This is a genomic window from Nocardia albiluteola (genome assembly GCF_018860155.1).
Taxonomy (GTDB): domain Bacteria; phylum Actinomycetota; class Actinomycetes; order Mycobacteriales; family Mycobacteriaceae; genus Nocardia; species Nocardia albiluteola.
In genome coordinates, this window is sequence record NZ_JAHKNI010000015.1 from 171,428 (window position 1) to 218,614 (window position 47,187).

At 66.5% G+C, this 47,187-nt stretch carries 41 protein-coding genes and 1 pseudogene (1 of these 42 running past the window's edge); 16 read left to right on the plus strand and 26 right to left on the minus strand.

Going from position 1 to position 47,187, the window contains the following annotated elements:
- A protein-coding gene (locus KO481_RS34650; RefSeq protein WP_215922720.1) for a YncE family protein crosses the window boundary here: on the minus strand, nucleotides 1-321 show its start. It extends 816 nt beyond the left edge of the window; 321 of the gene's 1,137 nt are visible here — the first part of the coding sequence; it begins with the start codon at nucleotides 319-321; its stop codon lies off the left edge, out of view.
- Between the two features lie 185 nt (nucleotides 322-506).
- Between KO481_RS34650 and KO481_RS34655 the strand changes: the two are divergent.
- Nucleotides 507-932, plus strand: a pseudogene (locus KO481_RS34655) (transposase); the annotation flags it as partial.
- 12 nt (nucleotides 933-944) lie between these two features.
- Here the strand turns inward: KO481_RS34655 and KO481_RS34660 are convergent.
- Entirely contained in the window at nucleotides 945-2,288 is a 1,344-nt protein-coding gene (locus KO481_RS34660; protein WP_308166887.1) for an MFS transporter, read from the minus strand.
- 69 nt (nucleotides 2,289-2,357) lie between these two features.
- Entirely contained in the window at nucleotides 2,358-3,314 is a 957-nt protein-coding gene (locus KO481_RS34665; protein WP_215922722.1) for an acetamidase/formamidase family protein, read from the minus strand.
- 258 nt (nucleotides 3,315-3,572) lie between these two features.
- Between KO481_RS34665 and KO481_RS34670 the strand changes: the two genes are divergently transcribed.
- A complete protein-coding gene (locus KO481_RS34670; protein WP_215922723.1) occupies nucleotides 3,573-4,154 on the plus strand; it encodes a TetR/AcrR family transcriptional regulator in 582 nt (193 codons plus the stop codon).
- A gap of 100 nt (nucleotides 4,155-4,254) precedes the next feature.
- Here KO481_RS34670 and KO481_RS34675 read toward each other — a convergent pair whose 3' ends face one another.
- The gene (locus KO481_RS34675; RefSeq protein ID WP_215922724.1) at nucleotides 4,255-4,992 is read right to left on the minus strand and encodes an IclR family transcriptional regulator; all 738 of its coding nucleotides are present in this window, start codon (nucleotides 4,990-4,992) and stop codon (nucleotides 4,255-4,257) included.
- A 92-nt stretch (nucleotides 4,993-5,084) separates the two neighbouring features.
- Here KO481_RS34675 and KO481_RS34680 point away from each other — a divergent pair, with 92 nt between their 5' ends.
- The 7 genes from KO481_RS34680 to KO481_RS34710 all read left to right on the plus strand — a co-directional run bounded on the left by KO481_RS34680 (nucleotide 5,085) and on the right by KO481_RS34710 (nucleotide 14,127).
- The gene (locus tag KO481_RS34680; RefSeq protein WP_215922725.1) at nucleotides 5,085-6,251 is read left to right on the plus strand and encodes a pyridoxal-phosphate-dependent aminotransferase family protein; all 1,167 of its coding nucleotides are present in this window, start codon (nucleotides 5,085-5,087) and stop codon (nucleotides 6,249-6,251) included.
- A 224-nt stretch (nucleotides 6,252-6,475) separates the two neighbouring features.
- Nucleotides 6,476-7,795 carry an MFS transporter gene (locus KO481_RS34685; protein ID WP_215922726.1) on the plus strand — a complete coding sequence of 440 codons (1,320 nt, stop codon included), beginning with the start codon at nucleotides 6,476-6,478 and terminating at the stop codon, nucleotides 7,793-7,795.
- Nucleotides 7,796-7,886: 91 nt separating this feature from the next.
- The gene (locus tag KO481_RS34690; RefSeq protein WP_215922727.1) at nucleotides 7,887-10,847 is read left to right on the plus strand and encodes an FAD-binding and (Fe-S)-binding domain-containing protein; all 2,961 of its coding nucleotides are present in this window, start codon (nucleotides 7,887-7,889) and stop codon (nucleotides 10,845-10,847) included.
- 9 nt (nucleotides 10,848-10,856) lie between these two features.
- Complete coding sequence (locus KO481_RS34695; RefSeq protein WP_215922728.1) at nucleotides 10,857-11,609, plus strand: fumarylacetoacetate hydrolase family protein; 753 nt, start codon at nucleotides 10,857-10,859, stop codon at nucleotides 11,607-11,609.
- An 18-nt stretch (nucleotides 11,610-11,627) separates the two neighbouring features.
- Nucleotides 11,628-12,806, plus strand: coding sequence for a CaiB/BaiF CoA transferase family protein (locus tag KO481_RS34700; protein ID WP_215922729.1), 1,179 nt, complete (start codon nucleotides 11,628-11,630; stop codon nucleotides 12,804-12,806).
- 2 nt (nucleotides 12,807-12,808) lie between these two features.
- The gene (locus KO481_RS34705; RefSeq protein WP_215922730.1) at nucleotides 12,809-13,609 is read left to right on the plus strand and encodes an enoyl-CoA hydratase/isomerase family protein; all 801 of its coding nucleotides are present in this window, start codon (nucleotides 12,809-12,811) and stop codon (nucleotides 13,607-13,609) included.
- Nucleotides 13,610-13,677: 68 nt separating this feature from the next.
- Nucleotides 13,678-14,127: a GlcG/HbpS family heme-binding protein gene (locus KO481_RS34710; protein ID WP_215922731.1), complete on the plus strand. Its 450-nt coding sequence runs from the start codon at nucleotides 13,678-13,680 to the stop codon at nucleotides 14,125-14,127.
- Nucleotides 14,128-14,198: 71 nt separating this feature from the next.
- Here the strand turns inward: KO481_RS34710 and KO481_RS34715 are convergent, their stop codons facing one another.
- From KO481_RS34715 to KO481_RS34735, 5 genes are all read right to left on the minus strand, one after another.
- Nucleotides 14,199-15,992: a serine/threonine-protein kinase PknD gene (locus tag KO481_RS34715; protein ID WP_308166888.1), complete on the minus strand. Its 1,794-nt coding sequence runs from the start codon at nucleotides 15,990-15,992 to the stop codon at nucleotides 14,199-14,201.
- 248 nt (nucleotides 15,993-16,240) lie between these two features.
- A complete protein-coding gene (locus KO481_RS34720; RefSeq protein ID WP_215922732.1) occupies nucleotides 16,241-16,807 on the minus strand; it encodes a carboxymuconolactone decarboxylase family protein in 567 nt (188 codons plus the stop codon).
- Between the two features lie 38 nt (nucleotides 16,808-16,845).
- Nucleotides 16,846-20,370, minus strand: coding sequence for a carboxylic acid reductase (gene car / locus KO481_RS34725; RefSeq protein WP_215922733.1), 3,525 nt, complete (start codon nucleotides 20,368-20,370; stop codon nucleotides 16,846-16,848).
- Nucleotides 20,371-20,558: 188 nt separating this feature from the next.
- Nucleotides 20,559-21,533 carry a quinone oxidoreductase family protein gene (locus KO481_RS34730; RefSeq protein ID WP_215922734.1) on the minus strand — a complete coding sequence of 325 codons (975 nt, stop codon included), beginning with the start codon at nucleotides 21,531-21,533 and terminating at the stop codon, nucleotides 20,559-20,561.
- 116 nt (nucleotides 21,534-21,649) lie between these two features.
- The gene (locus KO481_RS34735; protein WP_215922735.1) at nucleotides 21,650-22,063 is read right to left on the minus strand and encodes a PPOX class F420-dependent oxidoreductase; all 414 of its coding nucleotides are present in this window, start codon (nucleotides 22,061-22,063) and stop codon (nucleotides 21,650-21,652) included.
- A 204-nt stretch (nucleotides 22,064-22,267) separates the two neighbouring features.
- Between KO481_RS34735 and KO481_RS34740 the strand changes: the two genes are divergently transcribed.
- Nucleotides 22,268-23,101, plus strand: coding sequence for a MerR family transcriptional regulator (locus KO481_RS34740; RefSeq protein WP_215922736.1), 834 nt, complete (start codon nucleotides 22,268-22,270; stop codon nucleotides 23,099-23,101).
- A gap of 850 nt (nucleotides 23,102-23,951) precedes the next feature.
- Here KO481_RS34740 and KO481_RS34745 read toward each other — a convergent pair.
- The gene (locus KO481_RS34745; RefSeq protein WP_215922737.1) at nucleotides 23,952-24,476 is read right to left on the minus strand and encodes a hypothetical protein; all 525 of its coding nucleotides are present in this window, start codon (nucleotides 24,474-24,476) and stop codon (nucleotides 23,952-23,954) included.
- Nucleotides 24,477-25,010: 534 nt separating this feature from the next.
- Nucleotides 25,011-26,243 carry a DUF8189 domain-containing protein gene (locus KO481_RS34750; RefSeq protein WP_215922738.1) on the minus strand — a complete coding sequence of 411 codons (1,233 nt, stop codon included), beginning with the start codon at nucleotides 26,241-26,243 and terminating at the stop codon, nucleotides 25,011-25,013.
- Nucleotides 26,244-26,966: 723 nt separating this feature from the next.
- Here KO481_RS34750 and KO481_RS34755 point away from each other — a divergent pair.
- Entirely contained in the window at nucleotides 26,967-27,434 is a 468-nt protein-coding gene (locus KO481_RS34755) for a hypothetical protein (protein WP_215922739.1), read from the plus strand.
- Between the two features lie 90 nt (nucleotides 27,435-27,524).
- On the opposite strand, the gene KO481_RS34760 is transcribed toward KO481_RS34755, so the two are convergent.
- From KO481_RS34760 to KO481_RS34805, 10 genes are all read right to left on the minus strand, one after another.
- Nucleotides 27,525-28,496 carry a DMT family transporter gene (locus KO481_RS34760; protein WP_215922740.1) on the minus strand — a complete coding sequence of 324 codons (972 nt, stop codon included), beginning with the start codon at nucleotides 28,494-28,496 and terminating at the stop codon, nucleotides 27,525-27,527.
- Complete coding sequence (locus KO481_RS34765) at nucleotides 28,493-29,653, minus strand: acyl-CoA dehydrogenase family protein (RefSeq protein ID WP_215922741.1); 1,161 nt, start codon at nucleotides 29,651-29,653, stop codon at nucleotides 28,493-28,495. Before KO481_RS34765 ends, KO481_RS34760 begins: the two co-directional genes overlap by 4 nt.
- Before the next feature lie 56 nt (nucleotides 29,654-29,709).
- Nucleotides 29,710-31,122, minus strand: a complete 1,413-nt coding sequence (locus tag KO481_RS34770) for an aldehyde dehydrogenase family protein (protein ID WP_215922742.1) — start codon at nucleotides 31,120-31,122, stop codon at nucleotides 29,710-29,712.
- Entirely contained in the window at nucleotides 31,119-32,714 is a 1,596-nt protein-coding gene (locus KO481_RS34775) for a thiamine pyrophosphate-binding protein (protein WP_215922743.1), read from the minus strand. The genes KO481_RS34770 and KO481_RS34775 overlap by 4 nt, the downstream gene beginning before the upstream one ends.
- 2 nt (nucleotides 32,715-32,716) lie before the next feature.
- Complete coding sequence (locus KO481_RS34780) at nucleotides 32,717-33,523, minus strand: SDR family oxidoreductase (RefSeq protein ID WP_215922744.1); 807 nt, start codon at nucleotides 33,521-33,523, stop codon at nucleotides 32,717-32,719.
- Nucleotides 33,524-33,551: 28 nt separating this feature from the next.
- A complete protein-coding gene (locus KO481_RS34785) occupies nucleotides 33,552-35,600 on the minus strand; it encodes an acetate--CoA ligase family protein (protein ID WP_215922745.1) in 2,049 nt (682 codons plus the stop codon).
- Between the two features lie 44 nt (nucleotides 35,601-35,644).
- On the minus strand, nucleotides 35,645-36,868 hold the full coding sequence (locus tag KO481_RS34790) for a Glu/Leu/Phe/Val dehydrogenase dimerization domain-containing protein (RefSeq protein WP_215922746.1): 1,224 nt from the start codon (nucleotides 36,866-36,868) through the stop codon (nucleotides 35,645-35,647).
- Nucleotides 36,869-37,021: 153 nt separating this feature from the next.
- Nucleotides 37,022-37,624 carry a TetR/AcrR family transcriptional regulator gene (locus KO481_RS34795; protein WP_215922747.1) on the minus strand — a complete coding sequence of 201 codons (603 nt, stop codon included), beginning with the start codon at nucleotides 37,622-37,624 and terminating at the stop codon, nucleotides 37,022-37,024.
- Between the two features lie 132 nt (nucleotides 37,625-37,756).
- Nucleotides 37,757-38,020: a hypothetical protein gene (locus KO481_RS34800; protein ID WP_215922748.1), complete on the minus strand. Its 264-nt coding sequence runs from the start codon at nucleotides 38,018-38,020 to the stop codon at nucleotides 37,757-37,759.
- 97 nt (nucleotides 38,021-38,117) lie between these two features.
- On the minus strand, nucleotides 38,118-39,680 hold the full coding sequence (locus KO481_RS34805) for an APC family permease (RefSeq protein WP_215922749.1): 1,563 nt from the start codon (nucleotides 39,678-39,680) through the stop codon (nucleotides 38,118-38,120).
- Between the two features lie 164 nt (nucleotides 39,681-39,844).
- Here KO481_RS34805 and KO481_RS43615 point away from each other — a divergent pair, with 164 nt between their 5' ends.
- Both KO481_RS43615 and KO481_RS43620 read left to right on the plus strand, forming a co-directional pair.
- The gene (locus KO481_RS43615) at nucleotides 39,845-39,982 is read left to right on the plus strand and encodes a hypothetical protein (protein ID WP_245401929.1); all 138 of its coding nucleotides are present in this window, start codon (nucleotides 39,845-39,847) and stop codon (nucleotides 39,980-39,982) included.
- A 270-nt stretch (nucleotides 39,983-40,252) separates the two neighbouring features.
- A complete protein-coding gene (locus KO481_RS43620; RefSeq protein WP_308166892.1) occupies nucleotides 40,253-40,483 on the plus strand; it encodes a TetR family transcriptional regulator C-terminal domain-containing protein in 231 nt (76 codons plus the stop codon).
- 145 nt (nucleotides 40,484-40,628) lie between these two features.
- Here the strand turns inward: KO481_RS43620 and KO481_RS34815 are convergent, their stop codons facing one another.
- The 4 genes from KO481_RS34815 to KO481_RS34830 form a co-directional block, all read right to left on the minus strand.
- Nucleotides 40,629-41,000, minus strand: coding sequence for an SgcJ/EcaC family oxidoreductase (locus KO481_RS34815; protein WP_308166889.1), 372 nt, complete (start codon nucleotides 40,998-41,000; stop codon nucleotides 40,629-40,631).
- Nucleotides 40,913-42,115 carry an RNA polymerase subunit sigma-70 gene (locus tag KO481_RS34820; RefSeq protein WP_215922750.1) on the minus strand — a complete coding sequence of 401 codons (1,203 nt, stop codon included), beginning with the start codon at nucleotides 42,113-42,115 and terminating at the stop codon, nucleotides 40,913-40,915. The genes KO481_RS34815 and KO481_RS34820 overlap by 88 nt, the downstream gene beginning before the upstream one ends.
- Before the next feature lie 244 nt (nucleotides 42,116-42,359).
- Nucleotides 42,360-43,328 (minus strand): oxidoreductase, encoded by a 969-nt coding sequence (locus tag KO481_RS34825; RefSeq protein WP_215922751.1) that lies wholly within the window; start codon nucleotides 43,326-43,328, stop codon nucleotides 42,360-42,362.
- Nucleotides 43,329-43,409: 81 nt separating this feature from the next.
- A complete protein-coding gene (locus KO481_RS34830; RefSeq protein ID WP_215922752.1) occupies nucleotides 43,410-43,784 on the minus strand; it encodes a hypothetical protein in 375 nt (124 codons plus the stop codon).
- A 124-nt stretch (nucleotides 43,785-43,908) separates the two neighbouring features.
- Here KO481_RS34830 and KO481_RS34835 point away from each other — a divergent pair, with 124 nt between their 5' ends.
- Nucleotides 43,909-44,445, plus strand: coding sequence for a TetR/AcrR family transcriptional regulator (locus tag KO481_RS34835; protein WP_245401930.1), 537 nt, complete (start codon nucleotides 43,909-43,911; stop codon nucleotides 44,443-44,445).
- A 541-nt stretch (nucleotides 44,446-44,986) separates the two neighbouring features.
- On the opposite strand, the gene KO481_RS34840 is transcribed toward KO481_RS34835, so the two are convergent.
- Nucleotides 44,987-45,469: a MarR family winged helix-turn-helix transcriptional regulator gene (locus KO481_RS34840; protein WP_215922754.1), complete on the minus strand. Its 483-nt coding sequence runs from the start codon at nucleotides 45,467-45,469 to the stop codon at nucleotides 44,987-44,989.
- Between the two features lie 108 nt (nucleotides 45,470-45,577).
- On the opposite strand from KO481_RS34840, the gene KO481_RS34845 reads away from it, so the two are divergent.
- Nucleotides 45,578-45,922, plus strand: a complete 345-nt coding sequence (locus tag KO481_RS34845) for an EthD domain-containing protein (RefSeq protein ID WP_215922755.1) — start codon at nucleotides 45,578-45,580, stop codon at nucleotides 45,920-45,922.
- Nucleotides 45,923-46,058: 136 nt separating this feature from the next.
- Nucleotides 46,059-46,922 carry a DODA-type extradiol aromatic ring-opening family dioxygenase gene (locus KO481_RS34850; protein WP_215922756.1) on the plus strand — a complete coding sequence of 288 codons (864 nt, stop codon included), beginning with the start codon at nucleotides 46,059-46,061 and terminating at the stop codon, nucleotides 46,920-46,922.
- Nucleotides 46,923-47,187 lie beyond the last annotated feature (265 nt).

Genomic DNA, 47,187 nt, shown 5'->3' on the forward strand with positions numbered 1-47,187 from the left:
GACACCGTCCGGCCCGGAAAGGTCGCTCGTCGCCTTCGCGCCCGTGAAGCCGGAAACTTGGCGCAGTGCAAACGAGGTCGTGTCGATGATGTCGAGCGCCGAGTTCGTGCGGTCGGCGAGGTAGTACTGGTGCGTTGCCGGGTCGACAGTGCCGATGTCGTAGGAAAACTTGCCGCCCGCCGGGAGATTCGGCAGCGGGATCATCTGCTTGAAGTGCACGTTGGGTGCCGCAACGCTGGGAACGGATGAGTGGGAATTGCTACAGGCGGCTGCTGACCCAAGCAGCAAGCAAGCAACGATTGGAAACCATCGACTGTGCATGTCGATTAACCTTTTTCGTGCAGACACGCGCGCCGAATGGGCCGTCACCATCGACACGTCGTGCCCACACCGTACCCGCACGCTGCCAGCGAAACAACAGATCAGCAAACCTGAACTATGTTGCGCTGGATGGCAGTAGCGCCACCCGACACGGTTGATCACGACGAGCGCGGTCGTGCCGCGCAGCTGGGATGCAGGCCGAGATCCGCGACGGTTACTGGGCTTGTTTCGACACCGAGAACCTGAGCATCGAGCCCGGCCCGAAATTGGTCGAACTGATCGACACCCGCCTGCACAAATTCGAAAAACGTTATGCCCGAGCCTATCCCGCAGCGATGAAGATCCTGGCCACCGACCGGGAAGGGCTGACCTCCTGCTTGCGGTTCCCCGCCGAGCACCACAACCGGGTCCGCCATTCCAACTTCATCGAGCGAACGTTCGGTGAAACACGCAGGCGCGCCAAGGTTATCGGCCGATTCCCCGGCGAGACCAGCTGCATCAGCATCGTGTGGGCCGTACTCGACCGCGCCTCACGCGGCTGGCGCGGGTTTGCCATGACCCCCGCCGGCCTGCGGCTGCTGCAGGACCTGCGCCGCAACGCGCCGGAACCCCAGCTCACACAATCATTTCACGACTTCGCTGAGGTCCTGGGGGTTCAGCTCGGCTGCCTCGACGAGCGTGAGCTCCCTTGTCTCGGGCGCGAACCGCACGCATATTAGGGCACCCAGCAGTGTCAGAATGCCGCCGCTGAGCACGGTGATGCCGATGCCGTACTTGTTTTGCACGATCGGCACGAGAAACGTGCCGACAGTCGTGAAGGTGTTGACGAGCGCGAAGGACAGGCCGATGGCTGTGCCGCGGATCTCGGTGGGGAACATCTCCACCGGATACACCGCTTGCAGAATCTGCGTACCTCCGAGGAACACTGCATACATCGCGAACAGTGCAAGGGCGACCGAACCCGGGGAATTCGGGAAGATTCCCAGCAGCAGCAAGGGGATTCCCGCGAACGCGAAGCTACCGATAATCATGCGCCGCCGACTCATCCTGTTGACGAGGAGGACGGCGACTACCGTGCCGATGAGGAAAAGCACCGTCATGATCGCCGAGCCGATAACATCCATTCCTTTACCCAGGTGCAATGCACCAAGAATGGCCGGACCGAATCCGTAGATGGCGAACAGCGGGACCACCGAGCACGTCCACCAGACGAAGGTGAAGATCACTCGGCCCATATATCCCGAGCGAACCAAGGTGCGCAAGCTGGCCGTTCCATCTTCATCCTGGGGTAGTTCAGACAGGGTGACCCCGGCACCGAACACCTTGTGCATCACCGCCGTTGCCTCCTCGACGCGCCCCTTACTCACCAGCCAGCGCGGGGATTCCGGGGTGCCACGCCGGAGCACCAGGAACGCAATGCCGGGCACGGCGGCGCTGAGCACCATCCAGCGCCAGGCGCTGTCGCCAACGCTGTCGAGCATGATCGCACCGACGATGTAGGCGATCGCTGCGCCGACGAACCACATGACGCAGAAGAAGCCCAGTAGGCGTCCACGGTGTTTGCGTGGAATAAATTCGCCGACAAGCGACTGCGCGACGGGCCAGTCGGCTCCGACAGCCACACCGATGAGCAGGCGCGCGATGATCAGCGCCACGAAGTTCGTAGCCCAAAACGACGCAATGGAACACACGATCGTCAGTCCGAGCACCAACGAGTACAGCGTTTGGCGTCCGAACTTGTCGGCCAGAAAACCACCGAAGTAGGCGCCGGGCAGACCGCCGACCAGAGCCGATCCCACGACCAAACCCTGCTGCAGGGGGGACAAATTCAGCTGCGGCGCGATCTGAACCATCGCCGCGCCCGTTATCGACAGGATGTAGCCCTGCATGAAGGCGCCGCCGGACGCATACGCGGAAAGCCGTTTATGGAAAGACGATAGTGGTGCATCATCGAGAGAAGTCGTCACGGGTTATTGTCCTTGCTTACAGAAAGTTTTGAGATCGGTGCCGAGGCGGATTGGTTCCCCGCGGAAAGGTCACTTGGTGTCGGTAAACACACCCAGAGGCATGGTCATGGCGACGTTCCATACGCCCGCGTCCACGATTTCAATAATGCGGAGATCGCCGGTCGCGCTGCAGAGGACGTAGGCGTCCTCGCGGGTGAGGCCGTGCGTGTCGACGAGCCAGTCGATCATCGCCCGGGTAGCGGTCATCGCGGCGTTCATGAGGTCGGAGTCGATGCCCATCGTGGCGTAGTAGCCCATCTCATCCTTTTTCGAGACGGCCGCTGGCGGCACGTGGAAGGACGGGACGGTGACCTTGCCCTTGTGCAGAGTGAATTTCAGCGACGCCTTCATGGGACACTCGATGGCGGTCACGCAGACCTCGCCGTCGCCCTGGGCTGCGTGCGGGTCTCCGCAGGAGAACATTCCGCCGTCGACCCAGACGGGTAGCCACAGTGTGGCACCTGTTGTGAGGTGCCGGTTGTCCATGTTGCCGCCACCGCGGTGCGGAGGAAACGGAACTTGCCGGCCCGGGGTTCCGGGGTGAGTGCCCATGGTGCCTAGAAATGGCGTGATCGGGACTTCGATCCCGGGCGCGAAATTGATGTTGGGGCCGCCGGTGAGATCGAAGGTCTTGACGTAGCCCTCGGGGAAATCTTCGGGAAGCAATCCCATGCCCGGAAGGAAGGCAGACCATCCCCAGTCGCCCGCTCGGAGATCGAGGATCTCGATTTCGAGCATGTCGCCCGCGGTGGCGCCGGCGACATTGACCGGGCCGCACAAGTTATAGATCGAGTCGAATTCGAACTTCGCTTCCTCGAACCGCGCACCGGGCCAGACCTGGCCTTCGCCCGCGACCTGAATGTCAAAGTGCACGATGTCACCGGAATCGATGGTCAGCACCGGTTCCAGGTCGAGGTCCCACTCATGGTGGATTTTCGTGGGGTCTGCTGTGTGTTCCCGAGCTGCTGTGTATTCCCGTGTTGCCATTCCCTCGCCCTTCGGACGCAACGTATTGGAGTCGGCATCGCGTACCCACGCACCGGGGCCTGCTGTGGATCTTCCACAGGAAGCCTCGGAGCGAGCTGCGATGATTTCGATGTATCTGATACATCACATGGCGAACAAGTGATGCATCAGTCAGCATGTTGCACGTGCCGTTCGGCCCGTAGCAACGCACAAGGGCAAACTCACAGCGAGACGTCTAGTAATTATCTTTGTACCAACGACGGGTTGGAAACTGGAGAAATGACCCCGAGTCGAGCACGCGGTCGACCGCGCAGCGAGGAACGCCGCGACGCCATCCTGACAGCCGCCATGGAACTAATTCAGGAGGACGACCTGCGCAGGGCGTCGGTCGACCGGATCGCTGAACGCAGCGGAGTCAGCAAGGCGACCATCTATAAATGGTGGCCGAACAGAACCGCGGTGGCAGTCGACGCCTTCCTGCGTCAGATGATGGCGGACGCGCCCGTGCCCGATACCGGATCGGCGGCCGAAGACTTCCGCCTGACGTTGCGCGGCATGATGCGGTTCTACACCAGCGCATTTGGCGCGATCTACGCCCAACTCGTCGGTGAGGCGCAGTTCTACCCGACCGAACGCGAACGGATACGAACACACCAGGTGAACATCCGCCGAGCAGCCGTTAAGAAGATCTGGGACCGCGGTGTTGCGCGCGGTGAACTCGATCCGAACGTCGACCCCGAGGTGGCGCTGGATCTCATCTTCGGGGTGGCGATGTACCGGATGACGACCGGGCATGGAGGATTGACGCCCGCCGACGCCGACGCCATCGTGGCCACAGCAATGCGGGCACTGGCCAGCTGAGCAGTTGGAGCGCGCCGACGCACCGCAAGCCCCGAGGGCGCGGGCGAGGCAGAGCGGAGCGCGCGGAACACCGTCGGAGCGGCTCTCGAAGTGACAGAACCTAGCCGAGCCGGGCGCTGAGACTGCTCGCCGCCTTACTCAACGCGGCACCGAAAGCGACTTCGGATTCATCGGTGAGGCGGCTGATCGGGACGTTCACACTGAGGCTTGCGATCGGCTGATCCTGGCTTCCCATGACGGCTGCTGCGACCGCGCCGACGTCGGGCCTCCATTCCCCATGATTGACGGCGAACCCTCGTTCCCGGATCGCGGCCAGTTCGGCGCGCAGTTCGTCCGGGTCGGTGATCGTCGTGTCGGTGTAACGCGATAGCTCGTCCGTGAGCAGTTGTTTGATGACTTCGGGGCTGCTGTTCGCGAGTACCGCCTTGCCGTTGGCGGACGCATGCAGGGGGAGTGCGTGCCCCAGCGCCATACTCGTGCGCACCGGTTTGTCCGTTTCCAGCCGTTCGATCAGGACCATCTTGCCGTTCTCGGGAACCGTTAGGTGAATGGTCTCCTCAGTGTGCCGGCGCAGGTCCTCCATGATCGACAAGGCCGGACCGCGCAGGCTGAGATCCCCGCCGGCACGACCGCCGACCGCGAGTGCCTTGGTGGTCATCACCCACCGGGTAACTTCGCCCGAAGCGGGGCGAATCCACTCAGCTGCGTCGAGCGTGACCAGCGCACGCTGCACCGAACTCTTGGGCATGTTCAGTACGCGAGCTAACTCGCCGACGCCGATCGGCTGCCGCGATGCGACCTCTTCCAGCACGCGCAGTGCGTTCAGGACGTTTCGCAATGTCTTGACTCCTCGATCTTGCGTACCTACCATTGCCGGACCTTTTTACGGAACAGTGTGCCACCTCACGGCATAGATTGGAAATTGGTGTAGTGACCGCTCACAGTGGACGGCATTTCCTACAGATCCCCGGACCGACCAACGTGCCCGGTCGGGTGCTCAACGCCATCGCGCAACCGACCATCGACCACCGCGGACCCGACTTCGCCGACCTCACCCGGGACCTGTTGCAACGGGTCAAGCCGGTGTTCGGCACCAGCGGTCCGGTCGTCATCTATCCCTCTTCCGGCACCGGCGCGTGGGAAGCGGCGCTGGTCAACACCCTCTCGCCCGGCGATCGCGTGCTGGCATTCGAAACCGGTCATTTCTCCACCCTGTGGCGTGATATGGCGCAGCGCCTCGGGCTGGTCGTCGACTTCGTTCCCGGGGACTGGCGGCGGGGTGCCGACCCGGCGGCCGTCGCCGAACGGCTGGCCGCGGACACGGCACACAGCATCGCGGCGGTGATGGTCGTCCACAACGAGACCTCGACCGGGGTCACCAGCCGGATACCGGAGATCCGGGCAGCCATCGACGAGGCGAATCATCCCGCGCTGCTGTTGGTCGACACGATCTCCTCGCTGGGGTCCATCGACTACCGGCATGAGGAGTGGGGCGTCGACGTGACGATCAGCTGCTCGCAGAAGGGGCTGATGTTGCCCCCAGGCCTGGGCTTCAACGCGATCAGCGAGAAAGCGCTCGCGGCCGCACCGAAGGCACGGCTGCCGAAGGCCTACTGGGACTGGGCGCCCATCCTCGAGGCCAACGAGCGCGGCTTCTACCCCTACACGCCGGCCACCAACCTGCTCTACGGTCTTCGGGAAGCGTTGCTCCTCCTTGACGAAGAGGGGCTGCCCAACGTGTTCGCACGGCACAACCGCCACGCCGCAGCGACCAGGGCGGCCGTCCGGGGCTGGGGCCTCGAGATCCTGTGCGCCGACGAACGCGAGCACTCCAGTGTCCTGACCGCCGTTCTGCTGGGCGAGGAACACGATGCGGACAAGGTCCGCCAGATCATCCTGGACCGCTTCGACATGTCACTGGGTGCCGGCCTGAGCAAGCTCGCCGGGCGCGTATTCCGGATCGGCCACCTCGGCGACTTCAACGACTTGACGCTCGCCGGAACCCTCTCCGGCGTCCAGATGGGCCTCGAACTGGCCGGCGTGACCGTCGACCCCGCCGGCCTCCAAGCCGCACTCGAAGTCTTGCGTGCCGAATGACACCTCAGCGTGTTCCGAGCTTTCCTTCGAACCATTAACCATTCGCTCGGGACTCGGCGGATCACATCGTAAGCCCGCTATGAGGGCGTGGGCATTACGACCGGCCGCATGGCAGATCCGCGAGGCCGGCGCTGGAATCCGGTGCCGGTCTTCTGCCCTCGACTCTCATTGCTCCAACACAAGCTGGCGCCGACCGCGTTGGCAACCTACAAGGAGGTAGGTCGTTGACCGAGCAGACTTCCCCTGTCCGGCGCTTGGCCCACATGAAGCGGTGGACCTATATCTTGCCGATCATCGTCTTCATCTACGTCATCTGTTATATCGACCGAACGAACATCAGTTTCGCGCTGCCCCACCTCAAAACCGCCATGCATCTCAGCGGCGCGCAACAGGGTCTCGCGAGCGGCATCTTCTTCTGGGGCTACCTGCTGCTGCAGATCCCCGGCGGATACATGGCAGAACGATGGAGCGCGAAACGGTGGGTCGCGATCCTGATGGTGCTGTGGAGTATCGCCGCGATATCCTCCGGCTTCACCCACACCTTCGGTGAACTCATCCTCACGCGTTTCCTGCTCGGGGTGGCCGAGGGTGGCGTGCAACCCGCGCTGATGACCACCATCCGGTCCTGGTTCCCGTTCGCCGAACGAAGCAGGGCATACGCGATCTTCAAGCTCTACACACCGATCGCTGCGATAATCGCCGCCCCGTTCTCCGGCATCATCCTGACCTACGGCGACTGGCGCTGGTTGTTCATCATCCAGGGCGGGGCTCCGCTGATCATCGGGATCATCGCCTGGCTGGCGGTGATCCGCGACACGCCCGCCAAAGCAGGCTGGCTGTCGGAGACCGAGCGCAACTACATCGAGAATTCTCGTATCGAGGAGGGCGAGCCACTCAAGCCCCAAGGGACGTTCAAGGCCGCCTTCACGAGCGGGATCGTGTGGTATTTCGCCCTGATCTACACGTTGACGCAGACGGGCCTGCTCGGCCTCACGTTGTGGCTGCCGAGTGTGCTCAAGAAGGCTTTCCACACCGACATGCAGGTGGGTTTCGTCGCGATACTGCCCCAGATTGCCGCGGGTATCGCCATCATTCTCATCGGCCGATCGGCAGACCGCCGGGGCGGGCACGTCGCCCATATGTCGGTGGTTCTCGGTTGCGGGGCGGTGATTCTCGCCGGCGCGAGCCTGATCTCGCCGCACCAGAAGTGGCTTGTGCTCGGGGCGATGATCCTCGGCACGGCGGCGTCGATCGCCTGGTACGGGCCGTTCTGGGCGACGGTCACCAAGCTGACCCCCCTGGCGGCCGCGGGCGCAGGGATCGGTCTGATCAACGGCGTCGGCAACCTGGGCAGCTTCGTCGGGCCTTATATCGGCGGATGGCTCAGCGACCTCAGTGGTGGGGGATACGCACTCACCCAGGTGTTCTTCGGTCTGGTCTTCGCCGCCGCGGCACTGCTTGTCCTGCCGTTGCGTAAGAAGCTGCGGGCGCTGAGCCTCGAACAGGCCGGAACGAAGAAAGCACAGGTGCCGGACCCCGCCTGACTCAGCTAGCCACCGCGGCGGCCGGCCGCCTGACCGATCGGCCGCCGCGGTGGCGCCTGTTGCGAATAACAACGACTCGAAAGGAATCGTAATGACCTCGCCGACGACTGACACAGCCGCGACCGATCGGTCAGCGGTCACATCGCGTCTGGAGAGTGCGCTCCGCGCGACGATGGACGGCGAGGTCGCCTTCGACGATTACAGCCGCCACATCTTCTCCCGCGATGCCAGCATGTACTCGATAACTCCGCTGGGCGTCGTGTTTCCACGGCACGCCGACGACGTCGCCGCGGCGGTGCGGGCCGCCGGTGAACTCGGGGTGCCGATCGTGCCCCGGGGCGCAGGCACGAGCCTGGCCGGCCAGACCGTGGGACCGGGCCTGGTGCTCGACCTGTCGCGGCACCTGAACCGGATCGTGGAGATCGACCCGGTGGCCCGCACCGCGCTGGTGGAGGTCGGGGTGGTGCAGGATCAGCTCAACCAGGCCGTGGCCGCCTACGGGCTGATGTTCGGCCCGGACACCTCAACCAGCAACCGGGCCACGATCGGCGGGATGATCGGCAACAATTCCGCGGGAAGCGGCTCCCTGACCTACGGCATGACGATCGATCACGTGCGGGCACTGGACGTGGTGCTCTCCGACGGCTCGCGCGCCCGGCTGGAACCCGTCGACGAGGCCGAGCGGAAACGCCGGGCGACGGCGCAGACGCTGGAGGGTCGGATCTACCAGGCACTCCCGGATCTTGTCGTCGCGAACGAGGAGATCATCAGGGCGGGGATGCCGGTGTTCTGGCGTCGCGCCGGCGGCTACCGGCTCGACCGGCTGGTGGGCTTCGGGGAAGACAACCCGTTCGATCTGGCCAAGTTCGTGGTGGGTGCGGAAGGCACCCTGGTGGTCGTCACCCACGCTCTGGTGGACCTGGTGCCCAAGCCCGCGCACACGGTGTACGCCGTCGGCCACTTCATCGACACCGCGAGCGCTATCGCGGCCACCACGGACGCGTTGAGCTGCGAACCCCACCAGGTCGAGCTGATGGACCACACGATCCTGGAATTGTCCCGGCAGAAGATCGAGTACGCCGAGCTCGGGAACATCCTCGTCGGCGACCCGGGTGCATTGCTGTTCGTCTCGTTCAGCGGTGACGACGAAGCGAGCCTGATCGCCAAGCTGGACCGGCTCGACGAGCTCTGGCGGCAGAACGGGCATGGGTATCACACCCTGCGCGCGGTCACTCCCGCCGATCAAGGGGCGTTGCTGAAGGTCCGCAAATCCAGCCTGGGCCTGCTGATGGCCGCCGGCGAGGGCACTCGCCGCCCGCTCGCCTTCGTGGAGGACACCGCAGTCGATCCTGCTCAGCTGGCCGAATACACCAAGCGATTCAAGGAGATCCTCGACGACCACCAGCTGGAGGCGGGGTTCTACGGCCACTGCTCGGTGGGCTGCCTGCACATCCGCCCGTTCGTCGACCTGACCAAACCGGACGAGGTGGCCAAGATGCGCGCAGTCGCCGAAGCGATCAAGGATCTCGTCGCTGAATACGGCGGGGTGAACTCCAGCGAACACGGAGACGGCCTCGCCCGCAGCGAGTTCAACCGGGAGATCTTCGGCGACCAACTATATGAGGTGATGCGCACTGTCAAGCGCATCTTCGACCCCGGCAACGGCATGAATCCGGGCAAGATCGTCGACGCGCCACCGATGACCGAGAACCTGCGCGACCGCGACGCGCTGCCGCCCGCCCCGCCACTGATGACGGCGCTGCAATTCGAGGTCGTCGGCGGCATGCGTGGCGCCGCGGATCGCTGCATGAACATCGGCCTGTGCCGGAAGTCCACCTCGGGCGTGATGTGCCCGTCCTATATCGCGACCAAGAACGAGGAGCACGCCACCCGCGGCCGGGCCAACGCGCTGGTGAAAGCACTGTCCGAACCGGACCCGCACGCCGCGCTGGGCGGCGAGCGGCTGCACGAGATCCTCGACCTGTGCCTGATGTGCAAGGCATGCAAGAGCGAGTGCCCGATGAGTGTGGACATGGCCTCGCTCAAGGCCGAGACGCTCGCGCATCACCATGAGATCCACGGAGTCCCGCTGCGCTCGCGTATCTTCGGCTCGATCCGCCTGCTCAACCGGATCGGCTCGGCGACCGCCCCGCTGTCGAACCTGCCGGGGCGGGCCGGATTCGTGCGCCGGATCATGGACCGTGCTCTCGGCATCACGGCTGCCCGCCCACTGCCCGTTTTCCAGCGGGACAACCTGCCCCGCTGGTTCCGCCGTCACCGGCGGGCCGTGCCCCAGGTCCAGGCGCCGTTGGGCACCGTCAACTGGCTCGCCGACTCTTTCACCACTTTCACCGAGCCACACATAGGCAAGGCGGCCATCGAACTGCTGGAGCGCTCGGGCTGGCGAGTCGAACTCGCGAGTGGTGGCTGCTGTGGTCGGTCGAGCATGTCCAAAGGGCTGCTCGACGACGCGAAGAAGAAGGCGTCGGCGCTGGTCGGCTCGCTCGCGACGAACACAGACCCGGGCTCACCGATCGTCGGCTGTGAGCCGTCTTGCCTGTTCATGCTTCGGGACGAGCACGTCGCGCTGCTGCCCGGCTCGGAGTCGGTGCACGCGGTCGCGGGCCGGGTCAGACAGGTGGAGGAGCTGCTCGTCGAAGCGATCGACGAGGGTCGGCTGACCTTGCGCGCGGATTCCCGGCTCGCGGGGCGGCGGATCGTGTTCCATGGCCATTGCCACCAGAAGGCCGAGGTCGGCACGGCGGCCACGATGGCCTTGCTGCGCCGGATTCCGGGTGCGCATGTCGTGGAGATCGACTCCGGCTGCTGCGGGATGGCCGGCTCGTTCGGTTTCGAGTCGGAGCACTACGAGACGTCCATCACGATCGGTGGAGACCGGCTTTTTCCGGCCCTCGCGGCGGAGCCGGAGGACACCATCGTGGCCGCGACCGGTGTGTCATGCCGGCAGCAGATCTTCCACGGAGCGGGCCGCACCGCGTGGCACCCGGTTGAGCTGGTGCGCGAGGCGCTGGCCGGCCCCGGCCGAGAATAGGAGACAGTCATGCGAATTGTTCGCTATTCGCTCGACGGACAGGCCAAGCGTGGCGTGGTTGTCGGGGATGTGGTGCACAAGTTTCCCGGCGGGAATACCGAGCCGGGCGGGGTGGTGGGGAGGCTGGCGGAGCTGGCGTTGCTTCCCCCGTGCGATCCCCGCACGATCGTCTGTGCCGGCAGCAACTACGCCGGTCAGATCGCCGAGAAGGGCAGGCCCTGGCCGCAGCAGCCACCACTGTTCTTGAAGGCCCCCAACGCGATCACCGGCCCTGACGCGGTGATACTGCGGCCTCGAGAGGTGCAGCGCCTGGAGTACGAGGGTGAGCTGGCCGTCGTCATCGGCCGCACCGCCCGGGACGTGCCGGCCGATCGTGCCGCGGACTTCGTGCTGGGCTACACCTGCGCGAACGACGTCACCGCGCACGATTGGCGAGACGATGGCCAGTGGACCCGCGCGAAGAGCGCGGACACCTTCTGCCCACTGGGTCCGTGGATCGAAACAGACATAGCCGATCCGTCGGCGTTGCGGATCACCACCCGGCTCGGCGGCCGAGTCGTCCAAGATGGATCGACCTCGGACATGGTGTTCGGGGTAGGGGAGCTGCTGGCGTTCGTCACCCGATGGATCACTCTCGAGCCCGGCGATGTGTTGCTGACCGGCAGTCCTGCCGGGGTAGGGCCGATGGCGCCCGGTGACATCGTCGAGGTCGAAATCTCTGGTATCGGCACGCTTCGCAACACAGTGGCCGACCGGGGCTGAAACATGGAGGCGGAGGATATGTTGACGACAGCATCGAACCCACCCTTGACCGGCGTGACCGTGCTCGAGGTCGGCGCGTTCATGGCGGCCCCGTACGCAACGATGCAACTGGCCGACCTCGGTGCCCGCGTGATCAAGGTGGAGAACCCCGACGGTGGCGATCCCGTCCGCGCCACCGGGCCGTTCATCCGCGGGGAAAGCTCCCCGTTCGTGCGGCTGAATCGCAACAAGGAATCGGTCACGCTCGACCTCAAAGCCGAACGCGACAATGCCGCGTTCCGGGAGCTCGTACGCGAGGCAGACGTCCTGGTCGAGAACCTCCGGCCGGGAGCGATGAGCCGGTTGGGACTCGACTATCCGACCCTGCGCGAGGAGAACCCGCGGCTGATCTATGCCTCGGCGTCGGGATGGGGCCAGGACGGCCCCCTCGCCCATCTCCCTGGTCTGGACATCATGGCGCAGGCACGCAGTGGCCTGATGAGTATCACCGGGTTTCCCGGTCACGACCCCGCCAAGGTTGGCGTCCCGATCTGTGACCTCGCGTGTGCCCTCTACATCGCCCTGGCAGTGACCGCGGCGTTGCGCGAGCGAGACCGGTCGGGGGAAGGGCAGCACATCGATGTCTCCCTGCTGGAATCAGGCGTCTCCCTTGCGATATGGGAAGCCGGCATGTATTTCGCCGACGGAACCGTCCCGCGCCCGCACGGATCCGCACATCAGAACAACGCGCCCTACCAGGCGGTGCGGACCGCTGACGGGCACGTCACCATCGGTGCGACCACGCCGAAGACCTGGTCGGCGTTCTGCCACACACTGGGTCTCGACGATCTGCTCTCCGACCCGCGATACGGCGATGCTTACGCCAGGCGGCAGCGTCGCGAAGAGCTCATCGAGGCCATCGAAAGGATCACCACAACCCGGACGTCGCGGTCCATTGTGGACGACCTCGAGCTGGCGGGGGTGCCGTGCGCCCCGATCCTCGATTACGCACAGGTGTTCACCGACGAGACATTGCGACAACGGGATTTTTTCTGGGACGCACCACACCCCACGCTGGGCTCGGCCGAGCAGCTGGGGTCCCCGATGCGCTTCTCCCGCACCCCCGTGCGGCGGGCGCATGCCGGACCACCACTGGGCGATTCGACTGCAACGGTCCGCGCGGAAATGAGTCACGTCGACCGGGAAGGTGACGAGTAGCTATGAGCACATCCGAAGTCGAGATCAGCGCCGAAAACCACGTGCTCACCGTGACGTTCAACCGGCCGGATCAGCGGAACGCAATGACCTGGGCCATGTATGAGGCGCTCGAGCAAGCCTGCGACCGGGCCGACTCCGATAGCGCCATCCGGGTCATGGTCCTGCGCGGCGCGGGCGGTCGCGCATTCGTCGCCGGTACGGACATCAGCCAGTTCACGCAGTTCTCCACGGGTCAGGATGGTGTGGACTACGAGCGCCGGGTGAGCGCGGTGCTCAACCGGCTGCAGGCGGTGACGATCCCCACCGTCGCCTCGATCGACGGCTACTGCGTCGGGGGCGGTCTGGGCATCGCCTGCGCGGTCGACCTCCGGGTCGCGACACCCCGAGCGAAATTCGGAGTTCCGATCGCACGCACACTGGGGAATTGTGTCTCGACGGCCGCCCTTGACCTGCTCGTGCGGAACTTCGGTCACTCACGCACGATCGCGCTCCTGCTGACAGCCGAGTTGATGAGCGCCGAGGAGGCCCATTCGGCGGGATTCCTCGTGGCGGTGGCGGATGATGCGGAAAGAGCAACCGAATCGATCACCGAACGCATCGTGGCACACGCGCCCTTGAGCATGTGGGCATCCAAAGAAGGGCTGCGCAGACTGCACCGCAGCGGACGTGATGCTGACGTGACCGACATCGTCTCGCGCGTCTACGGCTCCGCCGACTTCCGGAACGCGGTTGAGGCGTTCGTGGCGAAGCGAGCGCCGAGCTGGAATGGTCACGGCGACTGGACGACCGGCGAAGGCCCATAGTGCTGGCGGGTACGCGCGGATGCAAAGTCGGAATCAAATAGAGCGATCACTTTTGTTGGAGGTTAGTCATGCCGGTGAGACCGGTCACGTCGATCACGCTGGTTGACGCGCACGCCATCGTGGGCGCGGCGCTGGAGTACGCACACGGCAACGTGTTTCCCCCGATGACCATCGCGGTGCTGGATGCCGCAGGCCAACTCGTGAGCTTTGCCCGGGAAGACGGCTCCAGCCTCCTGCGCGAACACATCGCCCGAGGGAAAGCCCACGGGGCGTTGAACATGGGGGTCGGCAGCCGCAGTCTGGCCGCAATGGCGGCCGCTCGCCCCGCGTTTGTCGACTCCCTCATCGCACTCGCCGACGGCAATCTCGTGCCCGGCCCCGGCGGGGTGCTCGTCCACGACGAGCACGACCGCCTCATCGGCGCGGTTGGGGTGAGCGGCCACCTGCCCGATGACGACGAAGCATGCGCGATCCACGGCATCACCACCGCTGGCCTGCGCGCTGATCCCGGTTGTTGATCCGCGAAGTCAAGCAATCCGACTCCGTAGAACCGGGGGAGCATCACCACCGAATTACGCGGAACGGGGGCTCAGCCGACCGGGAGTTTCACCACCGGATCGGGGCCCAGGTCGGTGATGTAAATGTTGCCCGCCGTGTCGACGGCCACACCCTGGGGATTCTTCAGGCCGGTGAACGGCAGCGGGGTCGGCGTCGACGCGCCCGCCGCCAACCTCACCACCCATTGATTACCCCAGTCCACGACGTACAAGTCTCCCGCCGTGTCGACGGCCACACCCTGGGGATCCTTGAGCCCGGTGAACGGCAGCGTGGCCGGCTCCGACGCGCCCGCCGCCAACCTCACGACCCGCTCGGTACTCAATTCGGTCACGTATACGTTGCCCGCCGTGTCGACCGCCACCCCCTGGGGATCTTGGAGCCCCGTGAACGGCAGCGTGGTCGGCGCCGACGCGCCCGCCGCCAACTTCACCACCCGATCATTACCCCGGTCGCCGACGTACACGTTTCCCGCCGTGTCGACGGCCACACCCTGGGGATCCTTGAGCCCGGTGAACGGCAGCGGGGTCGCCGTCGATGCGCCCGCCGCCAATTTCACCACCCGATTGTTACTCGTGTCGGTGACGTAGATGTTGCCCGCCGTGTCGACCGCCACACCCTGGGGATTACTCAGGCCGGTAAACGGCAGCGGGGTCGGCGTCGATGCGCCCGCCGCCAATTTCACCACCCGATCGTTACCGATGTCGGTGACGTATACATTGCCCGCCGCGTCGACAGCCACATCGGTGGGCGAGCTGACGCCGGTGAACGGCAGCGGAGTCTGTGCCGAGTAGCCCGAGGTGATATGTGTGGGTGAGTTGCCACCGCCTGATCCGAGGCGGACGCCGATGACGACCGCTATGGCGGCCACCACCATAACCGCGACCGCGGCGGCGAGCAGTCCGGCGGTCTTGGGCGACAATCTGATTCGCCGCCCATGGCGGTCAGCCACGCCCTCGGTGGTGCTGACCGCGGAATCGCCCACCGCGGCGCGGGCCGCCGCGGCCAGCTCGTGCACGGTCTGGTAACGATCGTCGGGGTCTTTGGCCATTCCCTTGGCGATGACCGCATCGAACGCAGCCGGTAGATCGGGTGTAATGGTGCTGGGACGAGGCGGCGGGGTATGCAGGTGATGGGCGATCACACCCTGCACCCCCGCTGCGCTCGCAAACGGTGGCCGGCCGGTCAGGCACTCATACAGCACGCACGTCAACGCGTACACGTCCGCTCGGGCATCGGCCTTGACCTCCGCGCTGATCTCCTCCGGCGCCATGTAGGCAACGGTGCCGAGGGTCTCGCCGATCGAGGTCAGCGTACGGTCATCGGTGGCGTGGGCGATCCCGAAGTCGATCAGGTAGGCGAACTCATCGGCCCCCAGCAGGATGTTGGAGGGTTTGACATCGCGATGGACCAGCCCGACGTCGTGGGCCGCCTGCAGCGCGCCGGCCACCTGTGCGACGATCGCCACTGCGCGCCGGGGCGACAAGGCCCCTTCTCGGTTGATCACCGCACGCAGGTCGGTGCCCTCGATCAAACGCATATTCAGATATAGCCGACCGTCGATGTCGCCGAAATCGTGGATGGGGATCACATGCGGCTCGGCCAACCGCGCCACCGCCCGGCACTCCCGGCGGAACCGCTCGCGCAGCTCCTCGTCGTCGGCGAAGCGCTCGGGCAACACCTTGACCGCCACCACCCGGTTGGTCAGCGAATCATGCGCCCGCCACACCTGACCCATGCCACCCTGCCCCAGCAGCGACAACAGCCGATAGCGCCCGAACACCTCCGCTGAGGTGGTGTCCCTGCCGCCAACTGACGTGTCATCCACTATGTCGTCCCGTGACTACCCGACTGGCAAACGGTGTACTTGCTTGCATTCCAACCCCCGCCTGAGCTGGTACCCCATTAGCCAGGCCAGACAGTCGAGAGTCGGCGCTATCCGCCAACAAACCTGTGGCAACTTCAGCGTACCTCTCTGCACACCTGGTCCGGGCGCGCCGCTCGGAGCCTTCGCGCCCGGCTATTTCGATGCCATGACCGGCTGGGTGCAGCAGATAGCGAGTGGCAGCCCGCCTGTCAGGCGTCGAAACCGGGGAGACCCGGTTCGCGTTCGATACCGAGGCTGTTGAGTATGTAGGCAACGAGGTGGTACTGGCCGGCGAGGAACGGTACCTCGATGAGCTGGCGCTCGGTGAAGTGTTTGGAGAGCACGGCCCAGGTTTCGTCACTGATGCATGCATCTTCATGGAGTTCGTCGGCGGCGCGGAGTAGCGCCGCTTCCTCCTCGCTCCACCCCACGGCGTCGGGGCCCTCCTTCACGCGGGCGATTTCCTCGTCGGTGACGCCCACCTTGCGCCCCAGCACGGCGTGTTGCCCGAACTCGTACTCGGATCGGCAATGCCACCCGGTGCGCATCATGCTCAGCTCACGCAGCCGCGGCGGGAGCTCACTCTCGACCGCCAGCCAGGCCGAGAACGGCATCCAGGTGCTGAGCAAGCGCGGATGACGGGACAGCGTATCGAAGGTATTGTCCGTTCCGCTGGAGCCGAGCTTGTCGATCTCCGACTTGGCCTCGATGTCGCGGCCTCTCGGGGGGAGCGGGGTGATACGCGGCGATGTCGGCCGGGGAATCTTCACTGTCATGTGGCTCCTTATGTGCTCATTTGGATGCGGAGCTCGTTTTACAGCAGTCCGAGCTGTTGCAGGTTGGTGATGTATTTGACGATGATCGGCGCGGTGATGTGTGGAATGTCTTTGTCCGGGCCGATTTTCGCCTCTTTTACCGCGGTGTGGAACCGTTCGGCCGGTGCGGGGGCTCCCCGCAGCGGCGGTGCGGGTTGCTGGTAAAAGCGCAATAGTGGCAGCACGGAATGCCGGCGCTGCCGGTCCGGCAGGGCACGCATGGCGGTCTCGAACCAGTCCAGCCAGTCGTGGTAGTCGGGGATGCGTTGGATGGGGTGGCCGGCGGCGATGAGCCAGTCGACGTATTGGTCGAGCCCGATGCCGTCGTCGTGCGGATTGGCCACGTGATATGTCTCGACTCCGGTTTCCAGCTGGGTGCCCAGGGCGGCGATCGCTTCGGCGATGAAGTCGACGGGCAGGCCGTCGTAGTGGGCGCGCTGGCGGTTGCCGTCCTTGTCGAGTTCGTAGAACGAGTAGGGCGCGATACCGGTGGCGACCAGGGACAGCATCAGCCGGGTGAAGATGTCGGGCACGTTGAGCTGACCGACGTATTCGGTGTCGGTCATGATCATGTCGCAGCGGAACACGGCGACCGGCAGCCCGCACCGATCGTTCGCCTCCCGCAGCAGCACTTCGCTGGCCCACTTGCTGGTGTTATAGCCGTTGGCGTAGCTGTCGTCGAGTCTGCGGGTCGGGTTGATGGTGCGGATGTCGGCGGTTTCGGTGAACTGCGACGGTGGGGTCTGGTCACCGACTCCGAGGGTCGACACGTAGCCGTACGGCTTGATCCTGGCGGTCAGCGCGAGCCGGATCAGTTCGGCGGTGCCTACCACGTTGGGGCCGAACAGCTGGCTGTAGGGCAGCACGTGGTTGACCAGGGCGGCCGGGTCGACGATCAGGTCGACGATATCGGCCAGCCGCTGCCAGGTCTGTTGATCCAGCCCGAGGTGCGGTTCGCTCTTGTCGCTGGCGATCACCTGCAGGTGCTGGGCGGCCAGCTCGCGGTAGTGCGCCAGTAGCACCGGGTCTCCGCTGTCGAAGGTCCGGTCCAGCCGGGCCCGGGCGGCGGTGTCATCCTTGCCGCGTACCAGACAGATCAGTGTGCCACCGGCGGGGGCCAGCCGCTCCAGCCACTCCAAGGCCAGGAACCGTCCCAGGAACCCGGTCGCACCGGTAAGCAGCACGGTGCGCACGTGTGCGCGGCGCCGCGGCAGCGTCGGCGCAGCCGCCAGTGTCGCGGCGTCGATGAACTTGTCCAGGGTCAGGTCGCGGGCGGTCACCTCGGTGACCTCCCCGTCGCCTGCGCGGCCGTGCACGCCGGCGAAGGCAGGCCGTTCGGCGCCGGGTTGTCGCTGCGCCTGGATGTAGTCGGCGAGGGTCTGCAGGTCGGCGGCCGGGCTGATGATGACACCCACCGGCACGTCGATGCCGAAGATCTCGTGTAGCAGGTTGGCAAAGGTCAACGCGGACAACGAGTCTCCGCCCAGGTCGCTGAACTGTGCATCGGGACGCAGCTCGGTGTCCGCTGTGCCGAGCAGCGCTGCCGCGGCCCGTCTGATCGTCTGCAGCACCGGCTGGTCGCCGCCCTCGCGGCGGAGCCGGCGCAGCTCGTTGTCCTGACCCTGGGCCAGATCGTCATACAGCCGTTCCAGCCGCTGACCGTACCGTTGCTTCAGTGTGGGGCGCGCTATTTTGCCGATGCCGGTCAGCAGGCCGTTTTCCTGGCTGAACGGCGCCGGTTCGATGAGGAAGTCGCGCGGGATCTCGTAGGAGCGCAGCCCGGCCGCTTTCGCTACATCCTGTAGCGATGCGCTGATCAGTGGTTTCAGCTCGTCGCCAGCATGGTCGGCGAGGGCCTGGCCGGTGGGCACGATCACCGCCAGCAGGTAGGGGCGGGCGCTGTTGCCGTAGAGGTAGATCTGGTGAACCAGCGGGCTGGTTTCGAATACGGCCGCCAGCTTGGAGACTGCGACGAACTCGCCCTGGGACAACTTGATCACGTTGTTGCGCCGATCGGTGAACTGGAATATCCCCGGTGCGATCTCGGCGAAGATGTCGCCGGTGCGGTAATAACCGTCGGCGTCGTACACCTCAGCGGTGACGTCCGGCCGCTTGTAGTAGCCGGCGAACATGTCCTCGGACTTGACCAACAGCTCGCCTCGCGGGTGGGGCTGATCGGTGCGGAGGTACCCCAGCTCAGGAACGTCGGCGAGCTTGTAGTCCAGCGTCGGCGGACGTTGCACCCGGCCGTCGACGAACACGAATCCGTCCTCGGTGGAGCCGTACATTTCCAGTACGTGCAGGTCGAGGGACCGTTCGGCCCATGCCCTGACCTCGGCTGACAGAGAGGCGGAGCCGGTAATCGCCGACACGACCCGCCCACCGAACAGATGCCGGATCAACTCGGCCGTGACCTCCGCGTTCAGTGTCTCCTGGTCGGTGCCGTGGACAGGCCGGCGGTCCAGCTCGCGGTGGTACTCATCGAAGAGCATCTCCCAGACGCGCGGCACGAACATCACGTCGGTCGGACGCACCAGCGCCAGGTCTTCGAACAGCGTCGACAGGTCGGGCTTGGCGGCGAAATAGGCCGTGCCGCCGCTGCCGAGCGACCCATACACGATATGCCGGCCCATGGCATGGCTCATCGGCACGAAGTTGAGCGTGATGGACGCAGCACCATTCGGCCAGGACGGTCCGCGCGACCGGCGCCACAAGTTCGCGATCAGCCGCTCGGGATACATCGCACCCTTGGGTGCGCCGGTGCTGCCGGAGGTGTAGATCAACAGCCGCAGCGGATCGGGCTCGCCGGACACGAACGCCGGCCCGGCGGGAAGTCGCCGGCCGCGTGCGACGACGTCGGCCAGGGTTTCCGCGACCGCCGCGCCGCTCGCCTCGGCCAACCGGGCGCGGGCGGCTTCGATCGCCTCGGAGTGGTCGTCGACCTCGCCGTGATGGTCGAACACGACCAGCCGAGCGGGAGCGTCGCCGGTCAGCATCAGGTCGACGGCGGTGGACAGCTGGTCGATGCTGGCGGCGATCACGGTCGGCTCGGCCTCGGCGACAATGGACCGCAACTGGGTGACCCCGGCGCCGGTCTGCAACGGCACTGCTACTGCCCCCAGGCGCATCAGCGCCAGGTCGACGGTCGCGTAGTCCACGCTGGCGAAACCCAGGACACACACGCGGTCCCCGGGCCGCACCGACTCGTTCGTCCAAGCGGCGGCGATCGCGCCGGCGCGGTCCCACAATTCGGCGTAGGTGATGGTCTCGAAACGGGCCAGCAACTGGGCCGCGGTGCGGCCGGTGGCTGGGTCCGTAACGAACTGCACCGCGCGCTGCCCGAGTGCGGGCCGGTCGGCGTAGCCGTCCATCACGGTCTGCACAAGCTGCGGCAGCCGCAGTCCCGGCTGCTGGATCGCTGCGGTGATCGCCTCGTCCGGGCGGGCAGCGGCGAACTGCGCGTCGGTGGCGGACAAGTCTTGAATGCGGCGCGCGAGCCGCTCGGCACCGGTATCGGTGGACATCGAAACCTCCTCGTGGAATGAACCTTCCGCTGGGAATGCACTTCGGAGGCCGGCGGCGTTGTCGGTCTGCCATGAAGCGGTGTCCGAGCCGATCCGGCTGAACCCGGGTTACGAACCGGGGTCGGACTCGGTCACGTGGTCAGCGACGCGGGAGCCCGCTGGGGCTGCGGACTTCCCCGGTCCGACGGTCAGGGGATGAGCAGGAGCTTGCCGACGGTCTCCTGGGATTCAAGATCCCGGTGGGCGGCGGCAGCGTCTTCGAGAGGGTAGGTGCGGTCGATCAGGACGTCCAGGGTGCCGTCCTCGATCCACCCCATCACCTGTTCCGCGCGCTGACGCCACTGCGCGGCCGTCATTTCCGGGCCATCGGGCCGGGCACGCACAAGGTGCACCCCGTGCGGCACGTCCAGCAGGTCGATCGGCGGAATCAGTCCGCCCGAGTAGCCGTACGAAACGAAGATCCCGCCGACGCGTAGGACCGAGACGCTCACATCGAACAGCGCCTTTCCGGTTCCGTCGAACGCGACGTCCACACCGTTGCCGCCGACCAGTTCCCGGATCGCCGAGCCCAGGTCCTCGATCTCATCACGCACCAGCACCTGCCAGGCACCGGCCTCGCGGGCCGCGCCCGCCTTGTGCGCCCGTGACACCGTGGCGATCACCCGGCCACCCCGGTGGGCGGCCAACTGGGTGAGCATGCGGCCGACGCCGCTGCCGGCGGAGTGCACGAGCACCACCGCATCCGGCCAGACGGGGACGGACACCTGGGTCAGGTACTGTGCCGTCATCCCCTGCATCAGCCCGCCCGCGGCAGCTTCGAAGCTCACCCCTTCGGGAATCGGCACGAGGCTATCGTTCGGTACTGCCACCATGTCCGCGTAGCTCCCCGGGACACCCACCCAGGCGACCCGGTCGCCCACCTTCGCGGTGGCCTGGTCACCGGCCGCCGTCACGATACCCGCTCCGTCGACCCCCAGAATGAGCGGCGGTTCATGGTTGAAGTGGGCCGCGGGCATGCCGCGACGGACGTAGGTGTCCATAAGGTTGAGGCCGGCGGCCTTCACTTCGACGACCACTTCGCCGGGCCCCGGCTGGGGAACCGGCCGTTCCTCGACGAACAACACGTCAGGAGACCCGTGTTGCGACGCTGTGACGAATCGCATGCTCTACCCTTTCGGTTCGGTGCCGAAGTGGCTTCTCGGCACGGTGAGATCGACGGCCCGGGCAACCGGTACGACCGTGCACACCTGGTCTGATCTCGGGGCCACTGCCGGCTGGGCTAATGCTTGCTGAACCCGGTCGGGCGCACCACGATGACCACCCAGTCCGGGGCGTCGGCGGGAGCCTGCCCCGGGGGCGGGGCGTCGGGGGGAGGCTCCGAGCCTTTGTAGCGGTCGGCGATACGCAGGAAGAAGCTCGCCTCTCGATCAGGGTCGATGCGCTCGACGTTGCCGCGAACTTCCAGGTAGCGGTACGGATCGTCGGGATCCGAGATCGACATGGCCACCCGCGGGTTGATCTGTACATTGCGGTATTTCTGGCGCTTGGTGGTGTGCGCGAACCGAAGCAGCTCGCCGTCCCAGTCGAACCACATCGGACTCACCTGCACCGCACCGTCAGGCCGGGTCGTCGCCAGATGCCCGTACAGCGGGCGTTCCAGCAGATCGTCGTATCCGGCGGGAACCGCAACCATGATTTGCTCCTATCTGACGATCTTGCCGTCACGGACGCTGAAGTAGTTCGTCGTCAGGTCGATCTCTTCCATACTCTTGTCTCCCAATTCGTGGCCGGCGCGGTGGTGCAGCCGGTGATCCCACCGTGCGCGCTCACACCGTGGGCGAGTCAAGGCTCGTTCGGGGCGTGAGTCTCCCCCAGCGGGAGAGTGCACACTGAAGCCATGAGTTCACCCACGCTGCTGGCCATCGGGGACTTCTCCCGTGCGACGCAGCTGAGCGTGAAGATGCTGCGCCACTACCACCAGATCGGGCTGCTCGAGCCCGTCGACGTCGATCGCGCCACCGGCTACCGCCGCTACAGCACCGACCAGATCTCCACAGCACAGATCATTCGCCGCTTCCGCGCTCTAGAAATGCCGCTCGACGAGATCCGCACCATGATGAGCACCACCGACATTCGTCACCGCAACGAACTGATCAACGCGCACCTCATGCGACTGGAATCCCAACTCGCGCACACCAAACGCGCCGTTGAGTCGCTGCGTGAACTGCTCGAACCCGGACCTGCTGCCTTGGAAGGCCGGATCGGCTACCGCAGAGTCGAAGCGACCGACACCGTCGCGATCAGCGAGGTCGTCAACTTCAGTGATGCGCTGACGTGGGTCCAGGGAGCGTTGGCGGAGCTGTACGCCACAGTGACCGCTGAAGGCGCGCGCATCCGCGGAACGGCGGGGGGCATCTTCGCCGACGAGCTAGTTGCCAATGAACGAGGACGGGCGACGGTTTTCGTCCCGTTCGCCGGCGACATCCGACGCACCGGACGCCTCATCGAACTCGTGGTGCCCGCCGCCGAACTGGTCACCGTTGTGCACGCCGGCTCGTATCACGACTTCGACCTGGCCTACGGCGCCCTGGCCACCCACGTCGCCCAACACGCAATCCCCGTCGATGAGCCCATTCGCGAATACTTCCTCGTCGGCCCCCAAGACACCCGCGACGAAACGGCCTGGCGCACCGAAATCGGGTGGCCAGTCTTTCACACCGCCACCGCCTGAGTGGCAAACAGTTGGCCGGCCCCATTAGTGCGAAACACTCGTTCGAGCTCAATGGCCAGGGATCCTGCTTTGCCGCCGGGTGATTTGACGTTCCGAGGACCGGTCATGGAGGTCGAGTATCCGATGCGGGGGTCCTCCGGGGTCGCCCGGTGGGGAAGCCGTGCAGTTCGGCCCTGACGGGAGTAATCGCCTTGCGCTGCACTTCCGTTGTCGCCGAACATGATTCGTTGGGCTCGTGACCGGTTGGTCCGGCCACGCCCGATCGTCGCGGAGATGACCGTCGGTGGCGGTGCCGAACGTCGATACCTCGCCAGACCGATGAGTCTCATGAACCTCTTTGTGGGGTCAGGGGTTCGAGTCCCCTTAGCTCCACAGATCGGCAAAGCCGCAGGTCAACATCCTGCGGCTTTGTTGCATATGTGTAGTAACCCGAACCGCTTCCGTGCTTCAGCGCGCACATCCGAGGCATGTCGTGCACAAGCTTCTGGATGGGCTCGTGGCTGTCGTCGCTCGTTGTCGATGGCGGAAGTCGGCGGTGGCACAGCCAGCGCGGACGGATGCTGGGTGTCGGTTGCCACCGTTGTGGGACCACCTTGTTGCCAGTCGTGGGACCACCAACAGCAGTACGGAAGTAGAACGGGTTATCGCGCTGTTGATTGGCGGACACCGCGTTCCCGTACGGCCGATATGCGGCAAGAGCGGATGTCGGCTTGCTACGACCTGTCTACGTCACTGATGAGAACGGCGCCCGAGTCGACCTCCGATGGATGGAGTCCCGAGATGAGGAGCGCCGCAATCGGGAATTGAGTACTGTCTCGCAGAACTGATGGTCCCACGAAACTAGTCGCACTCAGACATCGAACAGTGGCTCGTAGGCTGTTCCTTCTGCCGTGAAGATCAGCATATAGTCCTGCCCCGCCTGGGCTGTGCGCTCTCGGAGCCGTTCCAGCACTTCAGATTCGGTCGGCAGCGAAAGCCTCAATGCCGCTGCAGCCCGGTCACGCTCGTCCGGTATGGAAGGGATATCCTCCAGAAACTCTTCCGCCAATTCGCGGCTCTCCTCCACGGTGAACGACCGACAGTCGCGCCACCAAGGCACCACGAGCAACAGCTGCAATAACTCACGTAAGCCCACCGCAACGAGCCCGGCCCGCCCCTCCGAGTCGGCGTACAGGATCGGACGCTCATCACCGCCATCGCCGCAGAAGAAATACGTTCCCCCGCTACCGTCCCCGGCGACCCCTTCCAACCGAGCACCCGAGGCCAGGTGCACATCCTCAACGTGGTCCGCCCTGTCGAGATCGAAATCCCCAGGCCATCGCAAGAATTCGGCAACCTCCACACGGTCCCGGATCTCAGTCAGCAGCGTCGACATGACCCAACCGTAACGACCTTGAACCAAGCACGGATCCCAAACCCGTCACAGCCGGACCGACATCGCCGAGCAGAGCGGGCGTGGCGGTCATCGCACGGCATTCGGCATTTCCGGACGTTCGGTCGCCGTAGCCATGATCGGTCCGTATAGCGGATCTGGAACTTGTTCTCTCAGTGGATCACCTGCAGTTGGTGGTCCCACCACTGGCAACAAGGTGGTCCCACAACGGTGGCAAACGACACCTGGGCTGCGTCGTCGGGGGTCGGTCGGTCAGGCCGTACACGCTGCACTCGTGCGCTTGCTGTACCTGGAACGAGTGAGCGCTCGTGCCGAATAGCGCGTTCGGCGGGTGCCCGTCGTCAGTCACGAAGCATCTCCCGCCGGGCACCGCGGAGAGAGACGCGTGGTGCCGCAGATGTCCTGGTCGGGCCGAGGTGCGATATCTCGGCTGGACCCCGCTATCGCACCATTCGATTTCTGCGATCAGGGATGGATGGGTCGCCTACCCTCGATGACACTATCCTCGGGCGGTAGTCAGAAGATGCCGCCGCGGTGCACGCACATCAGTTGGTCTTTGGTGCTGTTCTTGTCGCGGTAGACGATCAGTGCCGGTGTGGTGTCGCTGGCGTGCTTGGTGAGTTCTCTGTCGGGGGTCCAGGCGCTACCGGTGGGGGTGTCCAGGCGGGTCCACCACAGGCTTCGGTCGTTGTTTCCGCGGTGCACGCAGTACAGCTTGTTCTTGAACACTGCCAGCGCCGGACCGGCGGAGGTGTAGTGGCCAGGAAACTTGACGTCCGGGCTCCACGTGGTGCCGTCGAAGGTGGTGTACCACAGGCTTTTATCGCTGCCGTTGCCCTTGTGCACGCAGTACAGGTTGTTGCCGAACACCGCGAGCGCCGGGGTGCTGTCGGTCGCCACCCGAGGGATCTCCGCGTCATTGATCCATTGCGAGGTGTTGCTGTCCAGGCGGGTCCACCACAACCTGGCGTCCGAGCCCACTCCGCGGTGCACGCAATACAACTTGCCGTTGAAAACCGCCAGCGCCGGACCCACACCGGTGGTGTGCTGGGGGAACCGCACATCCTGTCCCCAGGAGCTGGTCGGGCTTGTTTTCCGTGCATGCCAGAGGTTTTCGTCGCCGTTGCCTTTGTGGACGCAGTGCAGCTGGTCGCCGAACACGGCCAGTGCAGGGCCGTACTGGCTGGCGTGCTGCTCGAGACGGGCATCCCCGGACCAGCCCGTGTCGGGATCGTAGACGGTCTGCCACAAGCCGGCGTCGGAGCCACCGCCGCGATGCACGCAATATAGTTGCCCGCCGAAAGTGGCCAGCGCCGGGTTGGATTCGCTGGCATGCGCCGGGAACTTCTCGTCCTCGCTCCAGCCCTCGTCCTCCTCGAACACCGTCCACCACAGACTGGTGTCACTGACCGGCGGCGGGTTGTACGGCGTCGGGACCAGCGCGGCGATACAGATCCACGGCGAGGTCAGCCTCACCCCCTGGCCGCGATCGACCTGTTTCATGATCACACTGTGGGCCTTGCAATAGGCGCTGACCAGAGTCCCGATCGGGGACGACAGGAACTGGCCCACGATGGTGCCGATCCGCGGGTATATCTCGGCCGACAAATTGGTGGCCTCGTGGTTGAGGATGATCCGGAATCCCCACCACCGCGTTTGCACCGAAACCTCCGGATCGCCGCGCAATTGAGCAATTTCGGCCCGTGCCTGCTGTCCCGCGTCGATGTCTTCGACGGTGGGTGGGGTCATGCCCGGTGGCAGGTAGGACCGGTCCTGCGCTGGTTCTGAGCCGTCGTCGGCTGATCTGGCGGGCGAGCCTTTCGACAGACATGATGATGTCCCTCTGTTCGTGGACCGCCGTTCCCGCCGAGGACGCGCACGGCATGCGCGTCGAGCCTCCGGCGGCATCGGCGGGCGGCCACGGGAACGATGAACACAGCTATGAGCTTCGGACCGAAGCCACTGACCCGGTACCCCAGCGCCACTTGAGGATCATCCCCCAGCACGCGTGTGCGCGACGTCCGATTCCGCAAGTTCCTCCGAGGACCGACGCTCGAAGTCACCGAATACGTTCCGCCACCTCGAAATCCGCTCCCGGACCGCGCGCCCTGACCGCCGACGTCGCCGACCCAACTTAGGCAAGCATCGAGAAACGCCCTATATTAGCCGCATATCGAGCAGGTTCCGTGGGTTGCGGCGGGAGCAGGACATCGCGGGTGTCCAGCCGCCCACCATTTGGCGCGTGACGCGTGTCGATCGCCGACGATTCACCGTACCCGCAGGTCATGCCTTGGATGTCACCTGCCGCGTGCCTACCGGCTTGATGCGCAGCGGAGGCCCTTCGGCCGTGGGGTGGTTCGGGTTGATTAGCGTTAGGACCACAGAAATCACAGGTCAGGCCAGTTTTTCGGATTCTGCGGGTGAGTCGATGAGTGCGCGCTGATCCAGGGGCAGCCGAAGGCGCGGCGCCGAATGTCGATGCCGCTGGTTGTGGTCGTCTCGATCATCGACGTGATCTTCACCGCCCGCCCGTCGACAGTGGAGTCGAACTGGAAGTCCAACGCCCACACTACTTTCGGCGCATCAGCATCGACCGGCGGCACCGACGAGGCACCGGGCCTGCTTGCGTGGCGAGTGTTCGCGCACCTGCAGGCCCTCCTCACGCCACAGCCGATGCACCATTCTTCAGGTTCACCCCGTGGCCCTCGTCGAACCGCAGCGCCGCCCACGCCCGCCGGAACCCGTGCCTTCTACCGCAGCAAGCTCTATGTCTTGTGCAGGCGCATCAACACCTATCTGATGCGTTGGGTCAGAAGGAAATACAAACGGTTGCGTGGATTCAAGAAGCGTCGTGCATGGTGGCATGCCATGAACGAGCACTGCCCGAGGACGTTCGCCCACTGGGAATGGACCCGCAGTTACCTGCCGACTGAATGGTAAGAGCCGTGTAACGAGAGATTGTTGAGCACGGTTCTGTGAGGACCCGGGGGGTGATTCCCTGGGCTACTCGACCACACGAGTCGGCATTGTTCACAGGCTCGATCGTGCGGACGATCGCGCAGCGGCACTACATCGATCCCGAGGGCGGGACGGTTTTGGTCGGGTGGCCCACGGCAGCAGCCCGCAGGCAGCGAGGATCACCGTGACGCCGACCCATTGGATGGGCTCGAGCTGCTCGGAGAGGACGCATGCGGCCACGACCACGCCGACGATCGGTTCGAGCAGACCGATCAGGCTCATCCGGACGGAGCCGAGGCGGCGCACCGCGTAGAAGGCGCCGCTGATGCCGATCGGGATGACCACGAGTCCCTGCAGGACGACGGACCGCCAGCCGTCGGCCGTCAGTGCGAAATCCTGGTCGGTAGCCAGGGCGAGAGTCATGATCGAGACGGTGGTGCCGACGGTGACCAGCCCGGACGCGGCGACCGCGCCGACCTGGCGGACCCACCGTTCCCCGAGCGCCAGGTACAGGGCGTAGCCGGCGGCGCTGAGCACGGCCATCGCCGCGCCCGCGGCGCTGAACGCGCTCGAGCCGGACCCTGCCACCAGGGCGATGCCGGCCATCATCGCGCCGCCGAGGATCGCGACGGGAATGCCGATGCGCTGCCTGTATAACAGCCACACGAGCAGCAGCACGAACACCGGATAGATGTGGACCAGTACCACCGCCACCTGGGCGCCGGTCGCCGTGATGGCGGCCTGGTACGCGAGCATCTGCAGGCCGAAGATGGGGCCGCACAGCAGCGTCAGACCGAGCACGGCTGGCAGCGGGAGCTCTCGGAGCCGGCCAGTGGCGGCGGCGAACCCGAGGATGAGCACGCCGCTGACACCCCCGGAGAGGGTCGCCTGCACCAACAGCGACACCCCGTGGGCGTAGGCCACCGCCGTGATGGTCGGGGATAGGCCGTAGGCCACCGCGGAGGCGACCCCGCCCACCCAGGCGCCGGCGCGACGAGCTTCTCCCGAACGCGCCAGCCGGCCGGCGCCTGGGTCTCGGGTCATCCCAGGTTCCGGGATATGACCAAGCGCATGATGTCCGAGGTGCCCTCCTCGATCTCCTCCAGCTTGACGTCGCGCATCCACTGCTCCACCGGGTATTCCCGCGAGTAGCCCCAGCCGCCGAGAGTCTGCACGGCCGCGTGGGTGACGAACATCGCGGTCTCGGACGCAGTCAGCTTGGCCATCGCGGCCATCCCGGTGGCGTTGACGCCGGCATCGATCGCGCGGGCGGTGTTGAGCACCATCAGCCGGGACACCTCGATCCGGGTCGCCATGTCCGCCAGGCGGAACGCGACGGCCTGGTGCTCGATGATCGGCTTGCCGAACTGCTTGCGGGTGCGGGCGTACTCGAGCGCGTACTCGTAAGCTGCGCGGGCGGCACCGACCGCGGCGGCGCCGAGCACCGCGCGGGAGATGTCGAACGTCTCCATCAGGCCGTAGAAGCCCTGCCCCTCGTCGCCGAGCCGGTTCTCCTCCGGCACGAACACGTCGTCGAAGAACAACTCGCGGCACACGATCGCACGCTGGCCCATCTTCTTCATCGGCTCGCCCCAGGTGAAGCCGGGAGTGTCCTTGGTGAGCAGGAAGGCGGTCACGCCCTTGGACCGCTCGTTGCGGTCGGTCTTGGCGAAGACAACATACTGGTCCGCGGCGCCGGCGTTGGAGATCCACGCCTTCTGGCCGTTGATCTTGTAGCCACCGGCCACGCGGGTGGCGGTGGTGATGATCGAGGCAGCGTCGGAGCCGGAGCCGGGCTCGGTGGTGGCCAGCGCGGTCATCAGCGGGGTGGTGCCCGTGAGCGGCCGCAGCCACTTCTCCTTCTGCTCGGCGGTGCCGAGTGCCATCAGCGGGTCGGAGAAGAAGCCGTTGGAACACACCAGGTTCCCGATCCCAGGGTCGCCCCAGCACAGCTCCTCCTGCACGAGGCACTGGGTGAACACGTCGGTCATGCCGCCGCCGCCGAACTCCTCGGCGATCATGAAGTCGGTGATGCCGACCTGGGCGGCCTTCTGGAAGATGTCGACGGGGGTCACCACGTCGGCCTCGTCGACCTCGCGACCGCGGGGCCGTATCTCCTTCTCGGCGAAATCGCGGCAAAGCTTCACGATCTCACGCTGCTCGTGGGTCAGCGGCCAGGCTTCGAACTGGTTGGTTGCCATGGTGGGCCTTTCCTGGGGGGTTGTTCAGGTGATGGGGGCGACAGGTGCGGGCGCGATCACAGCTGGACGGAGGTGATCTCGGTGAACTCCTCTATGCCGACCAGACCGAGCTCGCGTCCGAGCCCTGATTTCTTCCAGCCGCCGAAGGGGGCCAGCGGGTTGAAGGCGGCACCGTTGATGTCGACCTGACCGGTGTCCATCCGGCCGGCCACGGCGAGGGAACGCTCGCGATCGGCGGACCAGACGGCGCCCGCGAGCCCGTACTCGCTGTCGTTCGCGGCTGCGATCGCGTCCTCGTCGCCGTCGTGCGGGAGCACCACGAGGACGGGGCCGAAGATCTCCTCCCGCGCGATCGGGTCGCCGCGGTCGACATCGGCGAGCACCGTCGGACGCAGGAAGTGCCCGCGCTCGGCGATGGTCGCGGTGCCGCCGGCCGCCAGCCGGGCCCCGCGGTGCAGGGCGTCCTCGACGGCCTCGACGATCGACGCGCGCTGCCGGCCGGAGATCACCGGGCCGAGTTGCGTCGCCCGGTCGCGGGGATCGCCCACGATCAGGGTGTCGGCGTGCGAGGCCGCGATGTCGACGGCTTCGGCGTACCGGGACCGGGGCACGATCAGCCGGGTCCAGGCGCTGCAGGTTTGGCCGCTGTTGAGCATCGCGGCATCCACCGAGCCGGTGACCGCGGCCTCCAGGTCGGCGTCGTCGAGAACGACGCTGGCGGACTTGCCGCCGAGCTCGAGGCAGGCGCGCTTGAGCTGTTCGCCCGCCACCCGGGCCACCTGCCGGCCGACCGGGGTGGACCCGGTGAAGGAAACGACGTCGACGCCGGGGTGCTCGACGATGGCCGAGCCGACCAGCGAGCCGGGACCGGGCACCAGGTTGACCACGCCCGCCGGGAGCCCGGCGGCGAGCATGGCGTCGCAGAACAGGTAGGTCGACAGGGGGGTCAGTTCGGCGGGCTTGACCACCGCGGTGCAGCCGGCCGCCAGTGCTGCCCCGACCTTCGCGGCGAGCTGGTAGAGCGGGTAGTTCCACGGCGTGATGGCGCCGATCACTCCGGCGGGCCTGCGCAGGATCGTCGAGTTTCCGATGACGCTGTGCAGCGGTTCCTCGCGGGAGATTCGCGCGAACGACGCGATGATCTCGATCGCGAGGTCCACGTGTGCCTCCTCGGCCACGGTGACCGGGGCACCGACCTCGGCGACAGTGGCGGCGACCAGCTGCGCGCGGTCGGCGAGCAGCTGGGCGTGTATCGCGTCGAGCAGATCGGCCCTCGTCGTGGCATCCGTTCGGCCCCATTCGATCCCGGCCGCCCGCGCGGCGCGGACGGCGGCGTCGACATCGTCGACCGTCGCTACGGCTGCGCTGCCGACGACCTCCTCGGTGGCGGGGTCGTACACCGTGGAGATCTGCTTCCGTTGCTGCCAGATGCCGTCGATGAGGACGGTCTCGCGCATCCAGGTGGTCATCGGGATACCTCGTCTTCTCGTACGTGAATCAGGGTCGGCCGGTCCGCGGTCAGGGCTGCGGCCACCGCCGGGCCCACCTGCTCGGTGGACTCGGCCGCGACGCCGTGGCACCCCAGCGCCCGGGCGAGCGCGGGAAAGTCGGGCGCGCCCAGGTCGACGGCGTGCACGGCCTCGTCACGGTCGGCCATCTCGTTGCGGATTTCGCCGTAGCCGCCGTTGTCGACGACGACGATCGGGATCGGCAGCCGGGCCTCGGCCGCGGCGGCCAGTTCTGCGATGGTGAACATGACCCCGCCGTCGCCCAGCATCGCCACCACCTGCCGCTGCGGCTCGGCCACCTTCGCGCCGATCGCGGCGGGCAGCCCGTAGCCGAGCGTGCCGAGGCCGGTGGGATAGAGGAACGACCGGGGCCGGTGTAGCGGTAGGTTCGACAGCGCGCCGTAGTAGCAAGCCATCGCGCTGTCGGCGGCGAGCACCGCGCTCTCGTCGAGCACCTCGTCGAGCACGGCGCACAGCCGCACGTAGCGAGCGCCCTCGGTCTGCGCATCCTGCCGGATCTTTGCGCGCCACTGCCGCGCCCGCTCGCCGCCGTCGCGGCCGGCTGCGGGCAGGCCCGTCGACAGCGCGGCGAGGGTGTGCGCCGCGTCGCCGACCAGTGCGACCGCGGGCCGGGCGTTGGTGGCCGCCGCCGTCGGGTCGATGTCGATCCGGATCAGCGTGGTGTCCTGGGCGATCGGGCCCCACCACCAGTCCGAGGGTGCGAGTTCGGTGCCCACGGCGATGACGACATCGCTGTCGGCGACGACTCCGGCCACGGACGGGTGCTGCAGTCCGGCGCCGAGCGAGAGCGGGTGGTCCTCGGACAGCACGCCCTTGCCGTTGGCGCTGGTGAGTACCGGCGCACCGAGAATCTCGGCCAGCTCCCGCAGTTCGGTGGCCGCGCCCGCGGCGCCGCCACCGGCGATCAGCAGCGGGCTGACGGCGCCGGCGATCAGCTCGAGAGCCGCGGTCAGCGACCGCGCGTCAGCGACCACGACGGCGGTGGGAACGGGAGCGACCGCGCTCACCTCCGCGGTGGCGTCGAGCAGGTCCAGCGGGATCTCGAGGTATGCCGGCCGGGGGCGGCCGGTAGCCATCGCGGCGAAGCACTGCGCGACCGCGAGCGGGATCTCGGCGACGCTGGTGACGCGCTGGGCGTGGGCGACCACGGAATCCATTGCGCGGAACTGGCTTTTGACCTCATGCAGGTAGCCGTTGCCGTTGCTGGGGTGACCGAGCGGCAGGCCTGGCGCGATGAACAGTACCGGCACCGAGTCCGAGTACGCCTGCGCCGCAGCGGCGGCCGCGTTGAGGATGGCGGGACCGGTGGTGGTGATGCACACCCCGGGCCGGCCGCTGACACGCGCGTAGCCGTCGGCGGCGTAGCCGGCGCCCTGTTCGTGGCGCGTCGAGATGTGTTCGATCCCGGACTCGGCCAGCGCCGCGTAGATCGGCAGGTTGTGGGTGCCGGGGATGCCGAAGACGGCCGCGACGTCATGCGCCGCCAAGGCGTCGACGAGGGCCTGGCCGCCGGTGCGGACGGTGCCGGTCATGCTCAGGCCCCCTTTGTGGGGTCGGTGTAGATGGCCTTGCCGAGCCACTGGCCGCCGTCGACGACCAGGACCTCGCCGGTGACGTAACCGGCGCGGTCGGAGAGCAGGTACGCCGCGGACTCGGACACCTCCTGCGGGGTGGTGAAGCGGCCGGCGGGCACGCTGGCGAGTACCTGAGCCCGGGCCTCGTCGGTCGGCCACAGCGCGGCGCCGGCGCCCTCGGTCTCGGTGGGGCCGGGGGCGATGCAGTTCAGCCGGACCCCGCGGGACGCCCACTCGACGGCGAGGGTGCGGGTCATCGCGACCACGCCCGCCTTAGCGGCCGCGCTGTGCACGGTGCCGGGGTGCCCGTGCCAGGCGTAGGTGGCGATCACGTTGAGGATCGAGCCGGAGCCGGCCTCGAGCATGTGCCGGGACGCGGCGCGGGTGCAGTGGAAGGTGCCGTTGAGGACGATGTCGATGACGGCCTTCCAGCCGTTCGGGGACAGGTTCTCGCCGGGGACGACGAAGTTGCCCGCCGCGTTGTTGACGAGGGCGTCGAGGCGGCCGGTGCGCTCGACCAGCGAGTCGATGGCTGCGTCGACGGCGGCGGCATCGCGCACGTCGCACGGCAGCACGATGCCCGCGCCGCCGGCCTGTTCGGCCAGTGTGACGGTCTCGTTGAGCGCGTCCTCGCGGCGTCCCATGACGGCGACCGTGCCGCCGGCTGCGGCCCAGCGCACCGCGACGGCCCGGCCGATGCCGGATCCGCCGCCGGTGACCACCGCGACGCGGTCGGCGAATTCGGCTCTGATGTCAGGTGCGGTCATGAATCGTTCCTTGCTAGGGGAGGTGTGGTCAGGGGTGCTGTTCGATGACGAGGGCGTCGACCGCGAGAACCCCGTCGGGGCTGACGCGCAGCGGGTTGATCTCGATCTCGGCGATGTCCGGGTGCGCGGCGGCGAGCTCGGACACGGCGGCGACCGCGGCGGCCAGGGCGTCGATGTCCACCGCCGGCTTGCCGCGCCAGCCGCGCAGCAGCGGAAAGCAGGTGAGGCGTTCGAGCATCGTGCGGGCGGTGTCCGGATCGACGGGCGCGGCTTCGACGGCGACGTCGCGGTACACCTCGGCCTCGGTGCCGCCGGCGCCGACCACGATCACCGCGCCCAGGTCGGGGTCGCGACGGGCGCCGAGCAGGATCTCCACCGTATTCGGGCGGGTGTCGAGCTCCTCGACGACGTAGTCGCCGTCGCCCAGCGCGGCATGCATGATGTCGAACGCGGCGGCTAGCGCCTCGGTGTCGGCGATGCCCACCATCACGCCACCGATCTCGCTCTTGTGCTCGAGCCAGGCCGCCTTGAGCACGTACGGTGCAGCAAGCCGCTCGGCGACGACCCCGAGATCCTCGCGACCACGTACCGAAACACAGCTGGGGAACCGGATTCCGGTGTCGCGCAGGAGCTTCTGCGCGCCCAGGTAGCCGACCTCGATCGGGTCGGTGCGGCGCGCGGGACGTCGCTGTTCCCGCCCGGACGCGGCCAGCCGGGCGGCGTTCGCGAGGGCACGGACCGCGGTATCGATCGCCGGGTAGGCCGGGATGGACTTGGCGCGCAACTCGTCGAGGGCGGCGTTGCCCTCGACCATGGCGTGCACCAGCAGCGGCTTGCCAGCTGCCGCGGAGGCCGCGCCCATCCGGCGCAGGATCTCGAGCTCGCGCTCGGCGAGCGACGGGGTATCGGCGCCGTAGGTGCCGAAGTACCCGGTGAGCACGACGGCGTCCACCTCGTCGGAGTTCAGCAGTCGCGCGACGATGTCGGAGTAGGAGGCCAGGTCCTGCTCGCCCGCGCCGGCCAGGTCGACCGGGTTGCTGCATGCCGCGCCGGTCGGGAGTTGCCCGGCCAGAGCCGATTCCAGGCCGGTCGAGAATTCAGGGACCCGCAGTCCGGCCGCCGATGTCACGTCCGCGGCGATGCCGGTCTGGCCGCCACTGTCGCCGACGATGGCCACCCGGCGTCCGCCCGGTAGCGGGCTCGCCAGCAGCAGCCGAGCCAGGTCGACGAGCTCAGCGGGGGTGCCGACCCGGACCGCGCCCGCCACTCGTAGTGCGGCGTCGACGACGTCGGTGCTGGAGGTGAGCGAGCCCGTGTGCGAGCGGGCCAGCCGGGTGCTGGCCTCGCTGCCGCCGACGGTGAGCACGATCGTGTGCTTGCCGGCCCGCCGCAGCAGCGTGAGCGCCTCGACGATCTCGGCGCCACCCGCGAACGACTCGAGGTATAGCGCGACGACCCGGGTGGCCTCGTCGGCGGCGAGCTCACCGAGCAACTCGGCCGCGCGCACATCCGTTTGGTTCCCGATCGAGACGAAGCGGGAGACACCGAGTCCGCTACGGGCGGCGAGCAGCGCGATCTCCGATCCCACCTGGCCGCTTTGCGAGACCACTGCGATCGGACCCGCCGTGAACTGCCCCCAGGCCAGGCACAGCTCGTGCGCGGCGTCGTAGAGACCCAGGCTGTTCATCCCGACCAGGCGTGCCCCTGCCGCGCGGATCCGCTTCGCGATCCCGGGCTCGTCCGGGACACCTGAGGTGATCCCCAGGAAGCCGCGGACACCCAGTGCGAGCGCCTGGTCTACCACCGTGCTGACATGCGGCCCTGGCACACACAGCGCCACGAGTTCGGGAACGGTGGGCAGCTCGCCCAGGTCAGCGTGGCTGGCCTCGCCCAGGATTTCCGCGCGGGACCGGTTGACGAGGTACACCTGCCGACGGTGGCGACCGCTCAGTGCGCCCTTGGCCAGCCAGTAGCCCCACTTCGCGGGGTCGGCGGTGGATCCGACGACCGCTACCGAGGCGGGGTCGCAGAAGACCCTCAGGTCGGAGTCGGTCGTCGGGGCGGGGGTGGGTGCCATGGGTGTGGATCTCCTGGGCGTGGATCGGGGCGGAGCAGTCGGCGTCAGTAGGTCGGGAACTGCGCGGTGAGCTCGGTGAGCTTTTCCGAGGCCAGCGTGAACGCGGCCTCGCGGGTGCTGATGCGGTGCTTGTCGGCGAGGTCGAACATCTGCGTGCTCAGCGCGCGCATGCGGGTGCTGATCTTGTCGAAGGATTGCGCGGCGCTGCCGTCGATGTCGCCGAAGAGCACCCACCACCACCAGGCATTGGTCGCCGAGTTGGCGAGGAAGTCGGGGGAGACGACGACGCCGCGTTCGACGAGCGCCGCCTCGGCGCTCGGGGTAATCGGCATGTTCGCGGCCTCGACGACGAGGCGGGCCTGCACCTGGGCCTGGTTGGTGTTGTCTATGCAGTACGAGGTGGCGGCTGGGATCAGCACCTCGGCCTCGACGGCGAGCCACTCCGACGACGGCAGCTCGCTGTCACCGGGCGCGAGTTGTGCGCGGTCCACCCCGCCGGTCGCATCGCGGGTCAGCAGCAGCTTCTCCACGTCGAGGCCCTCCGGGTTGGCGACCACGCCGTGCACATCGGCGATGCCGACGATGCGCACGCCCGCCTTGGCGAGGTAGCGCGCGGTGGCGCCGCCCATCGAGCCGAAGCCCTGCACGAGGGCGCGGGTCTGCTTCGGGTCCATGCCCTGGCGCTCCATCGCGGCGAGGGCGGCCTCGGCAACGCCGTAGCCGCCGACCAGCTCGTCCAGCTGGACCCCGTCGACATCGGTGCCGAACGCGGTCTTCATCCGGGCCGCCGCGGCCGCGGTGTCGTCGATGACACGATGCGCCGCCTGCACCGAGCTCTGCAGGCCGAGGTCGGCGAGCGCCGCGTCGACGGCGTCCTGGCGGACACCGAAGTCTTCGCCCATGGTCCAGCGCTGCTCGATCAGCGGCGCCATGGCCGCGAGGTAGCGGCGCAGCACGCTGTCGGCGTCGGGGTGGTACGGGTCGAAGTCGATGCCGCCCTTGGCGCCTCCGAGCGGGACGTACTGCGCGCCGCCCTCGAAGTGGATGGCCTCCTTGAGTGTCATCCCCCGAGCCAGGCCGCGCACCTCGTTGAGAGTGCAGCCGGCCCGCATCCGCAGACCGCCGCTGGAGATGCCGCGGACGAGGCGATCGATGACCAGGTAGCCCGTCGCGTCGGTCTCGGTGTCGCGCCAGATTGCCTCGAAGAACGGGTCGTCGGCGCGGGTGGAGTCGGCGGAACCGATCGCGTTCGGAAGGGTCAAGGACATGGTGTTCCTGCGCTCTCTCTCAGCTACTAACTGATTGCTCAGTCAGTATGGGAGAGCGGCCGGAGCCAAGTCAATAGCCACCGCCGAAATTCCCTCTCCCGCCAGGTTGTCCTCAGCGATCGGGGTCTTCGAGGCGGAGTGTCTGCCGGGTCGTCAGAGGCCCAGTTCGGTGCGGATCGCGCGATCCACCCAGCTGGCCACGTCGGTGGTGGAGACGGCGCCGTCGAGGGCGACCAGTTGGACGGCGAGGCCGTCGAGCATCGCGGTCAGCCGCCATGTCGCGCCCTGTGGGTCGTCGGTGCGGAACTCGCCGTTGTCGACGCCCTCGCGGATCAGGTCGGTAACCACCTCGCGCCAGCGCATGTCCAGCCGATGGGTGACATCGCGCAGCGCGGGCAGCCGCAGGCAGGCGGACCACGTCTCGATCCACAGCCGCCAGCCCACCGCCCGGCCGGTTGGGCCGTACTCGTTCAGCACCGCCCGCAGCCGGTCCTCGACGCTGCCGTCGGTCTGCGCGAGCACCGCGTCGAGATTGGCCAGGTCGTTCTCGGCGGCCAGCTCGAACGCGCTGACAACGACGTTCTCGAGGGTCTTGAAGTGGTAGAAGATCAGCGCGGTGCTCACGCCGAGCGCCTCGGCGATGTCGGCGGCGCGCAGGCGGTCGATCCCGTTCTGGGTGACCAGGTCGAGCGTGATCGAGAGGATCTCGTTGCGACGATCCTCGGTCTCTTTCCGATGCTTTGGCTGCCTTGTCACACCGCTCAAGCTACTGCACCCCGGTGTCTGCGCCGAACCGCCATCGCACGGCGCGGGGGCGGCAGGTGTGCGATGGCGACTCGGTGCCTGTGCGTGGCGATCACGCACGGGTACTTCGATTTTCGTGATCTCTCATGCGCTCGCAGCCGCCGGGGCTGTGTCCTCGGCCGGCCCCGCTGGGACCGTCGCCGAGCGTCGTGCCCGCACAATGAGTTCGACCACGGCGATCACTGCGATGTTCACGATCAGGCCGCTGATATCGGTGTTGATGTGTGGCCCGCGGATCGGCGAGAAGGTGAAAGGGATGACCACGAAAACACCCGCACACAGGCCGGCAATGAACGAGACATTGTCCAGCGGGCACTTGCGCAGCAGTGCCGCGGCGATCGTCGGCACCACCTGCCGGTAGGCGATCCCGGGGCACCGATACCGCGGTGGCGCGGACTCGTTGCCCCGGGACCGCCTGCTCGGACCGGGTAGCGGTAGTGCGGCCCTACGATATCGCCGAGTGCGCGGGCTCGATGGTCTCCAGTTCCAGGGAGGTAGAGCTGAGCGGGACCTGCTTGCGTCCGATGGCTACGAAGATAAGGCCCACCAGCAAGAAGGCTGCCAATGGCACCAGTTGCGTGATCTCGTAGGTTCCGCGCTCACCGGTAAAGGCCGAGGGCAGCAAGTCGTCGGCTGCGCCGTTCCCGAACCACCCCGCACCCAGTCCGGGCCACACCAGCTGGACCATTGTGTAGACGACGATGGCGGTCGTCAGCACCGCTGCCGCGTTCATTCCGAGCCGGCCCCCGGGCACCGAGAAGGGGCGCGCGGCCTGTGGGTACTTGCGCCGTAGCACTGCCGCTGCGGGGAACTGCACCATGTACGCGACCATCGTCATCGAGATCGCGAGATTGAGCCCGGCGCTGAAATACTTGCCGGCGTCGCCGTGGGTGATGTTGAGCGCGGCGACCATGATCACCGTGGCGAGCACTCCCGACAGCACATTGACTCGAACGGGTGTGCCGAACCTGTCCGACAGGACACCGAAGAACCGCGGGCCCGCGCCGTCCGCGCACGCGATGGCCTGGGAGCGGCTTTCGCCCAGCGCCCAGGACACCCCGCTGGTGAACAGGCCGACGATGAGGCCGAGCGCGGCGATCACTCCGACCACGGCGCCCAGACCGCTCAGGTGTACCGTGCCGTCGGCGTTGATCTCACCGCCGTAGACGGTGAACACCGCTTTGCATGCGTCGATGAATCCTGAGAGGTTGGTGACCTGTTTGGCGGGCAGTACGAGCAGGATGCCGGCGACTGGCAGCGCCACCATCAGAAAGGACATGACTCCGGATCGCAGAACCGCGAGCGGAATGGTTCGCTGCGGCTGATCCATCTCCTCGGCCGCTGAACTCGACAGTTCGAATCCGACGAAGGTGAAGACGATGACCGGAATCAGCGCGACGAAACCGGCATAGGTCGGTGAGAATCCGTGCCAGACGATGTGCTGCACGCCGCGCCGGAAACCGTAGACCAGTGTGGAGACGAAGAAGAATCCGAGCAGGATCATGCGGGCCCACGCTCCCACCAGCGGAACCCAGCGGCCGACTCGTACCGCCACCGACGTGGACAGCACGCCCGCCCAGATGAACGCCAAGCCGACCAGGTAGGTCCAGGCGCCGGACAGGGGGTGGACGAATTTCGAGAAGGTCTCGATCGCGACGACGCACAGCGTCCCACCGACCCAGACCGGATTGGACAACCAGTAGACCAGCTGAGTGATGCCGGCAACGAGGCGGCCGAAGGCCAGGCGGCACCACATGTACTGCCCGCCCTCGACCGGGAAGGTCGCGCTCAGTTCCGCGACGATCAGACCGTAGGGCACGAAGAACAGAAGGGCCAGAACCAAGAGCCAGGTAAATGCCTGCGGCCCGGACGCGGCAAGGGATCCGATTGTGTCCAGTCCCACCAGCGAGCAGATGAGCAGGAAGAATGCGTCGAAGCGCCGCAATCCGAGTTTGAGCTTCGTCTTGGTCTCGGACAGGAAGTCGATGCTGTCGATGCTGGTTGTCATGGGCATGAGGCCCCTTCTCGAACTGATGCGGAAAGATATCACGGCACTCTACTAACTGATTGATCAGACAGTGTCGCGGGTAACAGGGTGCGGTGCATCACACCGGATGTCAACCCTTCGGCGGCAAAACGGTGTCTCAACCCCGCGGAGGTAGGTTGTCCGCTGTGGCACGTGTCAAGAAGGACGCCGAGCGTCGCCGCGAGGAGATGCTGCGGGCGACCGTCGAGCTGATCGGGGAAATGGGAGTCAGCGGGTGCGTGCGGCCGATCTCGCCAAGCAACTTGGCGTCAGCACGGCGCTGATCTTCTATCACTTCGAGTCGCTGGACAACCTGATCGTCAGTGCCTTTCGGTATTCGACCGAGCGGGATCTGGCCAGGCTCGATCTGCTGTTACGCACGGACTCCGACACCACAACCGAGCGTCTGTACATCGCGCTGCGCGAGTATGGCCCGACCGGATCGGCACCCAACTGGCGACTGTGGATCGAGTGGTGGACGGCGTCACTGCGCAATCCTGGCCTGCGCGCGGTGATGCGAGCCCTGGACGGCAGTTGGCGCGCGATGGTCACGGATCGCCCAGGGCGTCGCGGCCGGCGAGTTCCGCACCGCCGATCCGCGCGGCGCGGCTTGGCGGCTGACGGCGATGCTCGACGGTCTCGCCGTGCAGCGTGTGGCCTTGGACGAGGCGGTGACCCGGACCGATATCGAGAACTGGATGCTGGCCACCCTAGCGGCGGAGCTCCGTGAGCAGTTCTTGACGCGACACCGCACTGCCGCTAAAACTAACTTATCGGTCAGTTAGTTAAGGAGGTGGCAGTGCCTCTTACACTGCCTCATGCGATCACGGAGACCGCGACGACGGATTCTCCGTTGCTGGAAGTGACCTGGTGTGATTCCGAGGCGGAGGCGCGGGGTTACCTGCTGAGGTGGCTAGTTCACGCCGCGGCTCACTGGGCAGGCGCTAGTACCGGGCTGTTGTGATAGGCGGCGATCAGCCACTGGCTGTCGCGCTTCTCGAACACCCAGGTCGCGTTCACTTTGCGCTCGTCGGCGGGAACTTCGGTCTCGCCGGCGAACAGGATGGCGGATTCGCTGATGACGATCGCGGCATCCTTGCCGACGAAGCGGATGCTGAGCTGCTTGTTGTAGGTCGAGCTGCCCGCGAGCGGCCCTTCGAAGGCCAGTGCCATGTTCTGGCGGATCACCTCACGGCTGTCGCGGAGCGAGCCGGTCATGATGGCGGTCGCGTCCGCGGTGTAGTTGGCGACCATGGCGTCGGCGTCGCCCGCCTCCCATGCCTTGTAGGAATCAGCCAGCACGGTCTGGATTGCGGCCTCGTCTGCGGCACGATGGTTCGACATCGGAGTCTCCCTTGTTGATCGGCTCGCCTGGAGTGTTCCGGCGACCTCGGGAGTACATACCGGCGGCGGCGCCTGAACTCATCGCGCCCGCTGGAAAGAAAATCTCGGGTCTGAGCGTCGAGTCGGGCCGCCAGGCCGAAAGCCGCGAAAATCTCGGGATCCTGGAACACCGAATTCCGGCTGATGCCCTCGGCGGTGACTGTGAAGATCTGGAGCGTGTGCAGTTCGTACCGGCCATCGACGCGCTGATAGGCGGCGAATCCGGGTTGGCCGCCGTTGGCGGCGACCTGCTCGAGAAGCCAGTCCTTCCCGGCCGCCTCGAAGACCCATTCCATGAACAGGCCGTAGTTGCTGCGGCCGGAGAACCAGTTGAGCATCGGCGGCATCTCCATGATGACGTCCTCGGTGAGCAGACGCTTGAGGCCTTCGACGTCGGCGTGCGCGAACGCCGTCATGTAGCGCTCGACCCAGGCGCGCTGCTCGGCCGTGGACGGCTCGCCGACCCGTTCCAGCCCGACCCCGATGCCCTTCAGGCGGGCGCGTGCCCGCTGCAGGGAGCTGTTCACCGATACGACGGTGGTACCGAGGATTTCCGCCGTCTCGGCCGCGGAGAAGCTGAGTACCTCACGCAGGATCAGCGCACCGCGCTGGCGTGCCGACAGGTGCTGTAGGGCGGAGGCGAATGCCAAGCGCAGGCTGCTGTGATCGATCACGGTCCCGGCCGGGTCGCCGGTGTCCAGCAACGAATCCGGTAAGGGCTGCAGCCAGGCGGCGTGCTCTCCCCGGACGAGCGGCCCGAGCGGATCGGTCGCGGACACCAGTCCCGATGGCAGTGGTCGGCCGCCGCGAGTCTGCAGAGCGGTCAGGCAGGCGTTGGTCGCGATCCGGTAGAGCCAGGTACGCAGTGAGCTGCGCGTATCGTCGTACTGCTCCCGCGCCCGCCACGCCCTCAGATACGTGTCCTGGACCAGGTCCTCTGCGTCGTGCGCCGAGCCCAACATTCGGTAGCAGTACGCCAGCAGCTCCGTCCGGAACGGTTCGATCCGACGATCGAAGCCTTCTTCCTTCGTCATCACGCCTCATCTCCACTGCCGCCGCAAGCACCATACCGGCGACTGCGGTGATCATCCGCTGTGGACGGATCGACCACCACGTGGGTCGTCAACCGCGAGGAGTGCCGATAACCAGTGAACCGCCAAAACCGCAGCTCATGCCTTCGGTGTCACCTTGCGCGGGCCTACCGGCTTGATCCGGAGCGTCGGCCCTTCGGCGGTCGGGTGGTTCAGATTTCCATACTGCGACGGGTGCGGTCGATCCCTACATCGCGGTTGCGTGGTGGGCGCCTGGCGCGGTCGGGCGGTCACCGAGCGGGTAACTGACGCCAGTCATCTGCTCGGACAGCTCCCACAGTCGTTGTTGGGCGTTGGCGTCATGGGACTGCGGGATGGATTGGACCTGAACGGGATGTCCGGTCCATTCGTTGCGGCCGTCGGGTCCGTAGTACTGACCGCCGGTCGCGGCGGGATCCACGGCGGCGCGGACGATGGATAGTGCGGCCGTTGTCGAATCCTGCAACATCCACCAGGTGAGCAGTCGCAGCCGGGGGCTGGTGAAGATCCGGATCGGGAGCTGGTCTGCGCCGAAGGCGGTGCGGGCATTGCCGGGATGAGCGGCCACGGCTATCGTCGGCGCTCCGACCGCAGCGAGTCGGCGCTGGAGTTCATAGGTGAACAGCAGGTTGGCCAGTTTGGACTGGAAGTAGGCGTGATTGAAGCGGTATCCGTGGGCGAAGTGCAGGTCGTCGAAATTCATCACGCCGCGTTTGTGGCCGACACTACTGACCGTAACCACCCGCGAGCCCGGAGTGTTCAGCAGTCGTTCCATGATCTGTCCGGTAAATGCGAACGCGCCGAGATGATTTGTAGCCAAGGTTTTTTCGAACCCATCCTCGGTGACTTCACGGCGGCGGATCACCGCCCCGGCATTGTTGATCAGCAGATCCACCCTGGCATGGTCCCGCATGATCCGGACGGCGGCCCGGCGGACCGATGCCTGCGAGCATAGATCCAATCCCAGCGTGCGCACCGACGCTGTCGGGGCTTCGGCAAGGATCCGATCCCTGGCTTCGTCGGCCTTGCCGATGTCGCGGCAGGCCAGGACAACCACCATGTTGCGGCGCGCGAGTATCCGTGCCGTCTCGAAGCCCAAACCCGAATTCGCTCCGGTGATGACAGCAGTACGACCGTCCTGGTCAGGGACTTCGCGTTCGGACCAACGAGTGGCCATGGTTCTCTCCTGTTCGATGCTTACGATGTCCGACGGTTGGCTGTGACGAAAGTTCTTCAGCGGCAGAGACACCGTGGCGGTCTACGACGCAGTCCGGGGCCGGCGAGGGCGGCGGTGCCCCAGGAGCGCCCAGCCGAAAGCTGTTACCAGGACACCGTGGACCGCGACGCCACGCCAGGCCTCCCGGCCGATCGTGCCGTCGGCGATGGCGGCGGCGTCCACCCCGCCCAGCACCGCGTTCATGACGAGGTTGGCCAGCAGGATGCCTGAACGGGGCGTGCTCGACCAGTTCGCGACCGCGAAGCCGACCAGGGTGGCCCCAATGGTGCGAGTGGTGAAGACATCGAAGGGGCTGGGGTCGGGCTTCAATCCTGCCGCCGCTGTGCGCGGGATCAGCAGCGCCAGCGAGCCGACTGCACCCGAGTAGAGCGCCGAGGCTCGTAGCAGCAGAGACATGGCATCCTCCGGCAAGGTGCGGAATAATCGGGACGACCATCCCGGTCAGAACTATCCGGGATGCACATCCCGTTTGTCAATGTTCGGCTCGAGAGGAGTTGCCGTGACCCGAGCGTCTCGGCCGATGCGGTCTGACGCCCAGCGCAACCGCGAACAAGTGCTACGCAGCGCAGCGGAAGCCTTTGCCGTGGAGGGACTGTCGGTGCCGGTACACGAGATAGCCCGGCGCGCGGGCGTTGGTACCGGCACGGTAAGCCGGCACTTCCCCACCAAAGAGTCGCTCTACGCCGCGGTCTTGGTCGAGCGTATGCGTCAGCTCAGCGACTACGCAGATGCTCAGGCTGCCGAGAATGACCCCGGGACTGCGTTTTTCGCACTCCTCACCAGGCTGGCTCACGAAGGCGCCGCTCATCGAGGTTTGGCGGAGGCTCTGGCGGGCAGTGGATTCGACATCGAAGCCGCGGCATCGTCTGCCGACTGCAATGTCTCCGACCGGCTGCGCAGACTATTGTCCGAAGCGCAACACGCAGGCGCGGTCGATCCCGTTGTCACTTTCGCCGACGTCAAGGCCCTGATGGCCGGTTGCCTGGCTTACGACGGTCCCGGCCCGGACCGGGTCATCGACGTAATCTGCCGCGGACTCCGCCCGACGTCCGGTTGACCCACTCCTGGTTGTCCACGCCCACCGTCGCAGCCACTCGCCGAAACAACCGTGTTGAGAGACAAGGGAATATCGTTGTGCCGCCGCGCAGCCCGTAAGCTGTCGTTCTGACCGCTGCGCAGCGGTCGGTATTGGAAGCGATCACCCGCCGGTTCTCGGCGCAGGATCGAAGAGTGAGTGCTGCGGGCACGGATCGTGCTCGCAGCCTGCTGCGAACATCAGGTGGGATGACCGGGAGGCGAAGCCGCAGGTGGCCCTCGGTCTCTGTTGACCACTACCGTCGAGTCGATGACTAGGAAACGCACCCTCGGTTCGCTTAGCGTTAGGACCACAGATTGGCAATACCGCAGGTCAATGGCCTGCGGTTTTGTTGCGTTCGGGTAGTTATCCGAACCGTTTCCGTGCTGGAGCGCGCACTGCCGATTACAGGATGTGCCGCGGGCTGTGAGGCCGGCGGTCTCCAGGAGGCGTTGTGAGGCGCAGGCAATCACATCGCGCGTCGTGAAGCAAAGGCCGCGCGGTGTGCGGGCGGTGAGCGGACTCACCCGGTGGGACCACCGGCGGTCTCCCGCCGCACGGTCTCAGCGATGCTGGAAAGTGCCGTGCCGAGGTGTCGGCGCTGCACAGTAGTCAGCGGGTCGAACACGAGTCGGCGCACGTGCGCGACATGTCCCGGCGCGCTGTCGACCACCTTCTGCCGACCATCGCCGGTCAGTGTGGCCAGGGTGTAGCGGCCGTCGCTCGGGTCGATTCGACGAACGATCCACTTCCGTGCCTCGAAGCGGTCCATCAGCTTCGACAGTCGCGGGAGAGTGCTGTCACAGCCTCGGGCCAGCTCACTGAGCCGCATGGTGACCTGATCCGCCATCGACAACCGGGCAAGCACGCTGTACTCGAAGTTCGAGATGCCCGCGTCACGCTGCAACTGACGGTCCAGGGCCGCAGGCAGCGCGATCACGACGGTGAGAAGGTCCTGCCAGAGTTCCTGCTGCTCGGCGTCGAGCCACGGCGTCGGTTCGTCCATACGGCCCACACTACTTGCCCAGGCAACAAGTATCAGTTGCCTGGGCAAGTGAATCGGTCTACCTTATGAGTTGCCCAGGCAAGTCAAATTCGATCTCGAGGAGTCCTAGTGATCAAGCTCAGCATCTTTCTGACCCGGCGGGCAGACCTCACCCACGAAGAGTTCGTGGATTACTGGACGCAGAAGCACACCCCGCTGATCGCGAGCGTGCCCGGTGGAGAGGTCCCAGTCCGGCGCTACGTACAGCTTTTGCCCACCAACGACGAGATCCCCGGCGTCAACACGGCCGTCTACGACGGTGTCGCCGAGGTGTGGGTCGACGACATCGGCGACGCCGCCCGCTGGTTCACCTCCGACACCTACACCACGACCATCGCCGCGGACGAGGAGAAGTTCATCGACCGCTCCCAGACTCGCTTCCTCTACACCACCGAGACCCCGATCTTCGGCTGAGCACCGCCGTCTGCGACGACTCGCCGCTCCGGGTCCAGCCGTCGGCCACAGGTGAACTCCCGCAACGAGTCCCGGGTGACCTGGTTATCAGGCCACCCGGGCCGCCCCCGCCCCGTCCGGTAAGGAACCACACACCATGACTACGCTGCCCACCGCTCGCATCCCGGCCGGGGCCTACGACGATCACCTCGCGCGGGTCCTGCCTCAGAGCCACGAACACCGGCTCTGGGTCCCTGCTGATGGGGCGCTGCCGAGCCTGTTCATCAGCCACGGAGCGCCCTTCACTCTCGACGACCCGCAGTGGCTCGACGACCTGTTCGTGTGGGCGCAGTCCATGCCCAAACCGAAAGCCATAGTGATCATCTCAGCGCACTGGGAGGACGCACCGGCCGCGATCTCGGGCACGGCGGCGGGCACCCCGCTCTACTACGACTTCAGCGGATTCCACCCCCGCTACAAGACCCTGCCCTACGCGACCCCGGATTCGACCGACCTCGCCCATCGGCTCGAGTCCACGCTCAGCCCGGCGACCACGGTGCATCAGCACCCGGACCGAGGTCTCGACCATGGCGCGTTCATCCCCCTCATGGCCATGTATCCCGCAGCCGACGTTCCGGTCGTCCAGCTGTCGATGCCCAGCCTCGATCCCGCGGCGTTACTCGAGTTCGGGGCACATCTGCGATCCCTGCGCGACGAAGGCATTCTGGTCATCGGCTCGGGCTTCATGACCCACAGCTTCGAGGTCTTCCGCCGCCCGGAACTTGCCGCCTACACCAAAGCCTTCGATGAGTGGGCTGTCGACGCACTCGGGCGCGGCGATGTCGATGCCCTCACCGACTACCGGCGCAAGGCGCCCGGCGCCGCGGTGGCCCACCCGACCGCCGACCACTATGTGCCCCTGCTGGTCACAGTCGGCGCCGCGAGCGACCCCGGCAGTGCCACCACCACGATCGACCGCATAGTCATGGGCAACTCCATCCGCTCGGTGCAGATGAACTGAGGGCCCTCAGGGCGAAATCCTCGAGATTCACGACCACAACGGCCACCTCGCGATCGAGGCGGCTGACCGCACCATAAGTAGCCGCATAGCGCGCTGAGGGAACCGGCCAGGCCGGGGTCGGGCCGAACGCACTGACATGGCTCCCCTCTCGTGTCAAGACGTGGGTTGCAGGTCGGGGTTAGGGGTGGATGGCGGTAGGTCCGGGTTGTGGCTTGTCCGAAGGGCCGGTTGCCGGGGTAGGGCCGGTCGCGCAGGAGTCAGTAGT

Bases quoted from the DNA above. Each gene is read 5' to 3' on its own strand.
- KO481_RS34665 (WP_215922722.1), bottom strand. From the start codon at position 3,314: ATGGCAACACGGGAATACACAGCAGCTCGGGAACACACAGCAGACCCC.
- KO481_RS34670 (WP_215922723.1), top strand. From the start codon at position 3,573: ATGACCCCGAGTCGAGCACGCGGTCGACCGCGCAGCGAGGAACGCCGC.
- KO481_RS34690 (WP_215922727.1), top strand. From the start codon at position 7,887: ATGACCTCGCCGACGACTGACACAGCCGCGACCGATCGGTCAGCGGTC.
- KO481_RS34695 (WP_215922728.1), top strand. From the start codon at position 10,857: ATGCGAATTGTTCGCTATTCGCTCGACGGACAGGCCAAGCGTGGCGTG.
- KO481_RS34700 (WP_215922729.1), top strand. From the start codon at position 11,628: ATGTTGACGACAGCATCGAACCCACCCTTGACCGGCGTGACCGTGCTC.
- KO481_RS34705 (WP_215922730.1), top strand. From the start codon at position 12,809: ATGAGCACATCCGAAGTCGAGATCAGCGCCGAAAACCACGTGCTCACC.
- KO481_RS34710 (WP_215922731.1), top strand. From the start codon at position 13,678: ATGCCGGTGAGACCGGTCACGTCGATCACGCTGGTTGACGCGCACGCC.
- KO481_RS34720 (WP_215922732.1), bottom strand. From the start codon at position 16,807: ATGACAGTGAAGATTCCCCGGCCGACATCGCCGCGTATCACCCCGCTC.
- car (WP_215922733.1), bottom strand. From the start codon at position 20,370: ATGTCCACCGATACCGGTGCCGAGCGGCTCGCGCGCCGCATTCAAGAC.
- KO481_RS34730 (WP_215922734.1), bottom strand. From the start codon at position 21,533: ATGCGATTCGTCACAGCGTCGCAACACGGGTCTCCTGACGTGTTGTTC.
- KO481_RS34735 (WP_215922735.1), bottom strand. From the start codon at position 22,063: ATGGTTGCGGTTCCCGCCGGATACGACGATCTGCTGGAACGCCCGCTG.
- KO481_RS34740 (WP_215922736.1), top strand. From the start codon at position 22,268: ATGAGTTCACCCACGCTGCTGGCCATCGGGGACTTCTCCCGTGCGACG.
- KO481_RS34745 (WP_215922737.1), bottom strand. From the start codon at position 24,476: ATGTCGACGCTGCTGACTGAGATCCGGGACCGTGTGGAGGTTGCCGAA.
- KO481_RS34750 (WP_215922738.1), bottom strand. From the start codon at position 26,243: ATGACCCCACCCACCGTCGAAGACATCGACGCGGGACAGCAGGCACGG.
- KO481_RS34755 (WP_215922739.1), top strand. From the start codon at position 26,967: ATGTCGATGCCGCTGGTTGTGGTCGTCTCGATCATCGACGTGATCTTC.
- KO481_RS34760 (WP_215922740.1), bottom strand. From the start codon at position 28,496: ATGACCCGAGACCCAGGCGCCGGCCGGCTGGCGCGTTCGGGAGAAGCT.
- KO481_RS34765 (WP_215922741.1), bottom strand. From the start codon at position 29,653: ATGGCAACCAACCAGTTCGAAGCCTGGCCGCTGACCCACGAGCAGCGT.
- KO481_RS34770 (WP_215922742.1), bottom strand. From the start codon at position 31,122: ATGACCACCTGGATGCGCGAGACCGTCCTCATCGACGGCATCTGGCAG.
- KO481_RS34775 (WP_215922743.1), bottom strand. From the start codon at position 32,714: ATGACCGGCACCGTCCGCACCGGCGGCCAGGCCCTCGTCGACGCCTTG.
- KO481_RS34780 (WP_215922744.1), bottom strand. From the start codon at position 33,523: ATGACCGCACCTGACATCAGAGCCGAATTCGCCGACCGCGTCGCGGTG.
- KO481_RS34785 (WP_215922745.1), bottom strand. From the start codon at position 35,600: ATGGCACCCACCCCCGCCCCGACGACCGACTCCGACCTGAGGGTCTTC.
- KO481_RS34790 (WP_215922746.1), bottom strand. From the start codon at position 36,868: ATGTCCTTGACCCTTCCGAACGCGATCGGTTCCGCCGACTCCACCCGC.
- KO481_RS34805 (WP_215922749.1), bottom strand. From the start codon at position 39,680: ATGACAACCAGCATCGACAGCATCGACTTCCTGTCCGAGACCAAGACG.
- KO481_RS34820 (WP_215922750.1), bottom strand. From the start codon at position 42,115: ATGACGAAGGAAGAAGGCTTCGATCGTCGGATCGAACCGTTCCGGACG.
- KO481_RS34825 (WP_215922751.1), bottom strand. From the start codon at position 43,328: ATGGCCACTCGTTGGTCCGAACGCGAAGTCCCTGACCAGGACGGTCGT.
- KO481_RS34830 (WP_215922752.1), bottom strand. From the start codon at position 43,784: ATGTCTCTGCTGCTACGAGCCTCGGCGCTCTACTCGGGTGCAGTCGGC.
- KO481_RS34835 (WP_245401930.1), top strand. From the start codon at position 43,909: ATGCGGTCTGACGCCCAGCGCAACCGCGAACAAGTGCTACGCAGCGCA.
- KO481_RS34840 (WP_215922754.1), bottom strand. From the start codon at position 45,469: ATGGACGAACCGACGCCGTGGCTCGACGCCGAGCAGCAGGAACTCTGG.
- KO481_RS34850 (WP_215922756.1), top strand. From the start codon at position 46,059: ATGACTACGCTGCCCACCGCTCGCATCCCGGCCGGGGCCTACGACGAT.